This is a genomic window from Sphingobium sp. TB-6 (genome assembly GCF_012927365.1).
In the GTDB taxonomy this organism is placed as follows: domain Bacteria; phylum Pseudomonadota; class Alphaproteobacteria; order Sphingomonadales; family Sphingomonadaceae; genus Sphingobium.
On record NZ_JABBGL010000002.1, the window covers coordinates 329,230 to 382,960 of the forward strand.

Genomic DNA, 53,731 nt, shown 5'->3' on the forward strand with positions numbered 1-53,731 from the left:
GTCGAACTTGTGGCCGTCGATATTGACCATATCCATGGCGTGGAGATGCGCGACGCTGCGCTCTTGGGCGGGAACCATGGCGCGGAGCTGCTCCATGCCCTTGCGCATCGCGATCACCAGTCGCGGATCGACTTCCCGCTCCAGTTTGCGCAGCAGCGTTTTTTCGCTCGGCAGGGTGATGCCGCGCGGCGCGGCGTAGAGGTTGACCGTCCGCCAATAGCAGCTGCTGAAGGTTGGCCGCTCCGGGCGCAGATAGTCCGATTTGAGCTGATCCCAGGCACCGGCATCAACATCGGCTTCCCGGCCGCCGCCCTTCCGGCGCGGCGCGAGCGCGGGCAGGCGATCCTGACGGGCAACGCCGTTTACCAGCTTGCGCCAAGTCCAGATCGTCTGGGGACTGACCATTTCGGCGGTGCAGACAGCGTTGATGGCGGCCGTCATGTTCATGCCGGTGGACCGGAACCGCTCAACCATGTCGATAATGCTCGCGCGACGGACGGCTTCTGCCTTCACCTTGTCGCTCTGCATCTCATACCAAGCCCAGCCATGGGCCTGCCGAGCGATCGACACGGCGTCTTCATCGTTGGCGGGAACCCATGCGATTCCCCGCTTCACCAGCTCGGCTTTCGCCGCGTCGGGCAGCAGGGACAGATGATATTCCAGTCCGCCGCCGCGCCCCTTGCGCGGCCGGGCGCGGGGCGCACCGGCGTCGTCCAGGCTCAGCGCCCAATTTTCGCTGTCAGCGCGTTCGTTCACCTTGCGCTTGCTGCGCGGCAGGCCCGGAAGGGCGAGATCGGCGATCTCCGCTGCAGTGAACCAACTTTTACCACCCCCCAGTTCAATCATGCTCGACGGTTCCTTGTGATGGTCGGGGCCATGCGCTCGATCTGTTTGAGCTGGGCCGTAAGTTTCGAGATTTCGGAGCGCAGATGACCGACCTGCGCCGCATGGATTTCTTCGCCGACCAGCACCGCCGCGCCGATTTCGCGCAGCTCGCGGTCGAGCAGATCGAAGCGGTTGCTGACGGCAATTAGCGCCAGCATCCGGGCAAAGCTGATGTTGTGACCGTCGCGGGCCGGGCTGGCGTAAGCGTCCAGCATCAGCTTCGTGACTTCCTCATCTAGGAGGACGGTCATCTCAGCGGCGATGACGCGCCGATCACGATCATCGTCCTTCAGGATTTCCCCGACAGTTCGGGCAACGCGCGCATCCATGCCAGCCAGCGCCGCCGGAAGCGTCGCGGGCTGCGGCGCATCGAACGTGAAGGCGAACTGGGCAGGACTGGGCACGCTCTTCTTAGCCAAGGCGCGGTTCCCATCGGATCACGACGCCTTCAAACAGGCCGGTGCCATGGCTGTTGAGCCAGAACCAACCCATGTGATGCCGTGCAGAAGAACCGTCCGCCATCGGGCGGAAGCCATCATCCCAGGCGAACGTCTCGATCTCGGCATCGTCCAGCGCCAGACCCTCGACCGCAATGGATGCGATCAGTTCGGGGTGGTCGCCAGCAATGGTGATGTCGATGCGCCGCACATCCTTGCAGACGGGGTCGCGGTCGAGCAGCTTGCGGCAGTGCCGGGTGCGCATGGCGGTGTAGAGCTGGACAGCTTCGCCGGGCAGGGCATGGCGCTTGCGCAAGCGGCGCACTGTCTGACGCTTCTCCAGCGTGATGATCGGTTCGGCGAATTGAGCCTTGAAGGAATAGGCGACCATCAGGAACCGGCTCCTTCCACACCGTCACCAATGCGGGGAATTGCGCGGCGCGCATCCATCCAGCTGAGCAAACGGTTAATCGTCGCGGGCGTCAGGATCGCGGGAGCGGCCTTCAGGTTGGAAGGCTGGCCGCAGCGGTCAGGATGATGGCGCCGCAGGGCCGCGAGGAGCCGGGCAGAAGCTTCTTTCGCCACCGTCAGTCCCTCATCATCCAGTGCGCATCGAACGCGAGGAAATCAGGCTGATGCGGCGGTTGCGACATCAGGTCGGCGGTGTGATCGGCAACCTCGACGCGGGCGCGCTGGCGGAGGGCGTGGCGCTCGGCTGCCTTCAGCTCGCGCAGTTGCAGGATCGTGCATCCGCGTTCCATCGCCTCGGCAAATTCCTGCCGAGCGCGGGCGAAGCGATCTGCCTGGGCGGATTGGTTCGTCATGCTGCCATCTCCAGCTGGGGGAGCGCACCGACGCGCCGCAGATCATAGTCGCGATCAGCGATCTTCTGCGCGGGCGTGCGGGGCGCGACGAGACGGGTGATGGTGGTCGGCTTGGGAATATGCCGGTCCCACACATACCATGCGTAATCGGTCTTTCCGCGCCGCCATGCGGTCAGCTTGCCGGTCTTCGGATCGCGCTCATGCAGCGCGGTGCCCGGCGGCATCGATGGACGGTCGCAGAACTCAAGAATTTCGAGCGGAGGGAATTCGTCCTGGAGGAAGCGATAGCGCTTCTCGCTGGCCCGCCACCGGATCGGCAGCAGGGCGCAGACCTTGCCGCTGGCGAGCTTCAGGGCGCGACGTACGCAGCGCTCTGCGATGTCGTCCTCGTAGGAGTAAGGCGGGTTGAAGATGATGCTGAGAAGCGGCCAGAACTCCGCCAGATGCGTCTGCGCACCGAGAAAATCATGCTCACCCATGAACAGGTGCGGCAGGCCGAGCGTCTGCGAATCCCAGCGATCGACCAGATCAGTGCCGATCGCCTTGAAGCCCGCGTCGGCCAGCGCGCAGGGGATGGTGCCCAGCCCACAGCAGGGGTCCCAGAAGGTATATTCCGCGTCGAGCTTGATCTCGCGAACAAGCGTGCGAACGGTCCATGTCGGTTCGACATACCAGTCCTGCGGGTGGCGATCGGGGCGCGGGGAAGCGGCGCTCATCGGGCGCGCTCCAGTTCAACCTGACGCTGGGCTGCGCGCATCCAGGCTTCGAGCAGCACATCGCCGCTGGCCCTGCTGGTGCCGGTGATGGTGGCCAAGCACAGGTGGTAAGTGCCGCCGATCAGCTTGAGCTGGGCGCCGTGGTCGCGCTCCAGCGCCGCGATGATCTTGCGTGGCGACTCCCCGCTATCGAGGCTGGAGCGGATGGCAAGGACATACTGGCCGAGCATCATTGTCCGCACCTTTCCGGATGATGACGTTGGATGGCGGCCAGCAGCGAGGCTGATGCACGGACGGCAGCGCACCGCCCAAAGGCTAGGTCGGTTGCGCCCTCACTCATGTAGCCGACGACCTTGCCGACCGTTTCCGGCCTGATATTCAGCGCCTTGGCAATCTCACCCTGCCGGGAGCCCGCGTCGTACAGGTCCATGATCCGCGCTTCGAGTTGCGCGGTGCCCATGCCGTATTTACCGCGCTCGGAGGGTGCGCCGGTCCCGCCGCGCTTCTTGGCGCGGTAGCCGCTGGCGAGGAGCGCGCTGACGGTGCTGACCGAGATGTTCAGCGCCTCGGCGATCTGCCGGTTGCCATATCCCTGTCCCTGAAGGGCGATCGCGGCAGCGGTGCGGGTCGGATAGCCAAGCGCCTTGCTCACAGACGCCTCCCGTTGACGAAGCGAACCTGCTCACCAGAGGCGGCAATCGCGACCGTGGCCATGGCAGCGGCCGATGTCGTCGGCGCCGAGCGCAGATAATCACGGCAGTTCTGGAAAGCTTGCCGGCACTCGCGATTGATGCGGGCTTGCTCCGCGATCGTGGTGGTGCCGCGACGGGCGGCCATTGCCGCGCGCCAAGCTGCCCAAAGCTGATCTCTCAGTTCCTGCGGAAGGCTGAAATAATGCCCTTTGCAGAACATATGTCCACGGCCGACCGGCACGTCGCACCCCTCGGCAGCGCAAAGGACATCATGCTTGTGGAAAGTGCGGCGGATCATGCCTCAATCCCTTCCTTCTGGATGCGGGCGTCCAGCGCGGCCCGCAGGGCGAGCAGCGCGCTTGACTTCATCGTGTTCACGATTTCCGGGGCGATCTTCGCCTGATCGCCAGCCGACAGGCGGGCGAGGTTGGCTGTGGTGTTGTTCATGAACTTGGTCGCGCCGGTCGGCGCCGGTGCGGCCGAGCTGGAAAGGCCAAGGCCTTCCTTCGCTTGGGCAAGCGTCAGTTCGGGATTGGAGATCAGGCCTTCGATCAGCGACCGGCGGTTCGCCAAATCCTTGATCGCAGCGATCTCCCGCAGCGCCGAGGCATTCTCAGCCACCGGATGCTTCGCAAGGTCACGGTAAAGGTCAGGAAACGGCGCGACGATGGCGCGGTGGAGGGCGAGATCGCGGAACATAGCGCGCCGCGAAAGTCCCAGCGCCTCCGCAGTCTCATCTGCCCACCCATATACGAGTGCCAAGTTGGCACTCGTATGGTCTGCCTCAGCCTCGTTCAGGTCATCGTCGCGCTCGACGCCCGGTGCTTTCGCCCTCATTGCGTCCCAGCGGGCACGAACCGCGATCTGCTCTGGTGACAAATCGCCATGCTGGTCTTTCAGCCGGGCTTCCGAGGCATCCGCGACGGCCCGGACAAAGCAGGCGCGCTCGATCGGCGCGAGACTGCGACGGTGAAGGTTCTCCGAAGCCTCAATGTCGCGGAGCTGACGGGCATCGCCAAAAGCCTCAATAGCATCGATCGCTCGGAAGCCTTCCAGCTTCGCACCTTCTAGGCGGTGCAGCCCGACGACCAGCGTCCAAGGCTTTTTGGCGCGAGCGCCGTTCTTCCGAACCTTGATCGGCTCGTGCTGCCCATCCAGCGCCATGAGTTTGCCCAGCGCCGCCGCCTTGTCAGGCCAAAACAGGCCGATGCGGTCGTCTACCTGAATGTCCTCTGGAGCGATCTGGAAGACCGAGGCGACCACAGGTGTGATTTCCTTAGCTGCGGTGGCCATGTCTAGCGGGCCTCCGCATTTTGACGGTGCGAGCGCTTAGAGCGTCTGCTATGAAACTCCACGTTGGTGGAATCAGTGGAGATAGTGAGTTGATCGGGATCAATCCCCAGCTCCTGCGCGACAACCTCTTTAGCCGTGGACGAGCGTCCACGAAGGAAGTCCCTCAACTGGTACTCGTTGAGGCCATGGCTCTGCGAAAACTTCCCCATCGTTCCGTACCGCATGCGCAGAATTCCACGCACCACATGCGGATGGAGGCTCACGGCTGACATGAGCGCTTCTCCTTCTGTTGTATCCACAAACGTGGACTCTAACGCCACGAACATGGACCATCAAGGTGGATTTGTGGAGAAAATGGCGGAGAGAGTCCGCGAACGTGCTAAGGAATTGAATTTAAACGTATCTTCTTTTGGAGCAGCAGCAGGTATAAAACCCTCTGCGCTCTCAAATTATTGGAGCGGCAAGCGTCCGTTTCCCACCGAGCACCTTTCACAAATGGCGGAGGTTCTCCGCACGAATGTGGATTATCTCCTCACGGGCAAGAGAGCCGTCTCCACGGCAGTCGCTGACGTTGCGGATGCAGAATGGGAGATGGTGCCCTTCTTCGATCTCCGGGAACTGACCGACACAGGAAAAGGTGAGCCAATATCCCGGACGCCATTCCGCAAAGACTGGCTCAATAGAACACTGGGCACAGCGTCGGATTTGTACCTTGTGCGCCTCCTATCGGATTATGAAAGCAGGCGCGGTGACAAGGATTTGCGCGAAGGCGATTTGGTTTTCTGTAGGGAATGCGATCCGTCAGATTTGGCGGATGGATATATCGTTCTTTGGCGCCGCGAGCAGGGCTTAAAGGTCGCGCGCTATTCGCTTCAGCCACGCAATCGCGAAGAAGGCGATACCATCTATCCGGAGGAAGTGAGCGACGATCAATTCGTCCCGATCGCGCGTATCCTCGGTCGCTTCATACAGAGAATTTAGGCTCTGATCAGCGCATCGCGTTCTTCAAAGCCGCACTCATGCAGTCGGCCTGAGACATGGATTGCCAATGGCGAAACTTTGCGTCGTTGTTGGCCGCGAGGTAAGCGTGAGCCACAGCTTTTCCCTGCTGACATAGGGCGTCAGATTTAGCCACTGAGGACTGGGCCGACTGCTCGATAGCCCGATACTTTTGTTCCTCTTGCGCGCCAGCATCAGCACATCCGGCGAGCAAGGCCATTCCCAACAGCAATGTTGCGCGCATGTCCGCTAACTCCGTGATTCGCAGTTCATCTATTCCATAACGGTAAATGAAACGAGTACGCTCCCTGGGCTGTCCCAATGAGGCACATGGATGGCGGCATCGTTGACTCTAATGTTCTCTTTATGTTCTCATTGGATCGACCGACATTGAGTCGGCGTGGAGGAACATATGCAACATCCAAATCCATCTCAGTTCGATACCAATAAGGAGTGCTTCGGCCGCTGGTTACTGGCCCAGAGCAAGCGGGAAGATCAGATCGGCGATCTCGCGCGAGACGCTTCCAAAGACCCAGGCTTCCCGAAGGATGGCGACGTCAAAGCGGTTTCCAAGCGCCTAAACACGGTGGGCGCTCCCCCTGAATTGCATGAGGCTCTGGACGACGCCGAAACCGACTGGCTGGCAATCTGATGATCCGGCGTCGCGATCCCGCTTATTGTTTCGGCGTCGGAGGCGTCGCAAAGGCACCTTGGCGACCCGACCTCCGACAAGCCCAAGCCGACGCGATCGACGCCGGTTTCGCCCAATGGGATGAACATGAACCGGCGCCTGGGAAGGACCGGCAAATCTACATGCACCCCTTGGCCGAAATCTGGACCACGCATGAGTTGGTCCCGGCCGTGCCGCGTGAGGTCTCACAACCTCGCCCAGTTCCGCAGGAAACGCCTCTCTCTCGCATCGAACGGATAATTGCGCGTCGAGAAGGAAGGAGCAGTTGATGTCCAGCAGACGACGCAAGGGCGAACGCCCGGTGGACAAGAGCCAGTTCTATGCGCCCTATGATGAGACCCATCCGGTGGCGCGAGCAATCCGCACCGGCTCGCGCTGGTTCGAGGCATGGCAATTCCAGAATGCTTTGCCGACCGTGAGGCTGGCAAAACTCACCGGCATTCCCCAGCCGCGCATATCGGAATTGCATTATGGTGCCGCCGTTACAGAGGCCGAGGTCAGCGCACTCGCGGCGGCCTATGGCGTTCAGCCTTCGGATATCATAGCCTCGCTTCCAAATCCGCAACTGCTGATCCGAAGGGATGGAAGCGATGGACGAAATCTCGGCGCTGGAGATAGCTCAGCTGCTGTCCGGTAAACTGTCGGCCGCCCTGGACGACTTCAATGCCGAGAGCGTCAGGCTGACCCGTGATGAGGCGGTCCTCGCTCTCGGCATCATCAATAGCGTCGTGGAAATGCTGGAGAAAGAGGGCGCCAAGCCCAACTGAAAAATCGGCCCACTTCCATGGTCGCTGACTGTTGCGACCAGCGCCGGTTTACTGGCACAAAACCCCGTTGGCGTAGGCGTCAAAGCAAAGTGGGACGGGGAATCCCGAAGTGGGACCTCACTGGTCCCACTTCTTTTTGGATCGCCGTTCCCGAAATGCCGACGATCGCCACCCTTAAACGGCTCTGAGAAGGTTCAAAGCCCCGACTGAGCGGGCTTTAAAAGTCACTGGCGCGCCGCGCCGAAAATTCTTCTCAGAAGGCGCGCACTCTAATTTGTCTGGTCCGCCGACTGTCTAAACGCCCACTCACTATAGACAGAGCGAAGGCCGCCCGATTTTTCCGTAAAACGTCGAAAACGCCCGATTTTTGGCGGTTCTATTCCGCGAGGCCCCGCATGATCCCGGATAATCCCGGCACTCCAGTTCCTCCTGTCCCCTTTCAAGAGGGAAGAGGGGTCTGGGAACGACCACTAGCGGACATTTTCGAAGTTCGTCATCCCCGCGAAGGCGGGGATCCATCTCCTGACCTAACCGCTTGATGCAACGCTGGGAGATGGATTCCCGCCTTCGCGGGAATGACAAAACAGGAAGCGTCCGCCTTCCACCCATCACGTCCCTAAGCCAAAGTCTCACCCTTAGCTCACACGCCCACATTCCAACGGTATGAAATCTAAGCCCGGGCGCGCAACTGATCTGTCGGGAAGAGCGCTGCCGCGTCCGACGCCGGCATGGGCCGCCCGAAATAGAAGCCCTGCACCTTGCGGCAGCCAAGGCCGCGGACCATCGCCAGTTCCGCCTCGGTTTCGACGCCTTCGGCCGTGGTCGCCATGCCCAGGCTGTCGGCCAGCGTCACCACGGCCCGGATGATCGCCAGGCTCTCCGCCTTGTTGTTCGACGCACCCACCACGAAGCTGCGGTCGATCTTGATCGTGTCGAAGCGCGTACGGCTCAAATAGCCGAGGGAGGAATAGCCCGTCCCGAAATCGTCGAGCGACAGCCGAACCCCCAGCCCCCGTAACTGATCGAGGATCTTGAGCGCCCCCGTATCGGCATTGACGAACACGCTCTCGGTCACTTCCAGTTCCAGCCGCCGTGCATCCAGCCCGCTTTGCGCCAGCGCCGACACCACCGCGCCCACGAAGCTCGGATGCGTCAGTTGCTCCGCCGAGACATTGACGGCGATCCGCGCGGTTTCAGGCCAGCGCGCAGCTTCCTTGCAGGCGGTCCGCAGCACCCATTCGCCAATCGGCCCGATCAACCGTGCTTCTTCCGCGACGGGTATGAACTTGACCGGTGAAATCGGCCCCATTTCCGGATGGGTCCAGCGCACCAGCGCCTCGAACCCGACGATTCCACCCTCCTGCGCTTCCACCACCGGCTGGAACAGGACGTGCAACTGGTTCTTCTCCAGCGCGTCGCGCAGCGCCAGTTCCAACAGGCGCCGTTCCTCCGCCTGAGCGTGCAGTTGCGGCTCATAGGCGCAATGCATGCCGCCGCCATCGCTCTTCGCGCGATAGAGGGCCAGGTCCGCGCTGCGGATCAGCGCTTCGGATTCGCTGCCGTCCTGTGGCGACACCGCCGAACCGACTGACGCGCCGACATAGAGCGTATGTTCGTCCACCTGATAGGGGGCGGAAAGGCCGCTGATGATCTTGATCGCCAGCTTCTCGATACCGTGATGTTCCCCCGCCTGCGGGACGACGACGGCAAATTCGTCGCCGCCGATTCGCCCGCAAAATTCCGCGCCGGAACAGATATGCCGCAACCGCCGCGCCACCTGGGTCAGCAGCTTGTCCCCGATCTGATGGCCCAGCGTGTCGTTCACCGCCTTGAACCGGTCGAGGTCGATCATCAGGAAGGCGCAGCCCGGGCCGCGCCCCGCGCCGCCCGCCATCGCCTTGTCCAGCACATCGCGCAGATGCGTGCGGTTGGGCAGGCCCGTCAGCGGATCGAAACGCGCAAGTTGCGCGATCCGCTCGGCCGATTCCCGCTGCTCGGTAATATCCGATCCGACGCCCCGGAAACCCAGGAACGTCCCTCCCTCATCATAGCGCGGGGACGCCGACAGCTCCCACCAGCACACCACGCCCGCCAGTTCGACCGGCAGGACGATGTTGCTGAAACTCTCCCGCCGCTTCAGATGATCGGCAAGGGCGTGCAATTCGGTCGGAAACAGGCCGCTTTCCCAAGAGCTGCCCGCCAGCAACTGCACCAGCAGCACGCCCTCCGCCTCGGCCGGCGTGCGGCCCAGCATTTCGGCAAGGCGCGGCGACACGCCGTTCAACCGCCGCGCAGCATCGGTCTGCCACAGCCAGTCCGACGCGCCATGTTCATATTCGCGCAGCAGCAGGCTGACGACCTCGCTCTTTTCCTCCAGTTGCACGCTGGCGCTGTGCTGGCGGGCGAAGGTCCGCGCATAAAGGAAACAGCCGACCAGCAGCGACAGCGCATAGCTGGTGGCGAGCGCCAGCAGCGGCGCCTGATCCCGTCCGCCGAACATGGCGAACAGTCCGACGATGCAGGGCAGCAGGAAGCCGGTCGCGGCCAGCGGGGTCGGGGCATAGCTGATCGCGCCGCAGACCATGACGCAACTGATCAGCGTCCAGTGCGCCACCAACTGGCCCGCGCCATGACCCGAGGACAGCGACATCATGCACGCCGCCCAGACCAGCCCATGGAGCAGGCCGGTAAAGCCGTGAACCCTGAGATCGGTCGCGCTCACCCCGCCGGCGGTCCGCTTGCGTCCCAGAAAGGCGCCGACGCCCATGGAAAGAACCAGCGCGACGCTCCACAGCATCAGGCGGGGGGCCGAACCATGATGCCCGAAAACCTGCCACAGAAACACGAGGCCGAAGACATTCATCGCCTGCCGCAGCAGCGCGACATGATCGGCCGAACGCAATTGCGCGGCCAGCACCCGTTCCGCCGCATCGCCCGGAACGGCGATAAGGCCCATCATCGCCCGAAGCGATATCCGCTCCTGACGAGCCTGTTCAGAGGATGGCCTTTGCCCGCTTTTCACCCTGCCGGTTTAACAGCAAGCGGTTATCAATCCGTAACGCTGGGGCGAAAAAAGCGCAGCGCCCGGCAGGCGCCGTGCGAAGGGGATCAGGCGGCGATGTCGTAGGGCCGGATTTCGCCGGTCAGATAGAGGTTGCGCGCCTTCGACCGGCTGAGCTTGCCCGAGCTGGTGCGGGGCAAGGTGCGCGGCGGCACCAGTTCGACCACGCAGTTCATGCCGGTGATCGCCCGCACCCGCTCGCGGATCTGGTCGCGCAGCCGCGTGCGCTCGTCATTGTCGGAGGTGCGGCAATGCACCAGCACGGCGGGCGCTTCCTCGCCGCCCGGCGTGGTGATGGCGAAGGCGGCGATGTCTCCCTGCTTGAAACCGGGAAGCTGCTCCACCGCCCATTCGATATCCTGCGGCCAGTGATTCTTGCCGTTGATGATGATCATGTCCTTGGCGCGGCCGACGATGTAGAGATAGCCGTCGCTCAAATAGCCCATGTCGCCGGTGTCGAGCCAACCGTCGAGCATGCAGGCGTCGGTCGCCTCCTGATCGCGGAAATAGCCGACCATCAGGCTCGGCCCGGTGGTCCACACCTTGCCGATCTGGCGCTCGTTCAGCTTGGCGCCATCCTCGTCGCGGATTTCCACGATCATGTCGCGCGCGGGCTTGCCGCAATTGACGATGGAGCGGAAGCGCTGCGGGCGCCCTTCGGTCGCGTCGCCGCCCGACAGGTCGGTCTCCTCGACCAGCTCGACGATGATGCCCTCGCCCGGCGGCATGATGGTGACGGCCAGCGTCGCTTCGGCCAGGCCATAGCTCGGCAGGAACGCCTTGGGGCTGAAGCCCGCATCGCCAAAGGCATCGACGAAGCTCTGCATCACGTCGGGGCGGATCATGTCCGCGCCATTGCCGGCCAGCCGCCAGCGCGACAGGTCGAAACGATCCTGCGCCTTGGTCTGGCTCGACATGCGGCGCGCGCAGATGTCATAGCCGAAGGTCGGTGAATAGCTGATCGACGTGCCTTCATTGCGGCTGATGAGGTCCAGCCATGCCAGCGGACGGCGGGCAAAATCCTCTGTCTTCATATAATCAGTCGACACCTGATTGGCGACGACCGACAGGAAGCAGCCGACCAGGCCCATGTCATGATACCAGGGCAGCCAACTGATGCAGCGGTCGCTGTCCTGCACCTGCATGCCATGGCTGTGCGCGGCGAGGTTGCTGAGCAGCGCATGATGCGTCACCGCCACGCCATGGGGGAAGCGGGTCGAACCGCTGGAATATTGCAGATAGGCGATTTCTTGCGGCTGCGCCTGCGGCAGGGCGCAGGGCACGGCGTCACGGGCGATGAAATCCTCGAAAGCGATGCTCTCGACATTCATCTGGCGGCCGGACTCGCCCGCCATCTCCTCCAGTTCCTTGGGAAAGAGGAACAGCATCGGATCGCAGCTCGACAGTTGGACATTGAGCTGGTCGATATAGCTTTCCTTGCCGCCGAAGCTGGTCGGCAGCGGCAACGGAACCGGCCATCCGCCAGCATAGACGATGCCGAAGAAAAGCTGGGCGAAATCCGCACCCGTTTCCGCCACCAGCGCCACGCGATCTTCCGGCTTCACCCCATGGGCGATCAGCCGGTGGGCGCAGCGAAGCGCGTCCGCGCGCAGTTCGCTGAACGGATAGGGCCGCGCCAGATTCCCCCGCGCATCGTGGAAGTTCAGGCCACGCCGTCCGGCCGCAGCATAGTCCAGCGCTTCGCCCAGCGTCTCGAAGTCCGAAAAACGGCGGGGCAGATCGTCGGTGGTCGGCGTAGGTGCCATCATGCTTTGCGAACCCGTCATATTGGTGTCACCCAATGTCATGTTTGTCATATTCCGGCGCGCCGCTAACAGCTTTCGCGTGACTTTGCACCGGATAGTTGCATTCCAGTCTGGGCTTCTACTCCCAAAGGGGCGGTAAAATTCCGGCCCCACTGTGGCATAATCAAGGCGCCAAAGGCATAAGCACCACATGAAGCGTTGCCATGGCCGATAAACGTCCCCCTTCTCCCCTCGACGAAGGAGCCCTGCGCGAGTTGGCGCTGCGCTATGTCGGGCGTTTCGCGACCAGCCGGGCCAAGCTGCTCGCTTATTTGGGCCGGAAAATCCAGGAACGCGGCTGGGGAGGGGAAGAGCCCGCCAACCCGCAGGCGCTGGTCGATCGCCTCACGGAACTGCGCTATGTCGACGACGCCAGCTATGCGGTGATGAAAAGCGCCTCGCTTGCCCGCCGCGGCTATGGTGCGCGCCGCGTTGCCGAAACGCTGCGCGCCGACGGCATAGCGCAATCCGATCGCGAGGAAGCCGACACTCAGACCCGGAACGAAGGCTGGACCGCCGCCGACCGCTTCGCCCGCCGCAAGCGCATCGGCCCCTATGCGCAGGCACGCCCGGACCCGAAACAACGCGAAAAATGGATCGCCGCCTTCCTGCGCGCCGGTCACAGCTACGCCACGGCCCGCCGCTGGACCGACGCCGCGCCTGGGGAAGTGCCGGAAGCGGACATATAGCCCTTTGCCGTTCCCGCGCAGGCGGGAGCGACGATGGAGGAATCGACCGTTCCCGGCGAATAGGCTAACTCCATCCCCATGAAGCGCCTCCCTCTCCTCATCTTCGCCTTCCTCGCGGCCTGTTCCCAGAGCGCCCCCAAAACGGAAAACGCCGCCACCCTGCAGACCACCCTCCTTCCCCTCGCCATCCACACCGCCAAAACCACCCACCGCTTCGCCGTCGAAGTCGCCCTCACCGAAAAGCAGCAGGAACAGGGCTTGATGTTCCGCAAGTCGCTGGACGCCGACTCCGGCATGCTCTTTCCCATGTCGCCGCCGCGCACCGCGAGCTTCTGGATGAAGAACACGCTGATCCCGCTCGACATGCTCTTCATCCACACCGACGGCAGCATCGCCTTCCTGAAGGCCAATGCCGTGCCCTATTCCCGCGAGCCGGTTTCGGCGGGCATCCCCGTCGCCGCCGTCCTCGAACTGCGCGGCGGCCGCGCGGCCGAACTTGGGATCAGGGAAGGCGATCGCGTCAACTGGGGCGATTGCGACCGGCCGGCCCCATCAAACCCCCTCAATTTCTGCCCTCGCTGACCAGAACGACCTTGCCAAGCGCCAGCCCCAACGGCTAAGCGCTTCGCCCATGGGAATCCTTGGCAAGATCTTCACCTGGTGGGATGGCGCGACCATCGGCACTTCGCTCTACACCTCCCGCAAGGGCACCAAGGTGGGCGAGGATCATCAGGGCAATGTCTATTATGAAGGCGGCACCGACCCCAATGGCCTGACCCGTCGCTGGGTCATCTATAACGGCCCCAATGACGCGAGCCGCGTGCCCGCCGAATGGCACGGCTGGCTGCATCATACGATCGAGGGCGCGCCGGAAAGCTTTCTGCCGCCGCCGCGCATCTGGGAAAAGGACTTCACCCCCAACGCCACCGGCACCGCCCAGGCCTATCGCCCCTCGGGCGCGCTGGAAAAGGGCGGCCAGCGCCAGAAGGCGACCGGCGACTATGAGGCGTGGAGCCCCGACGCATCATGACGCGGCGCCCGGTGGGACGCTTCCTGCCGATTCTCGGCTGCACGCTGATTCTCGCAGGCTGCGGCGGCGACGACATGCCTACGGAGAACCGGACCGGCCCCGTCCGCATCGAAGGGCAGAAGATCCGCGACGGCGACGAGTCGGCCCTGTCCGGCACGCCGATGAACGAGCGGGTCGCCGTGATCGGCCTGCTCAACAAGCGCAACGGCATCACCACCGATCTGAAGATGAAGCCCGGCGAAGCGCTGCGCGTGGGCGACGCCATCGTCCGGCTGCAAGCCTGCGAAACCACCGCGCCCTGGGAAAATGTTCAGGAAACCGGGGCTTTCGTGCAGCTAGACGTGCGCAGCACCGCCGACAATAAATGGCGCCGCAATTTTTCCGGCTGGCTGTTCAAGGAACGGCCGGACCGCAATGTGGTCCAGCACCCGATCTATGACGTCTGGGTGAGAAGCTGCACGATGGCCTGGCCCGAAACCGGCCCCGACACGGTGAAGCTGGGCGACAAGGGCGAGGTATCGGACGGCGGTCCGGCCAAGGCGTCCCCGGCGAGCGGCGAAAATGCCAGTTCCGCCCAGACGCCGGAGCCGCCCGCCAGCACGGCCCGTCCAGCCCCCAGCGCCACGCCGTCGAGCGCCCCCGCCAACGATTGAAGATAATCCCGCTGGCTGATTTCGATCGCGCCCAATGAGCGTAGATGATCGGTCATGAACTGGCAGTCGAGCAGGGTGAAGCCACCGAAGCGCATCCGCGCCGTCAGCCAGGCAAGCGCGACCTTCGACGCATCGGTCCGCCGCGACACCATGCTTTCCCCGAAAAAAGCCTGCCCCAGCGCGACGCCATAAAGCCCGCCGACCAGTTCCTCGTCCTCCCACACTTCGACGCTGTGGGCGAAACCGATCTCGTGCAAATGGCGATAGGCGCGCTCGATCGGATGGTTGATCCAGGTCGAGGGCCGATCCGGCGCGGCTTGCGCGCAGAGCTGAACGATCCCGGCGAAGTCGCGATTGGCGGTCACCCGAAACCGTTCCTGCCGGATCGTCTTGGCCAGCGAATGGGAGATGTGGAAACCATCGAGCGGCATGATCGCCCGCCGCTTCGGCTCGATCCAGTAAACCTCGTCCGCCTCGCGATCGTCGGACATCGGAAACACGCCGATCGCGTAAGCCTGCAACAGCACCAGCGGGTCAATCGTCATCAAGCAAAGACTTAACGCGGGACGCGGCGACGCGCCAGAGCGTTTTCCAACCAGATAGAATCGTCTGCTGACTCGGAAAACGCGGCAAAACAAGGGTCTAGAGCAGCCGATCCGATGCTATCGGGTCGGATTCTGCTCCAGTAGAACTCACATGCTCCCTTTAGCGTCGCTGTATCTGCCGCTCGATCTTCGTCCACAGCCCGGCAAAGGCCTGGGCGGACGGGGATGAAGCCGCGAAGGCGCCCAGCGGCTTGCGGCGAACCGCCATCTGCTCGACCGTGCTGGCCATGGGTATGGCGGGCCAGCCGGGTTGGGATTCCAGTGCGGCGCGGTGCAGGGCGCGGCGGCGGTCGACCATGGAATAGACCGGCATGATCGGCGGGTGGCTGCCGCCGCGCTGGACCAGATAGCGGGCGACTTCCCCCATGGCGCGCTGGGCAAGGGGGGAGGGGATGACCGGGATGACGATCATGTCGGCGGCGCGCAGTACCTGTTCGCTGGTTTCGGTGAGGCCGGGCGGGCAATCGAGGATGATGCGGTCATAATCGCGCCCCAGCGTGTCGATCAGCTTGGCGAGGCGTTTCTTCTTGTCCATCTCGCGGAACAGATGGTCGAGGTTGCGCAGCGAGGTATCGGCCGCGATCAGGTCGAGGCCCGGCACGGTCGAGGGCTGGATCAGCTTGCTGACCTCCACATCCTTGCTGAAGATCGCCTGCGCGGCGTCGCGGCTTTGCATGTCGGTGGAGATCAGCCAGCTCGCTGCCGCCTGCGGATCGAGATCCCAGAGCAATGTTCGCCGTTTCGAGATGCTTGCGGATGCCCAGGCGAGGTTGATCGCGAAGGTGGTCTTACCCACGCCCCCCTTGAGGCTGTAGACGGCGATGGTCGCCAATTGCGGTTCCTTTGCCATGCGCGGAAGCTATCTTGCTGCACCGCCAAAGCAAGGGCTGAATCATGACAATGTTACGACGTCGTGACAGTGAGTGCCGATGACGGGTTCGGGCAACGTCCGCCATCCCCGCTAAAGCGGGAATGATGGTGAAGAATGGGGAGTTCAGGCGGGACGGTAGATGGCGTAGACTTTCTTCACATGTTCGCGGCTTTCCCAACTGCAATGCGCGCCTTGTTCGACCAGGAAGATGTCGCCCTTGCGGAAAGTGCCTTCCCGTCCGTCGCCGTCGACGAAGGTGACGCTGCCGTCGAGCAGGTGCATCAGCTCATAATGGCGATAGGGCATGGAAAGGCGATGATAGGGCGTCGAATCCCAGGTGCCGCAGACGAATTCGGTGTCGGCCGAGCGATAGTCGGTGAAGTTGCGACAGTCGGGCGTCGGGCCGACCAGCAGTTCGGCCAGCGGTGGGTTGGACGGTTCGAGCGGGGCGCTTTCGTCGATGGAGATGATGGCGGGGCTGCTGTCCGGGCTGCCGTTGCGGCGCATGGCGATGAGGCGGGCGCCCTCGCGGGAGGACCAGGCAAAAGCTGTGCCCTTGGTGATGACGGCGCTCTGGTTGGCGGCTAGCTGGGTTATGCTGTCGGCCGTTTCGAGGGTGATCGCGCCGTCGAGGAGGATGAGGAATTCGTCGTCGGGCAGGGCTTCGACGCGGCCGCGACCCTGGGGCAGGACGACGAGGCTGATCGAGATCGGGCCTTGGGGGAGATCGAGCGCGGCGCGACTGGCGAGAAAGGGATCGCCATGGGCGTCGGCGGGGATCGTCGCGTCCGCCGCAAAGGCGCGCAGGTCGCGGAAGCTGCGGGTTTCGACGGCCAGTGCTTGCGTCATTGATGGTCCCTTATCCTGTCGAGCAAGGGAAGGGAGTAGGTCGGCAAGCGCGGTATATTTCGCTCAAGGCGTCAGTGCTGGCCGGGGATTCTGCTGTATTTACTCATGATTGAAGCGTTTCCGTACTCCTGCGAAGGCAGGAGTCCAGTCCCAAGGTTCGAACTGGGTTCCTGCCTTCGCAGGAACACGAAAGCGCTTTTTCCCTCACGCCGCGGCGCGGCGCTCCTTCAGTTCCTCGTTCAGCATTTCCGCGAGCAGGAAAGCGAGTTCGAGGCTCTGCGCCGCGTTGAGGCGCGGGTCGCAATGGGTGTGGTAGCGGTCCGCCAGTCCTTCGTCGGTGATCGCCACAGCGCCGCCGGTGCATTCCGTCACATTCTGGCCAGTCATTTCGGCATGGATGCCACCGCCGAAGCTGCCCTCGGCGCGGTGGACGGCGAAGAAGCCGCGCACTTCGGCCAGGATGCGGTCGAAGGGGCGCGTCTTGTAGCCATTGGCCGCCTTGATCACATTGCCGTGCATCGGGTCGCAGGACCAGACCACCGGATGGCCTTCGCGCAGGACTGCGCGGACCAGTTTGGGCAGGCCCGCCTCGATCTTGTCATGACCATAGCGGGTGATCAGCGTGATGCGGCCCGCCTCTCGCGAGGGGTTGAGGATGTCGAGCAGGCGAATGAGCGCGTCCGGCTCCAGGCTGGGTCCGCATTTCATGCCGATCGGATTGCCGATGCCGCGCAGATATTCGACATGGGCCGAACCCTCGAACCGCGTGCGGTCGCCGATCCAGAGCATGTGCGCGGAGGTATCGTACCAGTCGCCGGTCAGCGAATCCTGCCGGGTCAGCGCCTGCTCATAGGGAAGCAGCAGCGCCTCATGGCTGGTGTAGAAGCTGGTTCCGCCTAGCTGCGGTACGGTTTCGGGCGACAGGCCGCAGGCGCGCATGAAGTCGAGCGCCTGGCCGATCTGGTCCGCCATCGCCTCGAACTTTGCGGCCCAGGGGCTGCGGCCCATGAAATCGAGCATCCAGCCATGGACGCGGTCCAGGCTGGCATAGCCGCCGGTCGAGAAGGCGCGCACCAGGTTCAGCGTCGCCGCCGATTGGTTATAGGCGCGGATCATGCGCTGGGCGTCGGGTTCGCGGGCCTCGGGCGTGAAAGCGATGTCGTTGACATTGTCGCCGCGATAGCTGGGCAGCTCCACGCCGCCGATCGTCTCGGTATCGGCTGAGCGCGGCTTGGCGAACTGGCCCGCCATGCGGCCGACCTTCACGATCGGCAGCTTGGACGCGAAGGTCAGCACCACCGCCATTTGCAGCAGCACGCGGAAGGTGTCGCGGATATTGTTCGGGTGGAACTCCGCGAAACTTTCGGCGCAGTCGCCGCCTTGCAGCAGGAAAGCCTCGCCGGCCGTGACCTTGGCGAGTTCCGCCTTCAGGTTGCGCGCTTCGCCGGCAAAGACGAGCGGGGGAAACTGGCTGAGCTGTGCCTCCACCGCGCCAAGCGCCTGGGCATCCCGATAGACGGGCATCTGAATGCCCTTATGCTCCCGCCAGCTTTCCGGCGTCCACTTCGCCGCCACTTTGAGTCTCCCAAAAAGTCTAAAATAGGGGCCGCACCTACGCGCAACCAGAGCCTGACGCAAGTTTATAGCGGCGGTGGCGCGTGCCGGGTTCCTATAGCGGCGCGGCCGGGGCGACCGGCGTTATTTCTCGCAAGGATAATGTTCGTTGAGCGCGACGCTGACCAGGACGGAGGCGGGCGCCTTTCGCTGGTCGGGATAGCGGTTGAGATAGGCGATGACGATGCGCTTCACTTCCTCCGCGTCCATCTGCGCGGGCCAGCAATTGGGCCTGGCGCGGCCGATGAACACGTCCTTCTTGATGCCGTCCACCGCGCCGACGATATAGGCGGTGCAGGCGAGCGCATATTCGGGCGCCTTGTTGCGGCATTTGGCGAGCAGGGTCGTGCCCGTCTCGAACATATAGGTCTGAGCAGGTGCAGCAATTGGGATTGCCGCCATTGCACTGAGCGCGATAAGCGCTGCCGTTGCGTGTTTGAGCATGTGCGGAATCTGCCCGTTTCGGCGCGGCCTGTCCAAACGGACCGGCCTTCCCCGCGCACATCCTGCCTCAGATGAGGGACGTTTTCCAGCGCGCTCCGTGCAAACGCCTGCCGGCAAGCTTTAGGCGAGGTTCAGGCGCCAGTCCCAGCGGAGCGGGTCGCCGTCCATCACTTCGACGCCGCGGGCGATCAGGGTGTCGCGGATTTCGTCCGACAGGGCGAAGTCCTTTTCGGCGCGGGCGGTCTGGCGGCGGTCCAGTTCGGCTTCGATCTCTTCCGGCGTGATCTGGGTGTCCTTGGGCTGGATACGCAGGTCGACGCGGCTGATCGTCAGCAGGTTGAGCCCCAGTGCCTGATCGAAGGCGGCCAGCAGGCAGAGTTTTTCGTCCACCGGCACCTTTTTCAGGGCGATCGTCTCTTCCAGCAGCGGAAGGGTGCGGGGAGTCATCAGATCGTCGCTGATCGCGGCGTCGAACTGTTCGAGCAGCGGCGCGAGCTTGGGGTGGAGATTGGCGCGCAGCCAGTCCAGTCGCAACGACTGCCAGGTGATGCCTTCAGCGCGGGCCTTGAGATTTTCGACGCCCATGACGAGGCGCTTGAGGCGGGTGAGGGCGGCGCTGACGCTTTCCGCGCTGAACTCCAGTTCGCTGCGATAATGGGCGCCCAGGCACAGCAGGCGGTAGGCGAGCGGATGCACACCCACGTCGATCAGCGAGAAGAGGGTGGTGAAGCCGCCCTTCGACTTGCTCATCTTGCCCTGACGGTCCACCAGGAAATTATTGTGCATCCACCACTGGGCGCCGGTGAAGCCTGCGGTGGCAGCGTCCGGCTCGCCGCAGCAGCTATGGAAAGCCTGATTCTGGGCGATCTCGTTGGGGTGGTGGATTTCGCGATGGTCGATGCCGCCGGTGTGGATATCGAACGGATGGCCAAGGCGTGCCTCGCTCATCACCGAGCATTCGAGGTGCCAGCCCGGCGCGCCCTTGCCCCAGGGGGAGTCCCATTCCATCTGGCGCTGCTCGCCCGGTGGGGACTTGCGCCAGATGGCGAAGTCGGACGGGTTGCGCTTGCCCGCGACCGGATCGATGCGGGCATGGGCTGCGTCGTCGCGGCCGCCGGCAAGCGCGCCATAGTCGGGGACGGTGCTGCTGTCGAAATAAAGGCCGGTTTCCAGTTCGTAGCAATGCTGGGGCGCGATCTTCTCCGCAAATTCGATCATCTGCGGGACATAGTCGGTGGCGACCGTCCATTCGCTGGGCGCGATGATGTTGAGGTCCGCGATGTTGCGCTTGAAAGCATCGGTGTAATGGGCAGCGATGTCCCAGATGCTCTTCGCCTGGGCGCGGGCGGCGGCCTCCATCTTGTCGTCGCCCGCGTCGGCGTCGCTGGTCAGATGGCCGACATCGGTGATGTTGATGATATGGGTGACGTCCAGCCCCTTCCACAGCAGCGTCCGGCGCAGCGTGTCGGTGAAGACATAGGCGCGCAGATTGCCGAGATGGGCGTAATTATAGACCGTCGGGCCGCAGCTATAGACGCGGGCGTGGTTGGCTTCGATCGGCGTGAAGGGCTCGACCGTGCGCGTCAGGCTGTTGAACAGGCGCAAGGGGGCGTCGGCATGCTGCTCGGCAGGGGTGAACTGGTCGCTCATGGCGCAGAGCCATGCGGCTGTTCGGGATTGCCGTCAACAGGGGAGGGGAATTGTAACAAATTGTTGCTGACGGGCCGATCGCTTGCCCCGACCCTTGCACTTAAGCGTTCCCCCACCGATATTGCTCGTGCGGGCCGGGCCCCTCTGGCGGTTGGATTGGTGTGACATGATCCAGCCGCGATGTCGGACCGCATCGAGTGTGCTCGGTGCAGGTTCGTGAGCGTTTGCCCCCCTCTGACCTCACGAAGACCGCGCCGGGCCACTCGATCCCAAGGCTGTTTTGGCCGTAACTGACTGTTGGATGGAGTAACAACGCCGTGAACAATCCCGTTCGTATGCCGGGCTATGGTGCGAGCCAGACGGCGCAGACCGATGCCGGGCTGCGCGCGCACATGCTGGGCGTTTTCCGCAATATGGGCATTGGCCTGGTCATCACCGGGCTGGTCGCCGCCTTCATCGGCAATACGCCGGTGCTGGCCGCCGCGATCTTCGGCACCCCCTTGAAGTGGGTGGCGATCTTCGCGCCGCTGGCCTTCGTGTTCTTCTTCAGCTTCCGCATCGAAAAGATGACGACCGCGGGCGCGCGCATGGCCTTCTACGCCTTTTCGGCGGTGATGGGCGTGTCGCTGGCCAGCATCTTCCTGGTCTTCACCGGCGGGTCGATCGCGCAGGCCTTCTTCTCCGCCGCCGTGATGTTCCTCGCTATGGCGCTGTGGGGCTATACGACCGGGCGCGACCTGTCGAAATTCGGGTCGTTCCTGATCATGGGCCTGATCGGCATATTGGTCGCGAGCCTGATCAACATCTTCATCGGCTCGTCGGCCATGCAGATGGTGATCTCGATCATCGGCGTGGTGGTGTTCACCGGCCTTACCGCCTGGGACGTGCAGCGCATCAAATCGGAATATTTCGTCTATGCAGGCCATGAGGTGGCGCAGAAGATGCAGGTGATGGGCGCGCTGTCGCTCTATCTGAACTTCGTCAACCTGTTCCAGATGCTGCTCAGCCTGACCGGCGAGCGGGAATAATCGGATGCGGGATCAGGCGGCTGTGTCCGCCATGCTCTGCCCGGTCTGTCATGTGGGGCTCTCCATGACAGACCGGCAGGGGGTCGAGATCGATTATTGCCCCCAATGCCGGGGCGTCTGGCTCGACCGGGGTGAACTGGACAAGATCATAGAGCGGTCGGTGGGTGGAGTTCCGGTGCCACCGCCCAGCTATCGGCCGGATCGTGACGACGGGCGATATTATCAGAAGAAACGGAAGAAGAGCTTTCTGGAAGAGCTGTTCGACTGACAGAAAGCGGTCCCGATTGCGGGGCCGTTTTTTTGTCGGCCGGATTCTGGCTTAGGTAAATTCGCGGACTGGCGATAAGCAGGCAAATCATGGCCGATTGCGGCTGATTTCATGGGTTCCGAGTGAGTTATATGTCTGATTTGAGCGCTGCGAATGTTACGCCGGTGATATTGGCGGGTGGATCGGGGACGCGGCTGTGGCCCTTGTCGCGCAAATCCTATCCCAAGCAGTTCGTGCCGCTGTTGGGCGAGCAGACGCTGTTTCGCTCCGTCGTGGAGCGGCTGTCCGGTGCGGGCGAGGGTTTTGCCTTTGCCCGGCCGGTGGTGCTGACCAACGCGACCTTCCGCTTCATCGTGGCCGAGCAATTGGCGCAGGAAGGGGTGGACCCGCAAGCGATCATCATCGAGCCTTCGGTGCGCAACACCGCGCCTGCGATATTGGCGGCGGCGCTGCATCTGGTGGCGAGCGATCCCGATGCGGTGATGCTGGTCGCGCCGTCGGATCATGTGGTGCCGGACGCAGAGGCTTTCCGGGCGGCGGTGAGCCAGGGGCTGGCAGCGGCGCGGACCGGCGATCTGGTGACCTTCGGTATCCAGCCGACCCGGCCGGAGACAGGCTATGGCTATTTGAAGGTCGTGGCGAAGCCGGATGGATCGGGACGGCCGATCAAGCTGGCCCGCTTTGTCGAGAAGCCGGATGCGGCCCGCGCGCTGGAGATGGTGGCGAGCGGCGATCATCTTTGGAATGCGGGGATTTTCCTGTTTGCGGCAAAGGATCTGATCGCGGCATTCGAGCGTCACGCGCCCGATGTGCTGGCGGCGGTGCGGCCCGCTGTCGCGGCGGCGGAAGGCGATCTGGGCTTTTTGCGGCTGGCGGCGGAGGCGTGGGACGCGGCGCCGGATATCTCCATCGACTATGCGATCATGGAGCGGGCCGACAATCTTTCGGTCGTGCCCTATGATTCGGGCTGGTCGGACCTTGGCGGTTGGGACGCGGTGTGGAGTCATGCCGGGCCTGACGCCGCGGGCGTGACGGTGGGCGGCGGGGCGACCGCGATCGATTGTAATGATACGCTGCTGCGGTCGGACAGCGAGGGCATGGAACTGGTCGGCATCGGCCTTAGCAACATCATCGCCGTGGCGATGAGCGACGCGGTGCTGATCGCGGACAAATCGCGGGCGCAGGATGTGAAACTGGCGGTCGAGGCGCTGAAGGCGAAGGGCGCGGTGCAGGCGGAGAGCTTTCCCAAAGATCACCGGCCCTGGGGCTGGGTGGAAGGGTTGCTGACGGGCGAGCGCTTTCAGGTGAAGCGGATCACGGTGCAGCCGGGACAGTCATTGAGCCTGCAGAGCCATTTCCATCGGTCCGAGCATTGGATCGTCGTCGAAGGGACGGCCAAGGTCACGGTTGGCGAGGCGGTGACGCTGTTGACCGAGAACCAGTCGCTCTACGTGCCGGCCGGGGCGAAACATCGGGTGGAGAATCCGGGGAAGATTCCGGTGGTGTTTATCGAGGTGCAGACAGGGACGTATCTCGGGGAGGACGATATCGTCCGTTATGAAGACCGTTACGCGCGGGGTTGAAAAGTCTTCCGTCATCCCAGCGCAAGCTGGGATCTCATGAGGCTATACCGCGCCCTATCGCCTGAGATCCCAGCTTGCGCTGGGATGACGGGAGTAGATGCGGGGTTTAGTGCGCCGCGCCCCAACTCGGGCCGTGGCCGATTTCTACGCCTAGCGGGACGCTCAGCTTCACGATCGGCTCCGCAGCCCCTTCCATGATGCGGCGGATGACGGCGCTGGCATGCCCGACATCGCCTTTCGGCAGTTCGAACACCAGTTCGTCATGCACTTGCAGCAGCATCTTGACCTTGTGCAGTCCTTCCGCCGCCAGCGCCGGTCCCATGCGGGCCATGGCGCGCTTGATGATGTCGGCGCTGGTGCCCTGGATCGGGGCGTTGATCGCGGCGCGTTCGGCGCCCTGACGTTCATGCTGGACTGACGCTTTGATGCGCGGGAACCAGGTTTTCCGGCCGAAGAGGGTTTCGGTATAGCCCCTTGAGCGAGCCCTCTCGATCGTTTCGGTGATGTAGAGGCTGATGCCGGGGAAGCGCTCATAATAGCGGCTGATCATGTCCTGCGCTTCGTCGGCGCTGATCTCCAGCCGTCCCGCGAGACCCCAGCGGCTGATGCCGTAGAGGATCGCGAAGTTGATCGTCTTGGCCCGGCCGCGTGTGTCGCGGTTGACCTCTCCGAACAATTGCTGGGCTGTGGCGGCGTGAATGTCCTCACCGTTCGCGAAGGCTTCTTTCAGTGCTGGAACGTCCGCCATATGGGCGGCGAGGCGTAGTTCGATCTGGCTATAGTCCGCCGCCAGGATGACATTGCCCGGCTCCGCGACGAAGGCGTGGCGGATCTGGCGGCCGACTTCGGTGCGGATGGGGATGTTCTGGAGATTGGGGTCGGTCGAGGACAGGCGGCCTGTTTGCGCGCCCGACAGGCTGTAGCTGGTGTGGACGCGGCTGGTGTCCCTGTTGATCTGGGCCTGGAGCGCATCGGTATAGGTGGATTTGAGCTTGGCAAGCTGTCGCCAGTCGAGGATTTTTCCAGCGATTTCCGCGCCCTGGGCCTTCAACTGCTCAAGGATGGTGACATCGGTGGAATAGGCGCCGGACTTGCCCTTCTTGCCGCCCTTATATCCCATTTTCTCGAACAGGATCGCGCCAAGCTGCTGGGTCGAGCCGATGGCGAAGGGCTGGCCCGCCAAGCCATGGATTTCCGTTTCCAGCGCGGCGATGCCGGCGGTGAACTCAGCGGACAGGCGGGACAGGGCTTCGCGGTCGACCTTGATCCCTTCATGCTCCATCTTCGCGATCACGGAGACGAGCGGGCGGTCGACCAGTTCATAAACGCGGGTCGCGCCTTCATTGGCGACGCGGGTCTTGAACAGCTTCCACAGGCGTAGTGTGACGTCCGCGTCCTCGGCGGCATATTCGGTCGCCTTGTCGAGCGGGACTTCCGCGAAGCTGATCTGGCTCTTGCCGGTGCCGCACACATCCTTGAAGCTGATGCAGATATGGTTGAGGTGGACCTTGGCTGCCTCGTCCATGCCGTGGCCGGCGAGGCTCTGGCCCGCGTCGAGGTCGAAGCTCATGACGATGGTGTCGTCATAGGGCGTGATCTCGATCCCATGGCGGCGCAGGACCGTGATGTCATATTTCAGGTTCTGGCCGATTTTGAGGACGCTGTCGTCTTCGAGCAGCGGCTTCAACTTGGCAAGGACGAGGGCGAGGGGGAGCTGGTCGGGCTTTTCCGCGAACATGTCCCTTCCGCCATGGCCGACGGGGATGTAGCAGGCGGCGTTGGGGCCGACGGCGAGGCTGACGCCGACCAGCGCGCAGGAGACGCAGTCGAGCATGTCGGTTTCGGTGTCGACGGCGACCAGACCTTCGGCATGAGCGGCGGCGATCCAGCGGTCGAGCGCTTCCTCGGTAACGACCGTTTCGTAGAGGCTGCGGTCGATCGGCGGTTCTTCCTCATGAACCGGGGCGGCGGGGGGCGTCGCTTGTGTGACGGCGGCGGCCGCGGTCGCGACGGCCACGGCGGCGGCGGGCGCGCCTGCGCGGGCGAGCAGCGACTTGAAGCCATGATGTTCGAGGAAGGCCTGCAACGGCTCAAGCGGGATGCCCTCGAGCGTCAGGTCGTCCAGCGGTTCGGGCAGGTCCATCGCATCGTGCAGCGCGACGAGGCGGCGCGAGAGGCGCGCCATGTCGGCATGGGCGATGAGATTTTCCTGCATCTTCGACTTTTTCATCGAAGGCGCGGCTTCGAGCGCGGCTTCCAGATTGCCATATTCGCTGATGAGCTTGGCGGCGGTCTTGGGGCCGATGCCGGGGATGCCGGGCACGTTGTCGACGCTGTCGCCCATCAGCGCCAGCACGTCGCCCAATTGCTCGGGCTGGACGCCGAACTTGGTCATGACATAGTCGGCGCCGCGCCGCTCATTCTTCATCGTGTCGTACATGTCGACGCCGGGCTGGATGAGCTGCATCAAATCCTTGTCGGAGCTGACGATGGTGACATGCCAGCCCGCCGCGACGGCGGCTTTCGTATAGCTGGCGATGATGTCGTCGGCCTCGAAACCCGCTTCCTCGATGCAGGGGAGGGAGAAGGCGCGGGTGGCGTCGCGGATCATCGGGAATTGCGGGACGAGGTCTTCCGGCGCGGGCGGGCGGTTCGCCTTATACTGGTCGTACATGTCGTTGCGGAAGGTGTGGCTGCCCTTGTCCAGTATCACCGCGAGATGGGTTGGGCCTTCTGCTTTGCCCAACTCATCGGCCAGCTTCCAGAGCATGGTGGTGTAGCCATAGACCGCGCCGACGGGCTGGCCATGCTTGTTGGTGAGCGGCGGAAGCTGATGATAGGCGCGGAAGATGTAGCCGCTGCCGTCGACGAGGTAGAGATGATTCTGAGGCATGGGGGGAGGGGATAGCGGGTTATGCGGGGTGGCTCCAGTGGGGTTGTCGGTGTAGGAAGCGGGTTCCTGGCTCAGGGCGGGGGCGATGCGATGGAAAGGACGGAAATTCGCCATTTTTGGGCCGAAGTTCACAGTGTATGCGCGCGCGTGCCTGGGCGCGCGTAGGCGCGAGGCGGATTGTGTCGGACTTTTCAAAGAAGGGAACGGGATAGGTCGGTTGGAGCGGAATAGGACAGGATAAAATCGCTCTCTGGTGGAGAAATAGGATGTTTTTGGGAATGGGCTGTGGCGGTTGAGTCACGCATGACCGTTTGCCAGTCATCCAGGCTCAGGGCCGGATGGACTAAGGATAGACTGGAAGCGACCATTCATGGCCATTCGCTTCTTACGCTGCGCCGCCCGAAAGCGGCCTATCGGCTAGTAAATCGACGCCGGAGTTTCCCAGCGACTAAAACGGCCAGGACGGCAGGTAATCCGCCGACAAGACAGCCTATTGCAACCCAGAGTGCGAGCATGACAAGCATAACAGCGAACATGCCTAGATGCTCCCACGCCGACATTCTCCATGGCTGCATGAAGATCACGCCCAATACGTAGGAGAGCAAAAACGGTGAGCGGAAGCCGGGGCTGGGTTTTGACAGGATGCTTGCGCCAACAATCCACACGGCCGTAATGACCGCAGCGAGCGGAGTCAGCAGGAAGCCGGAGAAATCCATGGCCGTATTCTAGCGTCAGCTTTCTCTACTTTCCAGCATGTAAGCCGCCAGTCCGCTTTCCACCCTTTTCCGTCATGCCAGCGAAAGCAGGCATTTAGGGAGGCGATGCGCGACATGGCCTGAGACCCCAGCTTCTGCTGGGGTGACGGCGTAGGGGGCGGGTCTTAAAGGACTTCGCTCACGCGGTCCGGAGGGCGGGCGATGACGGCGCCTTTGTCCGTGATAACGATGGCGCGTTCCATCAGGATCGGGTGCGTCGCCATAGCGTCCAGCACGGCCTTGTCATCCGTCACGTTGAGGCCGATTTCCTTCACCACCGTCTCGCCCTTGCGGACCGCTTCCGAAGGGCGGACGCCCGCCTTATTCAGCACCGTTTCGATTTCGGCTCGGCTGGGCGGGGTCTTGAGATATTCGACGATCTCCACCTCAACCCCCGGTGTGGCTTCGAGGATCGCGAGCGCTTGCCGCGACTTCGAGCAACGGGGGTTGTGCCAGATGGTCGCTTTCGTCACGCCTGTTCGTCCTTCGCCAACCACTCTTCCAGCCACTTGATCGTATAGTCGCCGTTGAGGAAGTCCGGGTCGGTCAGCAGTTTCTGGTGGAGCGGGATCGTGGTCTTCATGCCCTCGATCACATATTCCTCCAGCGCGCGCTTCAGGCGCATGATGCAGCCTTCGCGGGTTCGGCCGTAGACGATCAGCTTGCCGATCATGCTGTCATAATAGGGCGGCACCTTATAGCCCTGATACAGGCCGCTATCGACGCGGACGTGCATGCCGCCCGGCACATGATAGCTGGTGACGGTGCCCGGCGACGGCGCGAAGGTGCGGGGGTCTTCGGCGTTGATGCGGCATTCGATGGCGTGGCCGGTGAAGACCAGATCCTGCTGCTCGACCGAGAGCGGCTTGCCTTCCGCGACGCGGATCTGTTCGCGGACCAGGTCGACGCCGGTGATCATCTCCGTCACGGGATGCTCGACCTGAAGGCGGGTGTTCATCTCGATGAAGTAGAATTCGCCGTCTTCCCACAGGAATTCGATCGTGCCCGCGCCGCGATAGCCCATGTCGGCCATCGCCTTGCGCACGACTTCGCCCATCTTGTCGCGCTCGGCAGTGGAGAGGACGGGGGAGGGGGCTTCCTCCAGCACCTTCTGGTGGCGGCGCTGGAGCGAGCAGTCGCGCTCGCCCAGGTGGATGGCGTTGCCGTTGCCGTCACCGAAGACCTGGAATTCGATATGCCGGGGGTTGCCCAGATATTTTTCCATATAGACGGTATCGTCGCCGAAGGCGGCCTTCGCCTCCGAACCTGCCTGCTTCATGGATGTTTCGAGCAAATCTTCGCTCGGCACGACCTTCATGCCGCGCCCGCCACCGCCCGAAGCGGCTTTGATGAGCACCGGATAGCCGATCTTGGCGGCGACCGCTTTCGCTTCCTCGACGCTTTCGAGCGCGCCGTCGGAGCCGGGGACCAGCGGCAGGCCGAGCGCGCCTGCGGTGCGCTTCGCCTCCACCTTGTCGCCCATGATGCGGATATGTTCGGGCTTGGGACCGACGAAGGCGATGTTGTGCGCCTCCACGATCTCCGCGAACTGGGCATTTTCCGACAGGAAGCCATAGCCGGGATGGATCGCGTCCGCGCCGGAGATTTCGGCGGCGGAGATGATCGCGGCGATGTTGAGATAGCTGTCCTTGGCCGCGGGCGGGCCGATGCAGATCGCTTCGTCGGCAAGGCGCACATGCATGGCGTCGGCGTCGGCGGTGGAATGCACCGCCACCGTCTTGATGCCCATTTCATGGCAGGCGCGGTGGATGCGAAGCGCGATTTCGCCCCGGTTCGCGATCAGCAGCTTTTCAATGGCCATAGGTTGCGCGGCCTTATTCGATGACGATCAGCGGCTGGTCATATTCGACCGGCTGGCCGTTATCGACCAGCACGGCCTTGACCGTGCCGGCGGTCGGTGCGGTGATCGCGTTCATGACCTTCATCGCTTCGACGATGACGACGGTGTCGCCCGCCTTCACGGTCGAGCCGACAGGCGCGAAGGGCGCGGCGCCCGGTTCGGCGGCGAGATAGGCGGTGCCGACGATGGGCGAGCGGACGGCATTGGTGGCCGTTTCGGCCGGGGCTGCTGCCGGAGCGGCGGCGGCTGGTGCGGCGGCGGCAAGCGGAGCGGGCGCATAGGCGACGGCAGCGCTGCTGACCGTCCGGGCGACGCGGATCTTGCGGTCGCCGTCTTCCACCTCGATTTCCGTCAGGTTGGTGTCATCGAGAAGGGCGGCGAGATCGCGCACCAGTTGTACATCCACCTGCATTGCGCCCTTTTCAGCCTTGTCGTTCATTTTCAGTCCCTGGACCGTGAATTTCGTTTCTGATGCCCGCGCCTATGCGCATTTGCGCCGGAGCGCAACTTATGTGCGTCGAGTTACAGTTCGAGGGCGGCTTCGAGCGCGAGCATGTAGGACATGGCGCCGAAGCCCGCGATGGTCCCTTTCGCCGCCATGCCGACATAGCTTTTGTGGCGGAAGGGCTCGCGCGCATGGGGGTTTGACAGATGGATTTCGATCACCGGCACGGTGATGCCCTTGATCGCGTCGTGCAGCGCGATCGACGTGTGGGTCAGGCCGCCGGGATTGAGGAGGACGGCATGGGCGCCCTCCGCATGCGCCTCCTGCAACCAGTCGATCAGATGGCCTTCATGGTTGGACTGGCGGAAGTCGATCTCGACATGGGCGCGGCCCGCGGCGTCCTCCATCCGTTCGGCAATGTCGTCCAGCGTGTCGTAACCGTAGATTTCCGGCTCGCGCGTGCCCAGCATGTTGAGGTTGGGACCGTTCAGGACATAGATTTTGCGCGTTTCGGCCATGACGGTCCCCCTTATGGTTGCGAGCGGGGCATGGACGCCCCTATATGCGCGCTGATCTTTAGCCCTTCGTGTCGCGCCAAGTCGAGACACCTTGTTTGACAGGACAGAGCATTGAGCGTCGACGGAACCATCTCCATCCATATCAATGGCGAGCATCGCCGCGTGCGCGCCGGATTGACGCTGGCGGAGCTGGCGAGCGAACTGGGCTTCGTGCCGGAAAAGGTCGCGGTGGAGCGCAATCTGGAGGTGGTGCCGCGCTCGACGCTGGCGCAGGTGCGCGTCGAGGATGGCGACGAGCTGGAGATCGTGCACTTCGTTGGGGGTGGCGACCATCCGGTCGCGGCGGTGGATGAGGATAGCTGGACCGTCGCGGGCCAGACCTTCCGGTCGCGGCTGATCGTCGGCACCGGCAAGTACAAGAATTTCGAGCAGAATGCGGCGGCGGTCGCGGCTTCGGGGGCGGAGATCGTCACCGTGGCGGTGCGGCGCGTCAATGTGTCGGACCCGAACGCGCCGATGCTGACCGACTTCATCGATCCGAAGAAGATTACTTATCTGCCCAATACGGCGGGTTGCTATACGGGCGAAGAGGCGATCCGCACGCTGCGTCTGGCGCGCGAGGCGGGCGGTTGGGATCTGGTGAAGCTGGAGGTGCTGGGCGAGGCGCGCACGCTCTATCCCGACATGGTGGAGACGCTGCGGGCGACCGAGATTCTGGCCAAGGAAGGCTTCAAGCCGATGGTCTATTGCGTCGACGATCCGATTGCGGCCAAGCGGCTGGAGGATGTGGGCGCGGTGGCGATCATGCCGCTGGGCGCGCCGATCGGGTCGGGTCTGGGCATCCAGAATCGCGTGACCATCCGGCTGATCGTCGAGGGCACCACGCTGCCGGTGCTGGTCGATGCGGGCGTGGGGACCGCTTCGGAAGCGGCGCAGGCAATGGAACTGGGTTGCACCGGCGTCCTCATGAACACGGCGATTGCCGAGGCGAAGAACCCTGTGCTGATGGCCGCCGCGATGAAGGCGGGGGTCGAGGCCGGGCGCATGGCCTATCGCGCCGGGCGCATGGGCAAGCGGATGTATGCCGATCCGTCGAGTCCGTTGGCTGGGTTGATCTGACCGGCATCCGTTCGAAACGAACGGATGCCGGTGAAGCGCGTTCCGTCTTGTCGAACTCGCTCCGGGCGTGACGGCGGAGGAAGTCGCCGCTAAGACAAGCGCGCATTATCTGGCTTAAGGAAGCGCGATGAGCCTCGACGGCACTTATGACGAGGGCAATGTCTTTGCCCTGATCCTGCAGGGGAAAATCCCTTCGACCAAGCTTTATGAGGATGAGCATAGCTATGCCTTCCTCGACATCCAGCCGCAGTCGAAGGGGCATAGCCTGGTCATTTCCAAATGGTCCAAGGCGCGCAACATCCTCGACGTCGAGGATGAGGCGCTGGCGCAGGTGATGGCGACGGTGAAGAAGGTCGCCAATGCCACCCGCAAGGCGCTGGACCCCGACGGCATCCATGTCGCGCAGTTCAACGGCGCGCCCGCCGGGCAGACCGTATTCCATCTGCACTTCCATATCGTGCCGCGCTGGGAGGGGCAGTCGCGCAACTTCGTCGCGCATGCGCAGGGCGATTTTGCCGATCCGGCGGCGTTGCAGAAGCTGGCCGAAGAGATTCGCGCCCAGTTCTGATGCGCCAAACCCCTGTAAAAGCGCTCTGACATGGCGCTCAAGCCCTTCAAGGCTCCCGGTGCGCGGTTGGCGCTGCGTTCCAAGCGGGAAAGCCGGCGCTTTGCCGGCGGTGAACGGCCGGCCGAGATCATCCTCGACATTTCGCGGCTGCTCTCGCGCAGTTTCCATGCCGCGCCGACCGGGATCGACCGGGTCGAATATATCTATGCCCGCGAATTGCTGGAGCGGATGCCGGATCGGCTGGCCTTTGCCGCCGTGCATCCGGCGGGCGGCTATTATGGGCGGTTGAAGGACGCGGCCGTGCGCCAGTTCCTGGCGTTCACGGCGGCGCGCTGGCGCAACAAGGGGCCGGTGGATGAAAAGGAGAGCAAGGCCGCCGTCATCCGCCATCTGATCGCGCTGCGGCCCCGCCCGGTGCCGGTGGCGGCGGGGCCGCGCATCTATTTGCAGGTGTCGCCGCATCATCTGGACGATGGGGAGCAAGTGGGCGCAATCCTGCGGGCGGAGGGCGCGAAATTCGTGACGCTGGTGCACGATGTGATCCCGCTCACCCATCCCGAATTCGCCCGGCCTCAGGGCGCGGAGGAGCATTTGAAGCGAGTGCGGACGATCGACCGCTATGCAGATGGCATCATCGGCAACAGTCAGGCGACGATCGACGCGCTGGCGCCGCATCTGACGCGGGGGCTGGACGGGCGGGTGATCCGGGTGGCGCATTTCGGGGCCGATGCGCCGGACATGGTGGTGGAGGGTAGCCATGCCGTGCCGGATCGGCCCTATTTCGTCTATATCTCGACCATCGAGCCGCGAAAGAACCATCTGCTGCTGCTGAACATCTGGCGGCGGCTGGTGGAAAGGCTGGGCGACCAGGCGCCGGTGCTGGTGCTGATCGGACGGCGCGGCTGGGAGAATGAGAATGTCGTGGATATGCTGGAGCGTGCCGAAATCCTGCGCGGCCATGTGATCGAGGCGGGGAGCGTGCCCGACAATGCAATGAACGCGCTGGTCGCAGGGGCGAGGGCGATGCTGATGCCCTCCTTCGAGGAAGGCTATGGCATGCCGGTGATCGAGACCCTGTCGGCGGGCGTGCCGGTGATTTGCAGCGACATCGTCGCGCATCGGGAGGTTGGCGGCGATGCGCCGGATTATCTCGATCCGCTGGATGGCCTGGGCTGGCTGAGGGCCATCGAGGCTTACGGCAAGCCGGATTCACCCGAGCGGGCGGCGCAACTGGCGCGGATCGCGGGCTGGCGGCCGCCGACATGGGAAGCCTATTTCGACACTGTAACCGATATGTTGCAGGAGATGACGGCTTCGGCCTTCGCTTGACGTCTTCCCGTCGGGCGAGCAAGAAGCTGATGTGATTGCGTTTTTTGGCGGCTGAAAGCATCGCTCCATGCGCGCAGGGACTGGACGGGGCAGGGGACGGCTTTTCACGTGAACGCGCCAGCTTTTCTGCGCTCTCCATCCTTTCCGGGAATCAAGTCCGCGACCGCCGCGATCAGCCATCCACGGCAGATCGGGGATGCGCCTGTCGCGGTGGCCGACGCCGTGCTGGAGGCCATGGCCGAGGCGCGGGTGGGCGGCGCTTTCTGGGGCCACAGGCCGGAAGGGATCAGGCTGGTGGCGCGGGCGGGAATAGCCGTGCCGCAAGAAGCGCTGGAAGGTCTTTCCCTGCAGGAAATCGGCCTGGTTGGCGGCGGTCGGCACGGGAATGGCGTTGCGGGGCGTGATCTGCCGTGGCCCGTCGACCTTTGGACGGTGATTGCCGGCGCGCGATCGGTGCATGCGGCGGCGGATGATGAACTGGCGATCATCGCCGGTTTGCTGGGCGTGCCGGTCTATGGGGCAGATCAGCGGCCGGTCGCGGCGGTGGTGTTGCGGGAGGCGGCCCGGTCGGCCGTGGCGGCGGCGCGCTATCGCGATTGTTTCAGCGGAGAGCCGGTCGATGCCCTGCATGCCGTGGCGCAGCTTGCCGATTGGCGGCGGCATCTGGACGGCAATCACGGCATTGCGGCGGCCAGCGGCATGGCCTTCTGGAAGCGGGAGGCGATCCGTCATTTCCTCTGGGATGGGGTTCGCTCGCCCCCTTTCCTGTCGGCGGAAAAGGGCGTGCGGCGGGCGATCAGGCAAGGCGGCGCGCTGGCGGTCTGGCCCTCCCGCGTGCCGTCCGCCGCGTTGGACGAAGCGCGACGGCAGGGCGTGACCGTCGCCAAGGTCGAGGACGGCTTTCTGCGCTCGAAGGGGCTGGGCGCGGCGCTGCATCCGCCGGGGTCGGTGGTGGTCGACCGGTCGGGCATCTATTATGATGCGCGCTTTCCCAGCGACATGGAAAAGCTGCTGGCGACCCAGGGCTTTACCCCGGCGCTGGAGCGGCGGGCGGCGCGCCTGCGGGCCATGATCCGGGCTTCGGGCGTCACCAAATATGGCAAGGATATGGGCCAGATGATCGATCTGCCCCGGGGCCGCCGGACGATATTGGCCGTGGGGCAGGTCGAGGATGATCTGTCGGTCGAATATGGCGGCGCGGGCGTGACGGGCAATCTGGACCTGTTGCAGCGGGTGCGCGCCGCCGAGCCGGATGCCTTCATCGTTTATCGCCCCCATCCCGATGTGCAGGCGGGGCTGCGCAAGGGCCATCTGAGCGACGCCACGGTGCTCGCCCTGGCCGACGCCATCGACACCGGATCGCCGCTGATGGCGCTGGTGCAGGCGGTGGACGAGGTGCATGTGCTCTCCTCCCTCACCGGGTTCGAGGCGCTGATGCGCGACCGGCCGGTCACGGTCCATGGCATGCCTTTTTATGCGGGCTGGGGGCTGACCCGCGATCTTGCCGCGCCCAATGGACGGCGCGGGCGTCGACTCACCCTGGATCAGCTTGTCGCGGGCGCCTTGATTCTCTATCCACGGTATCTGGACCCGGTCACTCGCCTGCCTTGCGGACCTGAAATCATGGTGGAGCGTTTGGCAAGCGGGGCGCCGTCGCCCATGTCATGGCTAATCCGACTGCGCACTTTACAGGGGAAGTTGCAGAGATTTATGACCTTGTCCGCCGAGTATTTTCATGGTTGACGCGTCCGCCAAAACCTTCCTGTTTCTTCAGGGACCGCATGGCCCCTATTTCGCGATGCTGGCCGATGCGCTGCGGGTGCGGGGGCACCGGGCGCTGCGGATCAACATCAATGGTGGCGACAAGGTCGACTGGCCGGGCGAGGGCGCGACCGACTATCGGGGAACCTTCCGCAACTGGCCGCTCTTCTTCGACGATCATATCGTCAACCATGGCGTGACCGACCTGATCCTCTATGGCGACTGCCGGCCCTATCATGCCTCCGCGCACAAGATGGCGCAGCTGCGCAACCTGCGCGTCCATGTGGTGGAGGAAGGCTATATCCGTCCCGATTTCCTGACGCTGCAGGAAGATGGGGTGAACGGCAATTCGACCCTGCCGCTCGATCCCGAATGGTTTCTGGAGCAGGCGAAGACCCTGCCGCCCGAGGAGAACGGGCTGGAGCCGCAAATCCCCTCCACCTTCCGCCAGCGCGCCTTCAACACCGGGCGCAACGGCGTGGCGTCGGCGCTGATGCGGCCGGCCTTTCCCTTCTATCGGACGCATCGGCCCAACAGCTTCCTCTGGGAAACGGTGGGCTGGTTCAAGAAGCTGAACCTGCGTCAGAACGAGCGCCGCAAGTCGCGGGAGGAATGGGCGAAGGTCAAGGACCGGCCCTATTTCACTTTGCCGCTGCAACTGGATTCCGATTATCAGATCCGTGTCCATTCGCCCTTCGGCACGATGCGGGCGGCGCTGCGTTTCGTGATCAAGAGCTTTGCCGCCCACGCTCCGGCCAATACCGCGCTGGTGGTGAAGCGCCATCCGCTCGATCCGGGGCTGGTGGCCTGGGGGCGGCTGACGCGGCGGCTGGCGGCGCAATATGGCATCAGCGACCGCGTCCTCTACCTGGCGGACTGGGACATTGCCGAAGTGGTCGGCCAATCGCTGGGCGTGGTGACGGTCAACAGCACGGTGGGGACGCTGGCGCTGAATGAGGGCAAGCCCGTCGTCGTGCTGGGCCATGCGGTCTACAAGGTGCCGGGCGTGGTGCACAAACGGTCGCTGGACGAATTCTGGTCCGCGCCGGGCGCGCCCGACATGGCGCTCTATTCGGCCTTCCGCCGGGTCCTGATCGATCGTTGTCTGATCCGGGGCGGATTGCTGAGCGAGGAAGGGCTGCGCCTGCTGGTCGAGAATGCGGTCGAGCGGTTGACCCGCAGACCGCCGGCGCAGGCGCCCGTCCGGCGAGGGCCGGTGGTCCATGATCTGAACAGCGCCCGCACTGCTGTTCGTTAGCATGGCGGGGACGCCGCCGACGCTTTCCGGGATAGTGGAGGATAATCTGGCGACCCTGGCGTCGGGCGCCAGCGCGCGGGTTTGCCGCGTCGGGGAGCGCTTTGTCGTCAAGATCTTCCACGCTGCCGTGTCGGAGGAGATGATCGACCGTGAATTCGCCGCTGCGACGCTGGCGGCGGATTGCGGCATCGCCGTCGCCCGGCCGGTCGAGTCCTTGCGGTTGAGGGCGGGGCGGGCGATCCTCTATCCGGAGATTGAGGGGCCGACGATGATGCGCCAACTGCGCGTGCGTCCGCTGCGCAGCGGCGCGATGCTGCGCGACATGGCGGCATTCCATCGGCGGATTCACGACTGCCCGGCGCCGGGGTTGCGCTCGCTGCGGGACGTGTTGCGGACGGACATCGTCTACGGACCTGCGGATGCGGCCTTGCAGCAGGCGGCGCTTCGCCTGCTGGATGGGCTGCCCGATGGCGACCGGCTGTTGCATGGCGATTTTCACGTCAAGAATATCCTGATGACGGACAGCGGGGCGGTCGCGATCGACTGGTCGAAGGCGGCGCAGGGGGCGGTCACGCCGGATATAGTGCGCACGGAAATGCTGATGCGCTTTGGCGAGGGGCCGCAGGATTGGCTGACCAACAGGGCGCGGGACTGGGCGGCGCGATGCTATGCGGATCATTATCGTCGCCTTGCGCCCGGTCATTTTGCCCAGGTGGCGGAGTGGCGGGCCGTGGTTGGGCTGGCCTGGCTGCGCGCGCGGGCGTCGGTGCGGCGGAAGGCTTTTCTGGCCTATCTCAATCGTGCGTTGGCGGAGGTGGGCTTGCCGCTCATAGCGGAATGATGTGATCGGCCAGCCGTTCGACTTCCGCACGGTCGTGGCTGACATAGAGCATCGGCATGGCAAGGTCGTGCTTCATCCGCTCGATGACGGTCAGGATTTCCTCGCGCCTGGCCGGGTCGAGCGAGGAAAGCGGTTCGTCCAGCAGCAGGAAACTGGGGCCGGACAGTAGTGCCCGCCCGATCGCGACGCGTTGCGCTTCGCCGCCTGAAAGCGTGGCGGGCCAGCGATCGAGCAAATGGCCGATGCCCAGGAAATCGAGTACCGCCTCGAAGGGCAAGGGCGCATCGCCATGCCGACCGTAGAGCAGGTTGGCGCGCACCCGCATATGCGGGAAGAGGCGTCCGTCCTGGAAGACATAGCCTGCCCGGCGTTGGGGCGCCGGAACATTGATGGCGGCGCTGCTGTCGAACAGCGTTTCACCTGCGACTGCTATCCGGCCGCGATCCGGCGTGATGATGCCCGCGACCATGTTGAGGATGCTGGTCTTGCCCGCGCCGGATGGACCAAAGAGCGCGACGAGGCCTGCGCCCGCATGGGCATGCAGGGCGATGTGGCGTTCACCGATGCGGTGGTCGATCTCGATATCAAAGGACATGGTTGGTCCTTCCGCCGCCAGCCCGGCGGGCGAGCGCTTCGGAGGCGACCAGCGCGGCCAGCGACAGCAGGATCGAGATGACGGCAAGGCGCGTCACCGCCGTTTCCGCGCCGGGCATTTGCAGGGCGGAATAGATGGCGATGGGCAAGGTGCGGGTTTCGCCGGGGACATCGGACACGAAGGTGATCGTCGCGCCGAATTCCCCGATGGAACGGGCAAAGCCGAGCACCAGTCCGGCCAGCACGCCCGGCAGCGCCAGGGGCAGGGAAATGGTGAAGAAGACGCGCCGCCGCTTGGCTCCCAGGGTCTGGGCGGCCTGCTCCAGCCGCCGGTCGATGCCCTCGATCGATAGCCGCATGGCGCGCACCATCAGCGGCATCGCCATGATCGCGGAGGCGAGCGCGGCGCCGGTCCAGCGGAACATGAAGCTGACGCCCAGCGCCTGTTCGAACAGCCTGCCCAGCGGCCCGTTGGCGCCGAACAGCAGCAGCAGCAGCCATCCGGTCACGACCGGCGGCACGACGAGCGGCAGGTGCACGAGGGCGTCGACGAGCAGCTTGCCGGGAAAGCGCGACCGGGCGAGCAGCCAGGCCAGCGCGAAAGAGACCGGCAGCATCAGCCCGACCGCGACCAGGCTGACCCGGAGCGATAGAGTAACAATGCCCCATTCTTCGGGAGAGAGGATCATGCCGCCCTCTTTCTAGCAGGATAGTGGAAAATACCAGCCTTCGTCATGGGCATTGCATCGTTCCGGCTCACAGGGCAAATCCGCAGCCTGTCCCTTCTGGAGCTTCCCGCATGAAATCCTTGATCGCCTTCGACCTCGATGGAACCCTTGCCGAGAGCAAGCAGCCGCTGGGCGAGGCGATGGGGGAAGCGTTGGCACGACTGCTGGAGGTCGCGCATGTCGCGGTGATCTCCGGCGGCGACTGGCCGCAGTTCGACAAGCAGGTGGCGAGCCGACTGCCGGAACGGGCCGATCGTTCGCGCCTGTGGCTGATGCCGACGACCGGGACGAAGCTCTATACCCATGGCGAGGGCGGTTGGCGCCCGGTCTATGCCGAATTGTTCGATGAGGCGCAGAAACAGGCGATCCTGGCGGCGTTCGACGCTTCGCTGGAAGCGACGGGCTTCGTGCCGGAACAGGTGTGGGGTGAGCGGATCGAGGATCGCGGCAGCCAGATCACCTTTTCCGCCCTTGGCCAGCAGGCGCCGATCCACGCCAAGGAGGTGTGGGATCCCGATTTCGCCAAGCGCAGGGTGATTCAGGCGGATTTGCGAGATCGCTTGCCGGGCCTGTCGATCAACATGGGCGGGGCGACCTCCATCGACATCACGCGGGAGGGGGTGGACAAGGCCTATGGTCTGAAGAAGCTGCGCGACGCGAGCGGGATCGCGCTGGACGCGATGATGTTCATTGGGGATGCGATCTTCCCCGGCGGCAATGATTATCCGGCGAAGCAACTGGGGCTGGATACGGTGCGGGTGCGCGATCCGCAGGAGACGCTGGCGGTGATCGACGCGATTGTGGCCTGTCAGAGGTGATTTTCCCTCCCGGTTACGGGGAGAGAAAATCAAGGCCGGCTGAAACCGTAGCGGGCGAAGATGCTCTGTCCGGACCGCGACAGCAGGAAGCGGCGAAAAGCTTCGGCCTGCGGGTTCCGGCTCGCGCTCAGCCGGGCGATGGGATAGCGGATCGGCGCATGGCTGCCTGCCGGGAAAGCGCCGACCACGACCACGTCCTTCGATGCGCGGGCGTCCGTCGCATAGACGATGCCCAGCCGCGCCTCGCCGCGTTCCACCAGGGTCAGGGCCGAGCGGACATTGTCGCCCAGCGCCAGACGGTTCGCGACGCTGGGCCAGACGCCCAGCGCGGTGAGCGCCGCCTTTCCATATTTGCCCGCGGGCACGCTGTCGGGATTGGCCATGGCGAGCCGGGAATCGCCCAGCGCTCTGGCGATCGGCATGCCGCGCGCGATGCGCAGCCGCAGCGGCGCCCGCGCCGGGGCGACCAGCACCAGCCGGTTGCCCGCCATGTCGGCCCGGGTGCCGCGCTGGAGCAAGCCCCCCCTTTCGACATCGTCCATCCAGTCTTCATCCGCGGACACGAACAGGTCGGCCGGGGCGCCGCTCCTGATCTGGCGGGCGAGGGCGGATGAGGCGGCGAAGGACAGGACAGGCCGGGCATGGCGCTGCGCCGCCCAGGCATCGGCGGCGGTGTTCATCGCCTCCTGCATGCTGGCGGCGGCCAGCACCAGCGGACCGCGCTGCTGCGCCATGGCCGGGGCAAGCAGTATATGAAAGAATATAGCGACGAACGTAGCGGCGCGGAGAATCACTTTCGGCATGGCTTTGCTTCTGCCAGCTTCGCGCCCTTTTGTCTTGGTCCGCCATCGGTTAAGCGGAGTTTATGACGTTTCGTCCGACCCCGCCGGTCCAGGCCTGATCGCATCGTGGCGGTCGTTCGTTCGCTTTGCGGCCAATGCGGCGTGGGATGCGGCATCCGGGCCGTGACCGGCGAGGGGCGCGAGGCTCGCATCGAAGGCGATCCCGTGCATCCGGCCAATAGCGGCCTGCTCTGCACCCGCAGCGAGGCGCTGAAGGACATGCTCGCTTTGGACGGCCGATTGCTGCGGCCGATGGTGGATGGCCGTGCGGTCGGATGGGATCGGGCCATCGATCAGGCCACGCGCCGGCTTGCTAGCGTCATCGCCCGTCATGGCCCCGACAGCGTGGCGATGCATGTGCCGGGCGGCCTGCTGACCGAGGATTATTATGTCGCCAACAAGCTGATGAAGGGCTTCATCGGCTCCGCCCATATCGATGCGCCTGCCAGCGCGGCGGGCGGCATGGCGGCGGCGCAACGTGCCGCCTTTGGCGAAGATGTGATGCCCGCCGCCTATGAGGATCTGGCGCAGGCGGACATGCTGCTGTTGGTGGGGGAAGCGACTGCGCGCCGTCATCCGGTGCTGCATGAGCGGATTGCCGAGGCGCGGGCGGAACAGGGTGCGCGCCTTGTCCTGATCGCGCGCACGGACGAGGGGCAGGAGGTCGAGGCCGATGAGCGCCTGACAGTCGCGCCGGGCAGCGAGGCGGCGCTGCTGAGCGGGTTGCTGCTGCATTGCTATGATCATGGCGTGCTGGACCGGGATTTTCTGAATCGGAACCTGCTCGTGCCGCCGGACTTTTGGGTGGGCCTGCGCCGGGGGCATGATCTCTGGTCGGTGGCGCGGGCCTGCGAGTTGGCGCCGGGGGAAGTGCGCGGATTTTATGAGCGGGTGGCGGCCATGCCCCGGCTGGTGACGCTGTTCAGCCCGCGTGGCGCGGGGGAGGCAGGGCGGCGCCTGTCGGCCGCCATTCTCAATTTCCATCTGGCAACCGGGCGGATCGGCAAGCCGGGCGCGGCACCCTTTGCGGTGACGGATGCCGCCAATGGCATGGGCGCGCGCGAAGTCGGATGCCGGGCCGGTGAACTGGCCGCGCACCGGGACTTTTCGATCGAGGCCTTGGCGCAGGTCGGCCGCTTCTGGGGCGCGGCCGCGCTGGCGGACAGGCCGGGATTGTCAGGCGCCGCGCTAGCCGACGCGATCGAGACGGGACGCATCAAGGCGTTGCTGATGCCGGGCGGCTTGCCGTCGGCTTCGCATCCGATCCGTGGCCTGCTGGAGCAGGTGCCGCTCATCATCCTGACCACGCCGTGGAACGAGCCGGAAGTGGAGACGCTGCGCATGATCGCGCTTCCTGCCCCGGTATGGATCGAAAAGGACGGGACGTTGACCGGCGCCGACCGGCTGATCAGCCGGCAGCGGTGGCTATTCCCGTTGCCTGGAGAGGCGAAGCCCGACTGGTGGATCATGACCCGGATCGCCCAGGCCATGGGCTGGCGCGATGCCTTTCATTATGAACGGCCCGCGGAAATCTATCGCGAGCATGTGCGGCTGACCGCCTATCGCAATGAGGGGGCGCGGCTGCTGAACCTCAAACGGCATGCGCCCATTTCCAACCCCGCTTATGATGAACTGACGCCGTGGCGTTGGGGAGAAGTGCCGTTTGATGAAGGGCGCTTTCCCACGCCGGATGGGAAAGCGCGGTTGGTCGCCTTCTGGGATCAGGATTCCTGACCGGCGATCGTGCGCAGATGCTCCAGCAGCGCGTCGCCATTGGCGGCCCAGGTGAAGCGCAGCGCAGTTTCGCGCACCGCTTCCCGTTCGGGCGGGTTGACCAATATGTCGCTGATGGCGGCGGCCAGGGCTTCGGGTTGGCGGGCGACGATCTGCCCCGCTTCGGGCCGGTCGAGCAGTTCGCGCGCGCCGCCGACGTCGCTGATCACGATCGGCGTGCCGCAGGCCAGCGCCTCCACCCAGGCATTGGCCAGGCCTTCGGACGAGGATGGCAGCGCCATGACGTCGGCGGCGGCATAGATGCGCGGCAGCCGGTCATGCGGCACGGACCCCAGGAAGCCGATGCGCCGGTCGACGCCCAGTTCCTCCGCCTGTTTCTCCAGTGCGCGGCGATATTGCCCCTGACCCGCGAACAGCAGCGTGACGCCCGGCAGTTGCGGTAGCGCCTGCACCAGCAATTCCTGCCCCTTGCGCGGAATGAGCGCGCCGACGCACAGCACCACCGGCCCTTCGAAGCCCAGGCTTTCCTTCGCCGCCGCCTGGTCGGTCAGTTCGAATCGGTCCAGGTCGACGCCGGTATAATGGACGCGGATCTTGTCTGCATCGATGCCCATGCGCGCCATCGACCGGCGCATCGCGTCGGACACGGAGAGCAGCCCGGCGGCGTCTTCGGCTGCGCGCTGCACCATTTTCCGCGTGCCCCGGCGCATGCCCCAATAATGGATGTCGGCGCCGCGAGCCTTTACCGAATAGGGAATGCCCAGCGCGCGGGAAAGCCGCTGCGCCACCGGGCCGTCGGGGAAGAAGAAGCTGGCGTCGATGACGTCGAAAGGCTGCTGCGCATGCAGGCGCCTGACCAGCGGCAGGATGGCGCGGGTCATGCTGTGGACGTTGAAGCGCCCGCCGAATTTGGGAATGATCGGAAAGACCGGGCGATGGACGGTCAGATCCTTCCACCGTTCCTTGGCGGGCAAGGCGCGCAGGGCGGCATATCGCTTCGCCTTCGACAGCGGCCAGGGCGGGATGCCCAGCGGCGCGACGACCGTGACCTGGACGCCGTCCCGGCTCGCCAGTTCCCGTGCCTGCCGTTCCACGAAGACGCCGAAATTGGGACGGCTCATGTCCGGGAACAGGGTCGACAGCATCAGGACGTTCAGCGTCATCGCATCTTCCTAACGGGTAGCTTCGCGTCAACCATGGTCAGGGCAGGGTTAAGGATGAAATCGCCTTTGTCTACAGTCGTCTCACCAGTTGGACGGCCACGGCGCCCCAAGGTGGGTCACTTATCACCTGCTGGCGCGTACCGCTGCCCAAAGGAAGGATGTGCAGCCGGTCGTCCTCGCGCCCGATCAGCCGTCCGAACAGAAAGCGTCCGGCATGGCGCGGCAGCAGCAGGTCGCGGTTGAGCACGCTGGAAAATTCGTCGGGCAGGATGCGGCGGCACCAGATTTCATCACCGCTGCGGTAATCCCCGATGCTGCCCGATACTTGAACGCCGACCATCGCATCGACGGGCGCTGGAGGGGGAAGGGAGAGCGGCCGGGTCGGCGCGCGGGCGCCCTCCGGCCCCAGCAGCGCGGCGACCGGCACGACATTCTGGCCGGGCAGGGCGACCAGTTCGGAAGAGGCGACGCCCAATGCCTTGGCGATGCGGTTCAGCCAGTTGACCGATACGGTTCGGGTGCCGGTTTCCAGCCGGCCGATGGTCTGGGCGGTGGTCGGGGGAACGCATAACGCGCCGACCTGCTCCAACGTCAGTCCCTTGGCTTTGCGTACCTCCCGGATGCGGGTGATCATATCTCGTCCTATTTTTTACCTATTTGGTTTTTATGCTTTCCTACAAACTGATGGGCGTGGCAAGTCCCCTTGCATCCAGTTCCAGTAGGGAGACGCGCCATGGCGATGCAATTTGTCGAACAGATCATAGAGGATCCCTTCGGTCGGGCGCAGAAGGTGGCGGTCAATCTGCACGAATCGCCGCTCGCCTGGCTGCATGCGCGGGGGCATTTGAGCGAGCGGCATTATCTCGCCGGGGACAGGCTGCGCGCGGATTGGGAAAAGGCGGGGCTGGGGCCGCGAATCACCATGCGCTGGGATGCGGCGCCGGGGCAGCGGCAGGGCAGAGGGGCGGGGACGGTCGAGCCGGGCCTTGCGCAACTGTCTGCGCGGGAACGGTTCGACGGCGCGATCCGCGCGGCGGGGCCGGGACTGGCCGATGTGCTGTGGCGCGTCGTTTGCGCGGGCGAAGGGCTGGTCGCGGCGGAAAAGGCGCTGGGCTGGCCGAGCCGCGCGGGCAAACTGGTGCTGACGCTGGCGCTGGATCGAGTGGCGGGGTGGTATCGGGTGGGGTAGGTGAGGCGGGTTTTGGCCGTTCCACACCTATAACTGCTGCTCTCAGGCCAGTTCCACCTTCAACTCCGATGCCTCCGCTCCGATCACCCTGACCCTTGTTCCGACCGGGGCGTCGGGACCACGGCAGGACCAGACGCTGTCCCCCACCTTCACCCGCCCATGCCCATTGTCGATCGGTTCGACGACGGTGACGATCTCTCCCACCAGTCGCGCCGTGCGGTCGTTGAGCAGCGGATCCTGCGAATCCACCGGATTGGCGGTGTACCAGCGCCGCCCGCCCCATACCGACACCAGGCAAAGGCCCGCGAAAAGCAGCAACTGGAGAGGCACGGAGATCGGGAAGGCGAGGGCCGCAAGGCCCGTCACGGCGGCGGCCAGCGCGACCCAGATCAGGAACACGCCGGGTATCAGAACCTCGGCCACGCCGAGCAGCGCGGCGAAGACCAGCCAGCCCCAATGATCGTCCAGCATGGCGAGCCAGTCGGTCATGCCTGCCCCTGCCCGAACGGGCCGCGGCGCGGCGGCGCGGCAGGGGGTGGAGGCGGCGTGATTTCCCCCAATGCCTCCTTCGCCAGCGCGCCGATGCCGCCCAAAGTGCCGATCAATTGGGTCGCCTCGACCGGGAAAAGGATCGTCTTGGCATTAGGCGAAGTGGCGAACTGGCTCACCGCCTCGACATATTTCTGGGCGATGAAATAGTTGATCGCCTGCGCATTGCCATTCGCGATGGCGTCGGACACCATCTGCGTCGCCTTGGCTTCTGCCTCCGCCTCGCGTTCGCGGGCTTCGGCATCGCGGAAGGCGGCTTCGCGGCGGCCTTCCGCCTCCAATATCTGGCTCTGCTTCTGGCCTTCGGCCTTCAGGATTTCCGAGGCGCGCAGGCCTTCCGATTCCAGAATGAGGGCGCGCTTCTCACGCTCGGCCTTCATCTGGCGGCCCATGGCGTTGACGATGTCGGCGGGCGGGCGGATGTCCTTGAGTTCGACGCGGGTGATCTTGATGCCCCAGGCATTGGTGGCATGATCGACCACCGACAGCAGGCGGGCGTTGATCTCGTCGCGCTTGGAGAGGGTTTCGTCGAGGTCCATCGACCCCATCACCGTGCGAAGGTTGGTGGTGGCGAGCTGCATGATCGCGACATAGAGTTCCGACACCTCATAGGCCGCCTTGGCCGCGTCCAGCACCTGGAAGAACACGACGCCGTCGACCGAGACCATCGCATTGTCCTTGGTGATGATCTCCTGCCCCGGAATGTCGACCACCTGTTCCATCATGTTGATCTTCCGCCCCACCGCATAGAAGAAGGCGGGATAGAAATTGAGGCCGGGGCGCGCGACTTCCGTGAAGCGGCCGAAGCGTTCGATGGTATATTGATAGCCTTGGCGCACGACCTTGACGCTCACCGCCAGATAAAACAGCACCAGGAATGTCACCGTCAGTGCGAATGTCGTCAGCATCGCTGCTTCCCCCCTGAAATCCGCTTGGACTATGACGTGAAATCATGAATGGGAAAAGGCAAAGTGATAGGAGTTTCATCATGTTGTTGCGCCACGCCCGATCGCTGCTGTTCCTGCCCGCGTCGAACCCCCGCGCCATCGCCAAGGCGCGGACCCTGCCCTGCGACATGGTGATCCTGGATCTGGAGGATGCGGTGCCCGACGATCGCAAGGAAGAGGCGCTGGCCAATGCGGTCGAAGCCGTGGCGGAGGGCTTTGGCGGGCGTCTCTGCGCGGTGCGCATCAATGTCGAGGGCGCGCCGTCGCATGGGCGGGAGATGGTGGCGCTCAAGGCGTCCGCCGCCGACTATGTCGTGCTGCCCAAGGTGGAAAATCCCCGCCAGGTGAAGGATGTGTTCAGCGTCTGCCAGAAGCCGGTGATCGCGATGATCGAAAGCGCCGCCGGCGTCGTTGCGGCGCAGGCGATCGCGGCGGCGGAGGGCTGCGAGGGGCTGTTCATGGGGAATAACGACCTGCGTCAGGATCTGGGAATTCCGCCGTCGGCGGGACGGGACGGTCTGGCGCTGTCGCTGCAATCGGTCATCCTGGCGGCGCGCGCGGCCCGGATCGCGGCGTTCGACGGGGTGTTCAACCGGCTGGACGATGAGACCGGATTCGAAAGCGAATGCGCGGCGGGGCATATTCTGGGCTTCGATGGCAAGACGCTGATTCATCCCAGCCAGGTGCCGGTCGCCAATCAGGTATTCGGTCCCGATCCCCAGGCGGTGGCGGATGCGCGGCGGCTGATAGAGGCGGCGACTGGCGGCGCCGAGCGTTTCGAGGGCCGCATGATCGAGAGCATGCATGTCGAGGAAGCCAAGGCGCTGATCGCTCGCGCCGAGGCGGTGGTGGCGTAGCCGCGCCGCCGGACGATGAAAATATCCGGATGGATAATAGCCTTTTGAGGCGTCGGGATAGGGGAAAGGACGCAATTCCGCGATGTTTCCGGATGCGTCATAAATGTCACTGTCAACAAATAATTAATGGCATTTTTATGGCAAAATGTTAATGTTCGATCTGCGGGGTCCAGCCGATTCTGCGAGGTCCATCATGTCTAGGTTGAGGATGGCGGCGGGTGCCGCCAGTTGTTTCGTTGCGCTCTTTTTGGGTGGTGCTGCGTCTGCGGGGGAGGCACAGTGCTGGCAGCCTTATGAAGTGGAAGCGGCACGAGTCAGGGATTTACAGATCATGTTGATGCTGGGATCGCTGAAGTGCCGGTCGACGAATAGTGAAATAACGGCGAAATACGATAAGTTTAATGAGAGAATGGGAAACGCCGATAAATATAATAGTGCGTTGAAGCTGCGCTTCATGCGAGAAAATGGCATAGCTGACGGGCAGCGTGCTTATGATGATTTTATAACCAGGCTGGCCAATAGTCATACCGATGGCGTCCAATCCGCGGGTTTCTGCCAAATGGCCGATACGCTGCTGACCTTGGCGACCAATGCCGGTGAGAATGAACTTCCGATGCTGGCTCGGAATTTCTCGGACAAACCGGCGGGGGTTGGCGATGTCTGTGAATTGAAGACCGCTGTGGCGGCGGCTCCGGCCGTGGTTGCTGCGGATGCAGTGAAAGCGGCGGCGCCGGTCAATGATCCGGTGACACCGACAGCGGTAGCGGCTGAGACGGCAGCGCCGCCGCCGGTCACGCCACAATCCGCTGCGGCGGCGCTGGAGGCGGCTGCGGTCGCGCTTCAGTCGGCTGCGGCGAGCCTCAAGACCCAGTCCGGTGCACCGGCCAGCGCGGCGACAAAGGATGCCGCGTCGGACGCCCAGCCGACGCTGGTGGCGGTGGCGAAACCAGTAAGCTGAGAGTTGGAGAGGTGCCGCGTTATTGGGGGAGCGCGGCATGGGGGTAATCAGACCCCGGAGCGCTTTTTAGTCCCCGCTGCGTTCCCTTGGACTCCAACTCCGGCTTGCCGGTCTGGATAAGGTAGCGAGTCTTGCGCTGCGCGGCATTGATCGGGCGTGGGTCGTACGTTCTGCGGTTGGTCGACATCAACGATGGCGGCCGGATTCATTCTCATCCGTGGCCAGGACAGTTTTTCCTGCCTGAAGCTCAGCGCTTTTCATATTTCCAGTTGCGGCCCTTGCCCTCCGCGATCCATTCCACCGCTTGGGTGATGCGCTTGTCGCGCGTCGCGTCGGTCCGGGCATCATTGATCCATTCGCAATAGTCCCGGGTCTTGCCGGGCGGGAACTTTGCCCAGATGGCGGCCGCAGCCGGATTGGCGTCGATGGCGGCGGCGAAGTCGGGATGCAGCGGGAGCGGCGCACGCGGCGCCTTCAGGCTGCTGCGCGGCTTGTCGCCCGCGTCGATCAACGCCATGGCCTTGGCCAGCAAAGCGGCGATGTCCGCGTCGGCGGGCAGGTCGCTCAGGCTTGCGATCCGGCCGAACTGGCCCATGGCTTCTTCGCTGGCGCTCTCCCGCTCCACCTTGTCATGCCAGAAGCCGAAGGCGACATGGCGCTGGAAGCCGGCCATGTTGCAGAGATTCCGATCCCGATAGGTGAAGAAGGGCATGCCCCATTTCACCGCCTCCACAATATCGGGGGAGGCGGCGTGGATCAGGGCGCGCAAATGGGTGAGGATAGGCCGGGCGAAATCGGCCTGCTTCGCGATATAGGCGTCGATGCGGGGATCGCCCGCCATCGCCTTCACCTTTGCCGGTGGCGGGCGGTCAGCAGATAGTTGATCGCCTTGTTGGACGAGAGGATGAAGCCCTTGGCGGGCGTGAAGCTGAGGCCGGTGCTGTCGGTGACTTCCAGGCCGGCGTCCTCCAGCAGCTTCGTCAGTTCGTCGGGGTTCAGGAATTTGTGCCAGTCATGGGTGCCCTTGGGGATGCCGCCGATGCTTTCGCCAATGGTGATCATGGCGATGCGGGAGAGCGGCGTGCGATTGGGGGTCGAGAGGATCAGCAGGCCGTCCGGCGCCAGCCTTTCCGCCAGCGCGGCGATGAAGGCCGCGGGGTCCGTGACATGTTCGATCACTTCCATCGATGTGACGAGATCGAAGCCGGTTTCCTCCAACTGCTCCACCGGGGTTGCACGATAGTCGATGGCAAGGCCTTGCCCCTCGGCATGGCTGCGCGCCACGGCGATATTCTCCTCCGCAGCATCGAGCGCCGTCAGCTTCGCGCCCATGCGCGCCAGCGGTTCGGAGAGCAGCCCCGCGCCGCAGCCGACGTCCAGTACTCGTCGGCCCGTAAGGGGGTGAAAGCTATGGCAATGCCCCGGCCAGTGCCTGTCGATGGCGTCGCGGATATAGCGCAGGCGCACGGGGTTGAGTTTGTGCAGCATGGCGCTGCTGCCCTTGGGATCCCACCAGTCGGCGGCCATGCTGCCGAAATGCGCGGCTTCGCGGGGATCGATGGTGCTGGAAACGGTGTTCGCCATGGCTCCCTGCTATCAGCGTCCGCACGTCCGCGCCACCTGTGCTTTGCCGGGGCGGGGGGTGGGAGGTTGCCATATTCGCCGCTGCTGCTAATAGGAGCGCCGTTTTTGTACCCATATTGGGCATTTTCTTTCTTTTCAGCAGGCGGGTTCGACAAGCAAATGGCGCGCATCGTGATGAAATTCGGCGGCACCTCCATGGCGGGGATGGAGCGAATTCGCAACGTGGCCGCGCGAGTCAAACATGTCGTCGAACAGGGTCATGAAGTCGCCGTCGTCGTCTCCGCCATGGCGGGCGACACGGACCGGCTGGTCGGATTCTGCAAGGAAGCCTCGCCGCTCTACGATCCGGCGGAATATGACGTGGTGGTCGCCAGCGGCGAGCAGGTGACGAGCGGCCTGCTCGCCATGACGCTGAAGGCGATGGGCGTGGATGCGCGGAGCTGGCTCGGCTGGCAACTGCCCATCCGCACCAACGAAGCGCATTCCAAGGCACGCATCGGAGAGATCGACACGAACGACCTGCTCGCTTCCATGCGATCGGGCACGGTCGCGGTGATTCCCGGCTTCCAGGGCATGATGGAGGATGGCCGCATCTCGACTCTGGGCCGTGGCGGGTCGGATACGTCTGCGGTCGCGGTGGCGGCGGCGCTGAAGGCGGATCGCTGCGACATCTATACGGACGTGGACGGCGTCTACACCACCGATCCCCGCATCGTGGCGCGGGCGCGCAAGCTGGACCTCGTCACCTATGAGGAAATGCTGGAGCTGGCCTCGGTCGGGGCCAAGGTGCTCCAGACCCGTTCGGTCGGCCTCGCCATGAAGGAAGGCGTGGTCGTGCAGGTGCTTTCCTCCTTCGATGATCCCACCCAGGATGACCTCCCCGGCACGCTGATCGTCAGCGAAGAGGAACTGGAAGCCAAGCTCAAGGAAGACAAGATGGAACGTCAGCTCATCACCGGCATCGCCCATGACAAGAATGAGGCGAAGATCACCCTGACCCGCGTGCCGGATCGTCCGGGCGCCGTGGCGCACATCTTCGGGCCGCTGGCCGATGCCGCGATCAACGTCGACATGATCATCCAGAATGTCGGCCGCGACAAGGGCGAGACCGATGTGACCTTCACCGTGCCCGGCGCGGACCTGGCGCGGGCGCTGGACGTGCTGGAGAGCCAGAAGGACGTGATCGGCTTCAACCGGGTGATCCCCGATACGAAGGTGGCGAAGGTGTCGGTCGTCGGCGTGGGCATGAAGAGCCATGCGGGCGTGGCTTCGGCGATGTTCCAGGCGCTGGCCGATCGCGGGATCAACATCCTCGCCATCTCGACCAGCGAGATCAAGGTGTCGGTGCTGATCGACGAGGATGAGACCGAACTGGCGGTGCGCGTGCTGCATACCGCTTATGGGCTGGACGCGCCGGTCGCTTGATTTATCGGCCCCTCCCCTTCGGGGGTGGGGCTGTGCCCCACAAAGCAGCGTGTGGGGAGAACCCCCACCCCAACCCTTCAAACGAGTCACGTGCCTCGTTTGAACCTGAAGGGGAGGGGCTATTTGATTCTAGAGGCTTGCACATGACGAACGCCAAACTCGCTTCCCTGATGGCCCGCGGCACCGAATTTCTGGGCTGCGACGTCGCGATCATGTGCGGGGCGATGAGCTGGGTTTCGGAGCGGCATCTGGTGGCGGCCATCTCCAATGCGGGTGGCTTTGGCGTGATCGCCTGCGGTGCGATGACGCCTGACCTGCTCGACAAGGAAATTGCGGCGACCAAGGCGCTGACGTCCAAGCCCTTCGGCGTGAACCTCATCACCATGCACCCGCAATTGTTCGAACTGATCGATGTCTGCGCGAAGCATGAGGTCGGACATGTTGTCCTGGCAGGCGGCCTGCCGCCCAAGGGCAGCATCGAAGCCATCAAGCAAAAGGGCGCCAAGCTGATCTGTTTCGCCCCCGCATTGGCGCTGGCGAAGAAGCTGGCACGGTCGGGCGTCGATGCGCTGGTGATCGAGGGAATGGAAGCAGGCGGCCATATCGGGCCCGTCTCGACCAGCGTGCTGGCGCAGGAAATCCTGCCCGAAATGGCGGCGCAGCTTCCGGTGTTCGTCGCGGGCGGAATCGGGCGCGGCGAGTTGATCGCCGGCTATCTGGAAATGGGCGCGGCAGGCGTGCAGCTTGGCACCCGCTTTGCCTGCGCGACCGAGAGCATCGCGCATCCCAATTTCAAGAAGGCGTTCTTTCGCGCTTCGGCACGCGATGCGATCGCCAGCGTGCAGATCGATCCGCGACTGCCGGTCATTCCCGTCCGCGCGCTCAAAAATGCCGGGACCGAGGCCTTTACCGCCAAGCAGCGCGAGGTTGCCAATCTGCTGGACAGTGGTGCGGTCGACATGGGCGAGGCGCAGCTTCAGATCGAACATTATTGGGCGGGCGCGCTGCGCCGCGCGGTGATCGATGGCGATGTCGAAGGTGGATCGCTGATGGCCGGGCAGTCGGTCGGCATGGTGTCCAAGGAAGAGTCGGTGACCGATATCATCGCCCAGTTGATGGACGAAGCGGCGGTGGCGCTGGAACGGCGCGGATAGGGCCAATCGACATTCAGATGATGACGTGCTGAAAATGGTGGTTTTTCGTGACCCGGAGCGCAGCGTACTAAAAGTACGTGAGCACCGGAAGCACGGAAAAGGGCCATTTGCAGGCCGTCAGGGCTGAATGTCGATTGGCCCTAGGGTTGTTCATGCCGACCCTGTTCTTGTGCAGGGAAGCGGCGGGATGAAATGAATCCCTTGCCGGATGGGCCGGGTTCCGTTCCGGTCGTCAGGAACGCATGGCTTTGCCATGAGTTTGTTCTGTCCGGATAATGACCAGAGGGATGTAAGGGTGCCGCTGCGTACCGTCGTTCGCCGTTTTCATGAGCTTGCATCTGTCACGGCGCTCGCGCTGATCGCAGGCTGTTCCACGCCCGAGAAGGCGCCGCCGCCCACGCCGCCGCCCCCGGTGGTGCCGACGATCAAGCCTCTGCCGCCCATGGGCGCGGTCGAGGAGATGAGCATTCCGGAAGTGGGCGGTGATGGCAAATATCTGACGCCCAATCGCGGAGTGACGGCCAATACCGCACTCTGGCATGTGCGCATGGCGCTGAACGTCGCGGCGCTCTCCTGCCATGGCGTCTACGAACCGGCGCGCATCCAGTATAATCAGATATTGCATGTGCATGAGGCAGCGCTGCGGGAGGCGAATGCGGCCGTCGACCGCAATTATCTGGTTGCTTACGGCACGGGCGGGCTCAAGGCGCGGGAGTTGCTGAATACCGTCGTTTATAATTTCTTCGCTCTGCCGCCGGTGACGAAAAGCTTCTGCCCTGTCGCGATCGAGGTGGGGGCGAAGGTGCTGGCGATGCCGTCGAACCAGTTGCTGGCCTATGCGCCAGAGGCGCTCACGGCGCTCGAAAAGCCGTTCCAGGATTTCTACGCGGCCTATGCCGATTATCTGCGGCGCCTGGCCGAGTGGCAGTCGCGCTTCGGCGGCACGGTGACGGTGGTGGTGTCGCCCACGCCGCTGCCGCCGCCGCCAACGCCGCCCAAGGAAGTGGCGTCCGGTTTCGTTCCCGCCTCCCCGGTGACGCCGCCTTCGGCCATGGCGCGGGGCGCGCCGGTACGGGTCGAGGTGCCGACCTTTCCGCTGACGCCGATGCGGGAAACCTTCATTCCCGTGCAATAGAGCATCGTGCGGAAAAGTGGGAACCGGTTTGCCGCTTAAAGCGATGCAACCACAAGGAATTAGAGCGCGCGCCCTGCGTCTGATTGAGCGCAGCGCGCTCTCATTATCTTTTGTTTTCCGCATTCTGCGAGCCATCGGCTGTTCCAGCCGATTTCAGAATGCTTTAGCCCGTCAGTCGCGCGCGTCGAAGCGGTGGCGGGATTCCTCTACCGTATCCAGATTGCGCTCCGCCCAGACCCAGACGCCGCAAAAGGCGGCGCTGAGACTGTTGCCCAATGGGGTCAGGGCATAGTCGACGCGAGGCGGCACCACCGGATGGACCGTGCGGGTGAGGAGGCCGTCGCGTTCCATCTGGCGCAGCGTCTGGGTCAGCATCTTCTGGCTGATGCCCTCCACCTGCTGCGCAATGCGGGTGAAGCGTAGCGTGCCCTTTTCCTCCAGCAGTTCGAGGACCAGCAGCGTCCATTTGTCAGCGATGCGGCCGATCAGATCGTTCACCAGCCGCTCGATTCGCGGGTCGAGCGGCGCTTCGGGATTGGTGTCGATGAAGCTTTCCGCTTCAGCGATCTGATCGGGAGCGAAGCGTTTTTCCAACGGATTTGCCATTTCTCACCTTCGAGTATGTATGACACTTCGCGGTGCCTTCTTTCCAAAAGAGAGTGTAGCCCTAAATTGCCGTTCACACCATGGCTTCACAGGAGATGACCCATGCAGAAGAGCGGCAACACCATCCTCATCACCGGCGGCGGTTCGGGTATCGGCGCGGCGCTGGCGCATGAATTCCATGCGGCGGGCAATCAGGTCATCATCGCGGGGCGGCGGCAGGCGGCGCTGGATGCCGTGGTCGCGGAGCATCCGGGCATGGCGGCCCTGACCGTCGATATGGAAAATCCCGAAGCGATCGCAACCTTTGCCGGGAAGGTGGTTTCGGATTTCCCGGCGCTCAATGTCGTGATCCATAATGCCGGGATGATGACAGTGGAGAATCGGATCGACCTTGCCGTTGCAGAGGCCACCATCGTGACCAATTTGCTGGGGCCGATCCGGCTGACCCATGCTTTGCTGCCGCATTTGCTGGCGCAGCCCGCCGCAACGCTGATGACGGTGACGTCGGGACTGGCCTTTGTCCCGCTGGCGGCGACGCCGACCTATAGCGCGACCAAGGCGGCGCTCCATAGCTGGTCGCTGTCGATGCGCGAACAGCTCAAGGGCACCAGTGTAGAGGTGATCGAACTGGCCCCGCCGGGCGTGC

The 53,731-nt window shown here is 64.1% G+C and carries 59 protein-coding genes and 2 pseudogenes (2 of these 61 running past the window's edge); 27 read left to right on the forward strand and 34 right to left on the reverse strand.

The window, feature by feature from the left end; all coding sequences use genetic code 11:
- The 10 genes in view from HHL26_RS04740 to HHL26_RS04785 are tightly spaced (at most 2 nt apart) and all read right to left on the reverse strand, a layout consistent with a single transcriptional unit that may run on beyond the window.
- Positions 1-846: the beginning of a transposase domain-containing protein gene (locus HHL26_RS04740; protein WP_169575928.1), read on the reverse strand. Its footprint begins 1,128 nt before the window's first position; 846 of the gene's 1,974 nt are visible here — the first part of the coding sequence; the start codon lies at positions 844-846; its stop codon lies beyond the left edge, outside the window.
- Positions 843-1,304 carry a hypothetical protein gene (locus HHL26_RS04745; protein ID WP_169575929.1) on the reverse strand — a complete coding sequence of 154 codons (462 nt, stop codon included), beginning with the start codon at positions 1,302-1,304 and terminating at the stop codon, positions 843-845. The genes HHL26_RS04740 and HHL26_RS04745 overlap by 4 nt, the downstream gene beginning before the upstream one ends.
- The gene (locus HHL26_RS04750; protein ID WP_169575930.1) at positions 1,297-1,713 is read right to left on the reverse strand and encodes an ASCH domain-containing protein; all 417 of its coding nucleotides are present in this window, start codon (positions 1,711-1,713) and stop codon (positions 1,297-1,299) included. Before HHL26_RS04750 ends, HHL26_RS04745 begins: the two co-directional genes overlap by 8 nt.
- On the reverse strand, positions 1,713-1,907 hold the full coding sequence (locus HHL26_RS04755) for a hypothetical protein (RefSeq protein ID WP_169575931.1): 195 nt from the start codon (positions 1,905-1,907) through the stop codon (positions 1,713-1,715). The genes HHL26_RS04750 and HHL26_RS04755 overlap by 1 nt, the downstream gene beginning before the upstream one ends.
- Positions 1,908-1,909: 2 nt before the next feature.
- The gene (locus HHL26_RS04760) at positions 1,910-2,146 is read right to left on the reverse strand and encodes a hypothetical protein (RefSeq protein ID WP_169575932.1); all 237 of its coding nucleotides are present in this window, start codon (positions 2,144-2,146) and stop codon (positions 1,910-1,912) included.
- The gene (locus tag HHL26_RS04765; RefSeq protein WP_169575933.1) at positions 2,143-2,862 is read right to left on the reverse strand and encodes a hypothetical protein; all 720 of its coding nucleotides are present in this window, start codon (positions 2,860-2,862) and stop codon (positions 2,143-2,145) included. The genes HHL26_RS04760 and HHL26_RS04765 overlap by 4 nt, the downstream gene beginning before the upstream one ends.
- On the reverse strand, positions 2,859-3,095 hold the full coding sequence (locus HHL26_RS04770) for a hypothetical protein (RefSeq protein ID WP_169575934.1): 237 nt from the start codon (positions 3,093-3,095) through the stop codon (positions 2,859-2,861). The genes HHL26_RS04765 and HHL26_RS04770 overlap by 4 nt, the downstream gene beginning before the upstream one ends.
- The gene (locus HHL26_RS04775) at positions 3,092-3,514 is read right to left on the reverse strand and encodes a response regulator transcription factor (protein WP_169575935.1); all 423 of its coding nucleotides are present in this window, start codon (positions 3,512-3,514) and stop codon (positions 3,092-3,094) included. The genes HHL26_RS04770 and HHL26_RS04775 overlap by 4 nt, the downstream gene beginning before the upstream one ends.
- Entirely contained in the window at positions 3,511-3,852 is a 342-nt protein-coding gene (locus HHL26_RS04780) for a hypothetical protein (RefSeq protein WP_169575936.1), read from the reverse strand. Before HHL26_RS04780 ends, HHL26_RS04775 begins: the two co-directional genes overlap by 4 nt.
- Positions 3,849-4,847 (reverse strand): ParB N-terminal domain-containing protein, encoded by a 999-nt coding sequence (locus HHL26_RS04785; RefSeq protein WP_169575937.1) that lies wholly within the window; start codon positions 4,845-4,847, stop codon positions 3,849-3,851. Before HHL26_RS04785 ends, HHL26_RS04780 begins: the two co-directional genes overlap by 4 nt.
- Positions 4,848-5,117: 270 nt before the next feature.
- Between HHL26_RS04785 and HHL26_RS04795 the strand changes: the two genes are divergently transcribed.
- Entirely contained in the window at positions 5,118-5,828 is a 711-nt protein-coding gene (locus HHL26_RS04795) for a helix-turn-helix transcriptional regulator (RefSeq protein WP_169575939.1), read from the forward strand.
- A gap of 7 nt (positions 5,829-5,835) precedes the next feature.
- Here the strand turns inward: HHL26_RS04795 and HHL26_RS04800 are convergent, their stop codons facing one another.
- Positions 5,836-6,090 carry a hypothetical protein gene (locus HHL26_RS04800; RefSeq protein ID WP_169575940.1) on the reverse strand — a complete coding sequence of 85 codons (255 nt, stop codon included), beginning with the start codon at positions 6,088-6,090 and terminating at the stop codon, positions 5,836-5,838.
- A gap of 168 nt (positions 6,091-6,258) precedes the next feature.
- Between HHL26_RS04800 and HHL26_RS04805 the strand changes: the two genes are divergently transcribed.
- The 3 genes from HHL26_RS04805 to HHL26_RS04815 all read left to right on the forward strand — a co-directional run bounded on the left by HHL26_RS04805 (position 6,259) and on the right by HHL26_RS04815 (position 7,304).
- The gene (locus HHL26_RS04805; RefSeq protein WP_169575941.1) at positions 6,259-6,498 is read left to right on the forward strand and encodes a YozE family protein; all 240 of its coding nucleotides are present in this window, start codon (positions 6,259-6,261) and stop codon (positions 6,496-6,498) included.
- 307 nt (positions 6,499-6,805) lie between these two features.
- Entirely contained in the window at positions 6,806-7,174 is a 369-nt protein-coding gene (locus HHL26_RS04810; protein ID WP_169575942.1) for a helix-turn-helix transcriptional regulator, read from the forward strand.
- Entirely contained in the window at positions 7,128-7,304 is a 177-nt protein-coding gene (locus HHL26_RS04815) for a hypothetical protein (protein ID WP_240962338.1), read from the forward strand. The genes HHL26_RS04810 and HHL26_RS04815 overlap by 47 nt, the downstream gene beginning before the upstream one ends.
- A gap of 670 nt (positions 7,305-7,974) precedes the next feature.
- On the opposite strand, the gene HHL26_RS04820 is transcribed toward HHL26_RS04815, so the two are convergent.
- Positions 7,975-10,263, reverse strand: a complete 2,289-nt coding sequence (locus HHL26_RS04820) for an EAL domain-containing protein (RefSeq protein ID WP_066555244.1) — start codon at positions 10,261-10,263, stop codon at positions 7,975-7,977.
- Between the two features lie 149 nt (positions 10,264-10,412).
- Positions 10,413-12,173 carry a fatty acyl-AMP ligase gene (locus HHL26_RS04825; RefSeq protein ID WP_066555246.1) on the reverse strand — a complete coding sequence of 587 codons (1,761 nt, stop codon included), beginning with the start codon at positions 12,171-12,173 and terminating at the stop codon, positions 10,413-10,415.
- A 161-nt stretch (positions 12,174-12,334) separates the two neighbouring features.
- On the opposite strand from HHL26_RS04825, the gene HHL26_RS04830 reads away from it, so the two are divergent.
- The 4 genes and pseudogenes from HHL26_RS04830 to HHL26_RS24580 form a co-directional block, all read left to right on the forward strand.
- Positions 12,335-12,859, forward strand: a complete 525-nt coding sequence (locus HHL26_RS04830) for a RecX family transcriptional regulator (protein ID WP_066555247.1) — start codon at positions 12,335-12,337, stop codon at positions 12,857-12,859.
- A 78-nt stretch (positions 12,860-12,937) separates the two neighbouring features.
- The gene (locus tag HHL26_RS04835) at positions 12,938-13,441 is read left to right on the forward strand and encodes a DUF192 domain-containing protein (protein ID WP_066555249.1); all 504 of its coding nucleotides are present in this window, start codon (positions 12,938-12,940) and stop codon (positions 13,439-13,441) included.
- Positions 13,442-13,490: 49 nt separating this feature from the next.
- On the forward strand, positions 13,491-13,889 hold the full coding sequence (locus tag HHL26_RS04840; protein WP_066555256.1) for an NADH:ubiquinone oxidoreductase subunit NDUFA12: 399 nt from the start codon (positions 13,491-13,493) through the stop codon (positions 13,887-13,889).
- Between the two features lie 227 nt (positions 13,890-14,116).
- A pseudogene (locus HHL26_RS24580) lies at positions 14,117-14,287 on the forward strand (DUF2155 domain-containing protein); the annotation flags it as partial.
- 35 nt (positions 14,288-14,322) lie between these two features.
- Here the strand turns inward: HHL26_RS24580 and aat are convergent.
- From aat to cysS, 6 genes are all read right to left on the reverse strand, one after another.
- On the reverse strand, positions 14,323-15,087 hold the full coding sequence (gene aat / locus HHL26_RS24185) for a leucyl/phenylalanyl-tRNA--protein transferase (RefSeq protein ID WP_066555257.1): 765 nt from the start codon (positions 15,085-15,087) through the stop codon (positions 14,323-14,325).
- A 160-nt stretch (positions 15,088-15,247) separates the two neighbouring features.
- Positions 15,248-15,997 carry a ParA family protein gene (locus HHL26_RS04855; RefSeq protein ID WP_066555258.1) on the reverse strand — a complete coding sequence of 250 codons (750 nt, stop codon included), beginning with the start codon at positions 15,995-15,997 and terminating at the stop codon, positions 15,248-15,250.
- A gap of 144 nt (positions 15,998-16,141) precedes the next feature.
- Complete coding sequence (locus tag HHL26_RS04860; protein ID WP_066555259.1) at positions 16,142-16,867, reverse strand: cupin domain-containing protein; 726 nt, start codon at positions 16,865-16,867, stop codon at positions 16,142-16,144.
- A 204-nt stretch (positions 16,868-17,071) separates the two neighbouring features.
- Entirely contained in the window at positions 17,072-18,442 is a 1,371-nt protein-coding gene (locus tag HHL26_RS04865; protein WP_066555261.1) for a 3-deoxy-7-phosphoheptulonate synthase class II, read from the reverse strand.
- 123 nt (positions 18,443-18,565) lie between these two features.
- On the reverse strand, positions 18,566-18,883 hold the full coding sequence (locus tag HHL26_RS04870) for a Rap1a/Tai family immunity protein (RefSeq protein ID WP_066561448.1): 318 nt from the start codon (positions 18,881-18,883) through the stop codon (positions 18,566-18,568).
- Between the two features lie 162 nt (positions 18,884-19,045).
- Positions 19,046-20,575, reverse strand: coding sequence for a cysteine--tRNA ligase (gene cysS / locus HHL26_RS04875; RefSeq protein ID WP_066555262.1), 1,530 nt, complete (start codon positions 20,573-20,575; stop codon positions 19,046-19,048).
- A gap of 335 nt (positions 20,576-20,910) precedes the next feature.
- On the opposite strand from cysS, the gene HHL26_RS04880 reads away from it, so the two are divergent.
- The 3 genes from HHL26_RS04880 to HHL26_RS04890 all read left to right on the forward strand — a co-directional run bounded on the left by HHL26_RS04880 (position 20,911) and on the right by HHL26_RS04890 (position 23,454).
- Positions 20,911-21,603 (forward strand): Bax inhibitor-1/YccA family protein, encoded by a 693-nt coding sequence (locus HHL26_RS04880; RefSeq protein ID WP_066555267.1) that lies wholly within the window; start codon positions 20,911-20,913, stop codon positions 21,601-21,603.
- Between the two features lie 4 nt (positions 21,604-21,607).
- Positions 21,608-21,871 (forward strand): zf-TFIIB domain-containing protein, encoded by a 264-nt coding sequence (locus tag HHL26_RS04885; RefSeq protein ID WP_066555269.1) that lies wholly within the window; start codon positions 21,608-21,610, stop codon positions 21,869-21,871.
- Between the two features lie 131 nt (positions 21,872-22,002).
- Positions 22,003-23,454 (forward strand): mannose-1-phosphate guanylyltransferase/mannose-6-phosphate isomerase, encoded by a 1,452-nt coding sequence (locus HHL26_RS04890; RefSeq protein ID WP_066555270.1) that lies wholly within the window; start codon positions 22,003-22,005, stop codon positions 23,452-23,454.
- A gap of 106 nt (positions 23,455-23,560) precedes the next feature.
- On the opposite strand, the gene polA is transcribed toward HHL26_RS04890, so the two are convergent.
- The 5 genes from polA to aroQ all read right to left on the reverse strand — a co-directional run bounded on the left by polA (position 23,561) and on the right by aroQ (position 29,926).
- Positions 23,561-26,347: a DNA polymerase I gene (polA, locus tag HHL26_RS04895; protein WP_169575955.1), complete on the reverse strand. Its 2,787-nt coding sequence runs from the start codon at positions 26,345-26,347 to the stop codon at positions 23,561-23,563.
- Between the two features lie 880 nt (positions 26,348-27,227).
- Positions 27,228-27,575, reverse strand: coding sequence for an arsenate reductase (glutaredoxin) (gene arsC / locus HHL26_RS04900; RefSeq protein ID WP_066555280.1), 348 nt, complete (start codon positions 27,573-27,575; stop codon positions 27,228-27,230).
- Positions 27,572-28,924, reverse strand: coding sequence for an acetyl-CoA carboxylase biotin carboxylase subunit (gene accC / locus HHL26_RS04905; RefSeq protein ID WP_066555283.1), 1,353 nt, complete (start codon positions 28,922-28,924; stop codon positions 27,572-27,574). The genes arsC and accC overlap by 4 nt, the downstream gene beginning before the upstream one ends.
- 13 nt (positions 28,925-28,937) lie before the next feature.
- The gene (gene accB / locus HHL26_RS04910) at positions 28,938-29,402 is read right to left on the reverse strand and encodes an acetyl-CoA carboxylase biotin carboxyl carrier protein (protein ID WP_066555286.1); all 465 of its coding nucleotides are present in this window, start codon (positions 29,400-29,402) and stop codon (positions 28,938-28,940) included.
- Between the two features lie 83 nt (positions 29,403-29,485).
- The gene (gene aroQ / locus HHL26_RS04915; RefSeq protein ID WP_066555288.1) at positions 29,486-29,926 is read right to left on the reverse strand and encodes a type II 3-dehydroquinate dehydratase; all 441 of its coding nucleotides are present in this window, start codon (positions 29,924-29,926) and stop codon (positions 29,486-29,488) included.
- A gap of 111 nt (positions 29,927-30,037) precedes the next feature.
- Here aroQ and thiS point away from each other — a divergent pair, with 111 nt between their 5' ends.
- The 7 genes and pseudogenes from thiS to HHL26_RS04950 all read left to right on the forward strand — a co-directional run bounded on the left by thiS (position 30,038) and on the right by HHL26_RS04950 (position 36,802).
- Positions 30,038-31,045, forward strand: coding sequence for a sulfur carrier protein ThiS (gene thiS / locus HHL26_RS04920; RefSeq protein ID WP_082748462.1), 1,008 nt, complete (start codon positions 30,038-30,040; stop codon positions 31,043-31,045).
- Between the two features lie 34 nt (positions 31,046-31,079).
- Positions 31,080-31,163, forward strand: a pseudogene (locus HHL26_RS24190) (succinyl-CoA--3-ketoacid-CoA transferase); the annotation flags it as partial.
- A gap of 9 nt (positions 31,164-31,172) precedes the next feature.
- Positions 31,173-31,613, forward strand: a complete 441-nt coding sequence (locus HHL26_RS04930) for an HIT family protein (RefSeq protein WP_066555294.1) — start codon at positions 31,173-31,175, stop codon at positions 31,611-31,613.
- Between the two features lie 30 nt (positions 31,614-31,643).
- Entirely contained in the window at positions 31,644-32,942 is a 1,299-nt protein-coding gene (locus HHL26_RS04935) for a glycosyltransferase family 1 protein (RefSeq protein ID WP_066555297.1), read from the forward strand.
- A gap of 108 nt (positions 32,943-33,050) precedes the next feature.
- The gene (locus HHL26_RS04940; protein ID WP_066555300.1) at positions 33,051-34,685 is read left to right on the forward strand and encodes a capsule biosynthesis protein; all 1,635 of its coding nucleotides are present in this window, start codon (positions 33,051-33,053) and stop codon (positions 34,683-34,685) included.
- Positions 34,678-35,961: a capsular biosynthesis protein gene (locus HHL26_RS04945; protein ID WP_066555303.1), complete on the forward strand. Its 1,284-nt coding sequence runs from the start codon at positions 34,678-34,680 to the stop codon at positions 35,959-35,961. Before HHL26_RS04940 ends, HHL26_RS04945 begins: the two co-directional genes overlap by 8 nt.
- Before the next feature lies 1 nt (position 35,962).
- Positions 35,963-36,802, forward strand: coding sequence for an aminoglycoside phosphotransferase family protein (locus HHL26_RS04950; protein ID WP_066555306.1), 840 nt, complete (start codon positions 35,963-35,965; stop codon positions 36,800-36,802).
- On the opposite strand, the gene HHL26_RS04955 is transcribed toward HHL26_RS04950, so the two are convergent.
- Together HHL26_RS04955 and modB are read right to left on the reverse strand one after the other, a co-directional pair.
- Positions 36,789-37,397 carry an ATP-binding cassette domain-containing protein gene (locus HHL26_RS04955; RefSeq protein ID WP_066555309.1) on the reverse strand — a complete coding sequence of 203 codons (609 nt, stop codon included), beginning with the start codon at positions 37,395-37,397 and terminating at the stop codon, positions 36,789-36,791. The genes HHL26_RS04950 and HHL26_RS04955 overlap by 14 nt on opposite strands.
- Entirely contained in the window at positions 37,387-38,085 is a 699-nt protein-coding gene (gene modB, locus HHL26_RS04960; RefSeq protein ID WP_066555314.1) for a molybdate ABC transporter permease subunit, read from the reverse strand. Before modB ends, HHL26_RS04955 begins: the two co-directional genes overlap by 11 nt.
- A gap of 110 nt (positions 38,086-38,195) precedes the next feature.
- On the opposite strand from modB, the gene HHL26_RS04965 reads away from it, so the two are divergent.
- Positions 38,196-38,942 (forward strand): HAD-IIB family hydrolase, encoded by a 747-nt coding sequence (locus tag HHL26_RS04965; protein WP_066555317.1) that lies wholly within the window; start codon positions 38,196-38,198, stop codon positions 38,940-38,942.
- A gap of 29 nt (positions 38,943-38,971) precedes the next feature.
- On the opposite strand, the gene modA is transcribed toward HHL26_RS04965, so the two are convergent.
- Positions 38,972-39,745, reverse strand: coding sequence for a molybdate ABC transporter substrate-binding protein (modA, locus tag HHL26_RS04970; RefSeq protein WP_066555319.1), 774 nt, complete (start codon positions 39,743-39,745; stop codon positions 38,972-38,974).
- A gap of 105 nt (positions 39,746-39,850) precedes the next feature.
- On the opposite strand from modA, the gene HHL26_RS04975 reads away from it, so the two are divergent.
- Complete coding sequence (locus tag HHL26_RS04975) at positions 39,851-41,518, forward strand: molybdopterin-dependent oxidoreductase (protein WP_066555322.1); 1,668 nt, start codon at positions 39,851-39,853, stop codon at positions 41,516-41,518.
- Here the strand turns inward: HHL26_RS04975 and HHL26_RS04980 are convergent.
- On the reverse strand, positions 41,506-42,681 hold the full coding sequence (locus HHL26_RS04980; RefSeq protein WP_066555324.1) for a glycosyltransferase: 1,176 nt from the start codon (positions 42,679-42,681) through the stop codon (positions 41,506-41,508). The two genes, HHL26_RS04975 and HHL26_RS04980, sit on opposite strands and share 13 nt — an antisense overlap.
- Positions 42,682-42,751: 70 nt before the next feature.
- Positions 42,752-43,315 carry a helix-turn-helix transcriptional regulator gene (locus HHL26_RS04985; RefSeq protein WP_066555326.1) on the reverse strand — a complete coding sequence of 188 codons (564 nt, stop codon included), beginning with the start codon at positions 43,313-43,315 and terminating at the stop codon, positions 42,752-42,754.
- A gap of 99 nt (positions 43,316-43,414) precedes the next feature.
- Between HHL26_RS04985 and HHL26_RS04990 the strand changes: the two genes are divergently transcribed.
- Positions 43,415-43,870, forward strand: a complete 456-nt coding sequence (locus HHL26_RS04990) for a DUF6456 domain-containing protein (protein WP_066555329.1) — start codon at positions 43,415-43,417, stop codon at positions 43,868-43,870.
- A gap of 42 nt (positions 43,871-43,912) precedes the next feature.
- On the opposite strand, the gene HHL26_RS04995 is transcribed toward HHL26_RS04990, so the two are convergent.
- A complete protein-coding gene (locus HHL26_RS04995) occupies positions 43,913-44,359 on the reverse strand; it encodes an NfeD family protein (protein WP_066555332.1) in 447 nt (148 codons plus the stop codon).
- On the reverse strand, positions 44,356-45,327 hold the full coding sequence (locus HHL26_RS05000) for an SPFH domain-containing protein (protein ID WP_066555334.1): 972 nt from the start codon (positions 45,325-45,327) through the stop codon (positions 44,356-44,358). The genes HHL26_RS04995 and HHL26_RS05000 overlap by 4 nt, the downstream gene beginning before the upstream one ends.
- 80 nt (positions 45,328-45,407) lie before the next feature.
- On the opposite strand from HHL26_RS05000, the gene HHL26_RS05005 reads away from it, so the two are divergent.
- Together HHL26_RS05005 and HHL26_RS05010 are read left to right on the forward strand one after the other, a co-directional pair.
- Complete coding sequence (locus HHL26_RS05005) at positions 45,408-46,223, forward strand: CoA ester lyase (RefSeq protein ID WP_066555337.1); 816 nt, start codon at positions 45,408-45,410, stop codon at positions 46,221-46,223.
- Positions 46,224-46,431: 208 nt separating this feature from the next.
- Complete coding sequence (locus HHL26_RS05010; protein WP_240962339.1) at positions 46,432-47,181, forward strand: hypothetical protein; 750 nt, start codon at positions 46,432-46,434, stop codon at positions 47,179-47,181.
- A 247-nt stretch (positions 47,182-47,428) separates the two neighbouring features.
- On the opposite strand, the gene HHL26_RS05015 is transcribed toward HHL26_RS05010, so the two are convergent.
- Together HHL26_RS05015 and ubiG are read right to left on the reverse strand one after the other, a co-directional pair.
- Positions 47,429-48,022 carry a YdeI/OmpD-associated family protein gene (locus HHL26_RS05015; RefSeq protein WP_066561453.1) on the reverse strand — a complete coding sequence of 198 codons (594 nt, stop codon included), beginning with the start codon at positions 48,020-48,022 and terminating at the stop codon, positions 47,429-47,431.
- A gap of 5 nt (positions 48,023-48,027) precedes the next feature.
- The gene (gene ubiG / locus HHL26_RS05020; RefSeq protein ID WP_066555344.1) at positions 48,028-48,765 is read right to left on the reverse strand and encodes a bifunctional 2-polyprenyl-6-hydroxyphenol methylase/3-demethylubiquinol 3-O-methyltransferase UbiG; all 738 of its coding nucleotides are present in this window, start codon (positions 48,763-48,765) and stop codon (positions 48,028-48,030) included.
- 159 nt (positions 48,766-48,924) lie between these two features.
- Between ubiG and HHL26_RS05025 the strand changes: the two genes are divergently transcribed.
- The 3 genes from HHL26_RS05025 (at position 48,925) to HHL26_RS05035 (ending at position 52,479) form a co-directional block, all read left to right on the forward strand.
- The gene (locus HHL26_RS05025) at positions 48,925-50,190 is read left to right on the forward strand and encodes an aspartate kinase (protein WP_066555346.1); all 1,266 of its coding nucleotides are present in this window, start codon (positions 48,925-48,927) and stop codon (positions 50,188-50,190) included.
- 143 nt (positions 50,191-50,333) lie between these two features.
- A complete protein-coding gene (locus HHL26_RS05030; protein ID WP_066555347.1) occupies positions 50,334-51,344 on the forward strand; it encodes a nitronate monooxygenase in 1,011 nt (336 codons plus the stop codon).
- A 295-nt stretch (positions 51,345-51,639) separates the two neighbouring features.
- Entirely contained in the window at positions 51,640-52,479 is an 840-nt protein-coding gene (locus tag HHL26_RS05035) for a hypothetical protein (RefSeq protein ID WP_169575944.1), read from the forward strand.
- A gap of 171 nt (positions 52,480-52,650) precedes the next feature.
- On the opposite strand, the gene HHL26_RS05040 is transcribed toward HHL26_RS05035, so the two are convergent.
- On the reverse strand, positions 52,651-53,085 hold the full coding sequence (locus HHL26_RS05040; RefSeq protein WP_066555363.1) for a helix-turn-helix domain-containing protein: 435 nt from the start codon (positions 53,083-53,085) through the stop codon (positions 52,651-52,653).
- Positions 53,086-53,187: 102 nt separating this feature from the next.
- Between HHL26_RS05040 and HHL26_RS05045 the strand changes: the two genes are divergently transcribed.
- Positions 53,188-53,731: the 5' portion of an SDR family oxidoreductase gene (locus tag HHL26_RS05045; protein WP_066555365.1), read on the forward strand. Its footprint extends 197 nt past the window's final position; only the first 544 of its 741 coding nucleotides appear in the window; the start codon lies at positions 53,188-53,190; its stop codon lies off the right edge, out of view.

Bases quoted from the DNA above. Each gene is read 5' to 3' on its own strand.
- HHL26_RS04765 (WP_169575933.1), bottom strand. From the start codon at position 2,862: ATGAGCGCCGCTTCCCCGCGCCCCGATCGCCACCCGCAGGACTGGTAT.
- HHL26_RS04965 (WP_066555317.1), top strand. From the start codon at position 38,196: ATGAAATCCTTGATCGCCTTCGACCTCGATGGAACCCTTGCCGAGAGC.
- HHL26_RS04830 (WP_066555247.1), top strand. From the start codon at position 12,335: ATGGCCGATAAACGTCCCCCTTCTCCCCTCGACGAAGGAGCCCTGCGC.
- HHL26_RS05030 (WP_066555347.1), top strand. From the start codon at position 50,334: ATGACGAACGCCAAACTCGCTTCCCTGATGGCCCGCGGCACCGAATTT.
- aat (WP_066555257.1), bottom strand. From the start codon at position 15,087: ATGACGATTGACCCGCTGGTGCTGTTGCAGGCTTACGCGATCGGCGTG.
- HHL26_RS04825 (WP_066555246.1), bottom strand. From the start codon at position 12,173: ATGACATTGGGTGACACCAATATGACGGGTTCGCAAAGCATGATGGCA.
- HHL26_RS05025 (WP_066555346.1), top strand. From the start codon at position 48,925: ATGGCGCGCATCGTGATGAAATTCGGCGGCACCTCCATGGCGGGGATG.
- HHL26_RS04785 (WP_169575937.1), bottom strand. From the start codon at position 4,847: ATGGCCACCGCAGCTAAGGAAATCACACCTGTGGTCGCCTCGGTCTTC.
- HHL26_RS05040 (WP_066555363.1), bottom strand. From the start codon at position 53,085: ATGGCAAATCCGTTGGAAAAACGCTTCGCTCCCGATCAGATCGCTGAA.
- aroQ (WP_066555288.1), bottom strand. From the start codon at position 29,926: ATGGCCGAAACGCGCAAAATCTATGTCCTGAACGGTCCCAACCTCAAC.
- HHL26_RS04980 (WP_066555324.1), bottom strand. From the start codon at position 42,681: ATGACGCTGAACGTCCTGATGCTGTCGACCCTGTTCCCGGACATGAGC.
- HHL26_RS04780 (WP_169575936.1), bottom strand. From the start codon at position 3,852: ATGATCCGCCGCACTTTCCACAAGCATGATGTCCTTTGCGCTGCCGAG.
- HHL26_RS04950 (WP_066555306.1), top strand. From the start codon at position 35,963: ATGGCGGGGACGCCGCCGACGCTTTCCGGGATAGTGGAGGATAATCTG.
- HHL26_RS04855 (WP_066555258.1), bottom strand. From the start codon at position 15,997: ATGGCAAAGGAACCGCAATTGGCGACCATCGCCGTCTACAGCCTCAAG.
- HHL26_RS04885 (WP_066555269.1), top strand. From the start codon at position 21,608: ATGCGGGATCAGGCGGCTGTGTCCGCCATGCTCTGCCCGGTCTGTCAT.
- HHL26_RS05000 (WP_066555334.1), bottom strand. From the start codon at position 45,327: ATGCTGACGACATTCGCACTGACGGTGACATTCCTGGTGCTGTTTTAT.
- ubiG (WP_066555344.1), bottom strand. From the start codon at position 48,765: ATGGCGAACACCGTTTCCAGCACCATCGATCCCCGCGAAGCCGCGCAT.
- accB (WP_066555286.1), bottom strand. From the start codon at position 29,402: ATGAACGACAAGGCTGAAAAGGGCGCAATGCAGGTGGATGTACAACTG.
- HHL26_RS04760 (WP_169575932.1), bottom strand. From the start codon at position 2,146: ATGACGAACCAATCCGCCCAGGCAGATCGCTTCGCCCGCGCTCGGCAG.
- HHL26_RS04800 (WP_169575940.1), bottom strand. From the start codon at position 6,090: ATGCGCGCAACATTGCTGTTGGGAATGGCCTTGCTCGCCGGATGTGCT.
- cysS (WP_066555262.1), bottom strand. From the start codon at position 20,575: ATGAGCGACCAGTTCACCCCTGCCGAGCAGCATGCCGACGCCCCCTTG.
- HHL26_RS04770 (WP_169575934.1), bottom strand. From the start codon at position 3,095: ATGATGCTCGGCCAGTATGTCCTTGCCATCCGCTCCAGCCTCGATAGC.
- modB (WP_066555314.1), bottom strand. From the start codon at position 38,085: ATGATCCTCTCTCCCGAAGAATGGGGCATTGTTACTCTATCGCTCCGG.
- HHL26_RS04870 (WP_066561448.1), bottom strand. From the start codon at position 18,883: ATGGCGGCAATCCCAATTGCTGCACCTGCTCAGACCTATATGTTCGAG.
- modA (WP_066555319.1), bottom strand. From the start codon at position 39,745: ATGCCGAAAGTGATTCTCCGCGCCGCTACGTTCGTCGCTATATTCTTT.
- HHL26_RS04890 (WP_066555270.1), top strand. From the start codon at position 22,003: ATGTCTGATTTGAGCGCTGCGAATGTTACGCCGGTGATATTGGCGGGT.
- HHL26_RS04880 (WP_066555267.1), top strand. From the start codon at position 20,911: ATGCCGGGCTATGGTGCGAGCCAGACGGCGCAGACCGATGCCGGGCTG.
- HHL26_RS05015 (WP_066561453.1), bottom strand. From the start codon at position 48,022: ATGGCGGGCGATCCCCGCATCGACGCCTATATCGCGAAGCAGGCCGAT.
- HHL26_RS04795 (WP_169575939.1), top strand. From the start codon at position 5,118: ATGAGCGCTTCTCCTTCTGTTGTATCCACAAACGTGGACTCTAACGCC.
- HHL26_RS04990 (WP_066555329.1), top strand. From the start codon at position 43,415: ATGGCGATGCAATTTGTCGAACAGATCATAGAGGATCCCTTCGGTCGG.
- HHL26_RS04955 (WP_066555309.1), bottom strand. From the start codon at position 37,397: ATGTCCTTTGATATCGAGATCGACCACCGCATCGGTGAACGCCACATC.
- accC (WP_066555283.1), bottom strand. From the start codon at position 28,924: ATGGCCATTGAAAAGCTGCTGATCGCGAACCGGGGCGAAATCGCGCTT.
- polA (WP_169575955.1), bottom strand. From the start codon at position 26,347: ATGCCTCAGAATCATCTCTACCTCGTCGACGGCAGCGGCTACATCTTC.
- HHL26_RS04840 (WP_066555256.1), top strand. From the start codon at position 13,491: ATGGGAATCCTTGGCAAGATCTTCACCTGGTGGGATGGCGCGACCATC.
- HHL26_RS05005 (WP_066555337.1), top strand. From the start codon at position 45,408: ATGTTGTTGCGCCACGCCCGATCGCTGCTGTTCCTGCCCGCGTCGAAC.
- HHL26_RS04935 (WP_066555297.1), top strand. From the start codon at position 31,644: ATGGCGCTCAAGCCCTTCAAGGCTCCCGGTGCGCGGTTGGCGCTGCGT.
- HHL26_RS04820 (WP_066555244.1), bottom strand. From the start codon at position 10,263: ATGATGGGCCTTATCGCCGTTCCGGGCGATGCGGCGGAACGGGTGCTG.
- HHL26_RS04815 (WP_240962338.1), top strand. From the start codon at position 7,128: ATGGACGAAATCTCGGCGCTGGAGATAGCTCAGCTGCTGTCCGGTAAA.
- HHL26_RS04860 (WP_066555259.1), bottom strand. From the start codon at position 16,867: ATGACGCAAGCACTGGCCGTCGAAACCCGCAGCTTCCGCGACCTGCGC.
- HHL26_RS04750 (WP_169575930.1), bottom strand. From the start codon at position 1,713: ATGGTCGCCTATTCCTTCAAGGCTCAATTCGCCGAACCGATCATCACG.
- HHL26_RS04835 (WP_066555249.1), top strand. From the start codon at position 12,938: ATGAAGCGCCTCCCTCTCCTCATCTTCGCCTTCCTCGCGGCCTGTTCC.
- HHL26_RS04985 (WP_066555326.1), bottom strand. From the start codon at position 43,315: ATGATCACCCGCATCCGGGAGGTACGCAAAGCCAAGGGACTGACGTTG.
- HHL26_RS04945 (WP_066555303.1), top strand. From the start codon at position 34,678: ATGGTTGACGCGTCCGCCAAAACCTTCCTGTTTCTTCAGGGACCGCAT.
- HHL26_RS04810 (WP_169575942.1), top strand. From the start codon at position 6,806: ATGTCCAGCAGACGACGCAAGGGCGAACGCCCGGTGGACAAGAGCCAG.
- HHL26_RS04995 (WP_066555332.1), bottom strand. From the start codon at position 44,359: ATGACCGACTGGCTCGCCATGCTGGACGATCATTGGGGCTGGCTGGTC.
- HHL26_RS05010 (WP_240962339.1), top strand. From the start codon at position 46,432: ATGGCGGCGGGTGCCGCCAGTTGTTTCGTTGCGCTCTTTTTGGGTGGT.
- HHL26_RS04805 (WP_169575941.1), top strand. From the start codon at position 6,259: ATGCAACATCCAAATCCATCTCAGTTCGATACCAATAAGGAGTGCTTC.
- HHL26_RS04930 (WP_066555294.1), top strand. From the start codon at position 31,173: ATGAGCCTCGACGGCACTTATGACGAGGGCAATGTCTTTGCCCTGATC.